The sequence below is a fragment of the Fangia hongkongensis FSC776 = DSM 21703 genome (assembly GCF_000379445.1).
Classification (GTDB): Bacteria; Pseudomonadota; Gammaproteobacteria; order Francisellales; family Francisellaceae; genus Fangia; species Fangia hongkongensis.
This window is the reverse complement of the sequence record NZ_KB902248.1, coordinates 1-50,634: the sequence shown is the minus strand read 5'-3', so window position 1 is coordinate 50,634 and position 50,634 is coordinate 1. Positions and strand designations below refer to the sequence as shown.

Genomic DNA, 50,634 nt, shown 5'->3' with positions numbered 1-50,634 from the left:
GGAATGGGAATGAATCTTAAGCATGTGATGAGGTTATTGACACCTGTTTAGACATACCTGACACAGATTAAATGAGTCACTCTGGTAGATGGGTTGGGTATTTGTGTCCTGCATGTCACTGTTTGATTTATTTTTATCCAGAAGAAGCTGGCTCAACTCAATTAGGGCATATCTTTGAGTTTTGAAATAAAGTTCAGTGAACAATAAACACACAAAAACAATGTGAAAAGCTACTTTTTCAGGGGCGACTACTTATTCTCTATTGCCTCTCCAGCATTAGCACTCTTTGGATTGAGAATAAAGAATAGAATATTGTTTTTGATAGGATACATTATTACTTTTGTGATTTCGCTACTTTATGTCTTGATTGCCTTTAATGATGCTGGGCATGTTAACCTTAACCTTGTTCAACTTGGAACTACCATTGTTTGTCTGTGGTTTCTAGCAACGGTATTAGGTCTTAAAAAAAGCGCACTAAGGAATAGAAAGTGAATAACAGCATGCGTATTACCAATATAAGGTAAATTATGTATATTGTATTTCTCATTCCGTGCTTTATATTCATACTTAATGCTTACTAAGTCCTAGTTGTTTCAAAATAGTGTTTAAACCCAAAGGTTTGTTGATAAAATATCATTGAACGCTCTATATTTAATGTGTTAATTGCAATATGATCGATTTTAGTAAAAAGAGAGGTCACAGTCGGTGTCTTAAGTTAAGAAATAGTGTTATCTTAGATTAACATAAAAAGATATTTCTCTGGTAAGTCTCTTGCTATTAGGCTCCTATTATTACATCACAGGCAATGATATTTTGGATAAGCAGCATTTTATTGAGCATTGTCATTGCTTAATCAAAACAGATCCACTGTGCAGACTTATACAAATTCGCTCAAAGCATTTTAGTCATAAAGAGTATGCTTATATTGTGCAATCTATCATGGCATTTGCGCCTTTATATCACACTCAAGTGCTTGTAAATTCAGATATGATTACAAATAGCTTATATGGCGCAGATGGCATTCACTTTAGTAGTGAGGGACTTAAAAAAGCAGATAAATGGCAGGGGAACGGTAGGTTAAAGGCGGCCTCTTGTCATGGTATCAATGAGCTTTTATTGGCTGAGAAAAAGAAAATGGATTTTGTTACTTTAAGCCCCATTTTACCGACTCCATCTCACCCTGAGGCGAAAGAGTTGGGTTGGGACAAGACAGAAAAGCTATTAGCCCAAACCTCCTTAGCAGTTTATTTATTAGGTGGAATGAAAAAAGAAGATCTTCCAAAAGCGCTAAAAATGGGGGCTAAAGGCATCTCTGGTATTTCTGGGTTTTGGAAGATGTCCTGATTGTCAGTGGAGCTTTGATGGTTATAAAGCCACATTTTCCCTTGCATTTTTTGTAAAAAAGGTTGATAACTGTAGAACATGGATGATCGAATTTATGGCAAGAAATGACAAGTAATTGCAATGAAGTAAATGAACTAGCTGACGCAGTTAGCAGGGGAAAATCAGAGAAAAACCACCTTTATAGTACGCAAGTAAAGTTAGATATCGAAACTTTAGGAGACATTCTAGGTCAGGTAATTAAAGAGCAAGAGGGTGTCAGGAGCTTTGAGCTTGTTGAGAAAATTCGCCACATTTCGATTCAATCTCGTATTCAAGGATCAAAAGAGTTTCTCGATGAGCTTTTTTTAATTATTCGCCATTTAAATGCACAAGATAGTGTATTAGTTTCAAGGGCATTTGGGCACTTTTTAAATCTGGTGAATATTGCAGAGAGTATTCATGGCATTGATATTGAAACACCGACTGAAAGTGTTTTATCAGTGATTGAAAATGCGCTCAAAGCGGGGGTGAACAAAACAAAAATACACAAAGTGATCGAAGCGCTTTCAATTGAGCTTGTGCTAACGGCTCACCCGACAGAAGTAAAGCGCAGAACACTTATTCGAAAGCACAATCAAATCACCTCTCTTATTAAAAGGCGTGGGCGCACTGATAGTGAATATGAGAAAATTAATATTGATAGAAAGCTTCATGCTGTAATCACTAATTTATGGCTGACCGATGAGATTCGTCGTAAAAGACCCACCCCGATAGAAGAAGCCAAGTGGGGCTGTGCGGTCATTGAAGAGAGTCTATGGCATAGTGTTCCTTTGTATTTTCGTCGTTTTAATCATGCGCTATCAAGTGCAGGTTTGCCGGAGCTTGGCATTGAAAAAACACCGATAAAGCTTGGCAGTTGGATGGGTGGAGATAGAGATGGGAACCCTTTTGTTACTGCAAAAACAACCGAAGAAGTGGTTATGCTTTTTCGCTGGCGAGCATTTGCACTTATATTGACAGATATCAATGATTTGATTCAAGATCTATCCATCAATGTGTGTAGCCATGAAATTAAAGAGGCAACAAATGGCGCTCATGAGCCTTATCGCGTGCTTTTAAGGGAACTTAGAGATAAACTTGAATTTACCGTTAATTGGTATAAATCACGCATTATTAAGCGCCGTTTCAGGCTCGATAGTGCCTGTGTGTTTGCAGTAGATGAAATTTTGGATCCTTTATATCTTGTATACAATAGCTTAAAGCAAAATAATGCCAGCTCCATTGCCAGTGATAGTGTTGAGGATATCATTCATAAAGTGCATACCTTTGGGATTCATCTTGTCAAACTTGATATTAGGCAAGAGTCCACTGAGCACACTAATGTCATGGCACAAATTTATACACACTTAGGCCTTGGTGATTATCATGCATTAACTGAAGATGAAAAAATAAACTGGCTGACACAAGAGCTGCAAAGTAAGCGCCCGCTTTTTGCAGATGACTGCATATTTGATGAAATGGGACAAGAGGTTGTTAATACATTTAAAACGATTGCCATGTTACCAGAGGATCAATTTGGCAGTTATGTCATTTCTATGGCGTCAGACCCTTCAGATATTCTATCAGTTGTGCTATTACAAAAAACATTAGGCATTAAAAAGCCTTTGCCTGTTGTGCCTTTATTTGAAACCTTAGATGATCTTAAAGGCAGTGCGAAAACGATGGATAGACTCTTTGCGATTGACTGGTATCGAGCGCATTGCCAAGCCAAACAAGAGGTAATGATTGGCTACTCTGATTCGGCGAAAGATGCAGGGAAGCTTGCTGCCAGTTGGCAGTTGTATCAAGCACAAAAAGAGATTACGGATATTGCCAACCGTTATGATATTAAACTTTGCTTTTTCCATGGGCGAGGTGGGTCAGTAGGGCGAGGTGGTGGACCGATTCAATCGGCGCTTTTATCTCAACCACCTAACACAGTCAATGGACGGATTAAGATTACTGAGCAAGGAGAGGTTATTCATAAAAAATTTGGCTCTATGAAAACAACACAGCAAAACTTGATGTTGTATACAAGCTCAGTGTTGCACGCAAGTTTAACGCCACCTGTTACGCCAAAAGAAAGCTGGGTGAAATTGATGGAGTCATTATCTGTTGCCTCAACAAAGGATTATCGCTCTGTGGTCAGAAATGATAAGGTGTTTTTGGAGTATTTCGCAACGGCAACGCCATCAAATGAACTTGGTAGATTATGCATTGGCTCAAGACCTGCAAAACGCAAAAAACAAGTTTCTTTAAGCGCGCTTCGTGCGATTCCATGGATTTTTGCTTGGACGCAAACACGCCTTATGTTACCAAGCTGGCTTGGGATGGAAAGTGCATTTGAAAGTGTGTTGGAAAAAGAGAAAAAAACACTGAAAGAGATGGTGGATCAGTGGCCATTTTTTGATAATTTAATTGATTTATTGAATATGACGCTACTGAAATCAGATATCAATATTTCCCATTACTATGATGAGAATTTATCAAAGTCATTGAGTGAATATGGGAATTTTTTAAGGGACAAGCTTCAATCCATGTTGGCGGTTAATGATGTATTACAGTCGTTTATTGAAAAGGGCGAGAATGATGAAAGCGCATCAGCACTTCAATATCGAAGTCCTTATGTTGACCCATTAAATCTAATTCAAGCACATGTGATGCAAAAAATGCATGCACTTAATGAGAAAGATTTAGAGTATAAAAACTATGAAGATGCGCTGATGTTAACCATTGCAGGCATTGCCGCAGGCATGAAAAATACAGGCTAAGCGCTTAGATAGTTAAGAATGCTTTTAGCCGCTGACCTGCCTTCAAAGATTGCGGTAACGACTAAATCAGCGCCGCGCCTGATATCACCGCCTGCGAATATCTTATCATCACTTGTTTGAAAGGGGTGTTTATTGGCGCCTTTAGCAATAATTCTCCCGCTTTGATCTGTTTTTACCTGATAATCATTAAGCCATGAAAGTGCATTAGGCTTAAAGCCAAAGGCAATGACAACACGCTCTGCTGGAATAATGATTTCAGAGTCTTCAATGACTTTAAGCTCCATTTTGCCGGTGTTTTCTTGCTGAACCAGTTCGGTTTTAGCAAATTTCACCCCTTCAACTTTATCTTTGCCGATAATTTCAATTGGTTGATGATGCCAGAGGAATTTTACGCCTTCTTCTTTTGCTTTGTACACTTCTCTATAGGAGCCGGGCATCGCCTTTTCATGGCGCCTATAGGCACAGTAGACACTTGATGCTTCTTGGCGTATTGCGGTACGAGAGCAGTCCATAGCTGTATCACCACCACCTAGAATAACCACTCGTTCAAAGTAGAAATTGTGATGTGCTTTTTTATCAACCAAACCCATTTGGTAGTAGTTATTGTTGGTGAGATAATCGAGTGCCTGATAGACGCCTGCAAGGTTTTCCCCGGGGATACTTGCTTTGACTTTGTTATAGGTGCCAACTGCAATAAACACAGCATCATGATTTTGGTATAAATCATCAAAGGCAATATCTCGTCCGATATCGGTATTCAGTTTGAAAATAACGCCCATACCTTCTAGAATTTTCCGGCGTTTTTCAACCACTTCTTTTTCCAGTTTAAACGAAGGAATGCCAAAGCTTAAAAGCCCACCAATTTGCGGATAGCGATCATAGACAATAGGGGTGATTCCATTTTGGATCAGAATATCTGCACATGCAAGACCAGCGGGGCCTGCACCAATAATAGCAACAGTTTTTCCTGTCGGTTTAATTGATGGTTTTTGTGGCTCCCAACCCATTTCAAAGGCGGTGTCGGTAATGTACTTTTCTATGGCGCCAATATTAACTGCGCCAAAATCATCATCCAGTGTGCAACTGCCCTCACATAAGCGATCTTGTGGGCAAACACGACCACAGATTTCAGGCAGGGAGTTGGTTTGATGAGAAAGCTCTGCTGCCTCTAAGATACGCCCTTGTTGAACGAGCTTGAGCCATTGAGGTATATAGTTTTGCACAGGGCATTGAAACTGACAGTAGGGGTTGCCACAATCAAGACAGCGACTTGCCTGCAATTTAGCCTTATTTTCAGAGTAATTGCCTTGTATTTCATTAAAGTCTTCAATTCTCTCTGGCGCCCAGCGTTCTTTTGGTGCTTCACGACGAACTTCTAAAAACTCAAAATTTTTGCGTGTCATGTCAGCTCCTTAATTGACAGTTTTTTCAGTTTGACGAACAAGAATATCACTGACTTCAATTGTATCAGCTGAAACGAGCCAAAAGTGTCGTAAATAGTCATTGAAATTATCTAAAATGCTTTTTGCTGTTTTACTTTCAGTGTGCTCAAAGTAGCTTTGCATGAGCTTATACAACATGTCTTGATAATCCTGCATCCGTTCAGATTGAATGCGATAGAGCTTGATAAACTCATTGTTATAACGATCAACAAACTGATGTTCTTGATCAAGTACAAAGGCGATACCACCTGTCATCCCAGCGCCAAAGTTAATCCCAGTTTCTCCAAGAATAACCACAATACCACCTGTCATATATTCACAGCAGTGATCTCCAGCACCTTCAGATATGGCAATAGCGCCTGAGTTTCTAACAGCAAATCGCTCACCTGCTTGCCCGTAGGCAAAAAGTCTTCCCCCTGTTGCACCATACAAACAGGTATTGCCAATAATGGGGCTCATATGCGGATCAAAAAGGGCATTTTTCGGTGGTTTGATAATAATAGTGCCGCCAGAGGCTGACTTGCCAACATAATCATTTGACTCACCTGTAAGATTCAAGGTGAGTCCTTTTACGTTAAATGCGCCAAAGCTTTGTCCTGCCGTGCCATTGAAATTAAGCGAAATAGGCTTTTTCAGTCCTTGATTACCATAGGCTTTGGCAATATAACCAGAGAGCATCGCCCCAATAGAGCGATCGGTATTTTCAATCTTATAACTTTGGGTAAATGCTTTATCATGATCAATGGCATTTTGACACTCTTTTAAGATTGTATGTGCCAATTTGGCCTGATCAAAGGGCATGTTTTTCTGTCCTTGAAAAGTATGCTTCTCGCTAGGCATTTGGGTGTGTGTTAAAATTGCGGATAAATCAAGTCCATAGCGTTGTGTTTCTTTGTCCAATGCCTGAAGTAAATCTACTCGACCAACAAGCTCTTTTAAATGGCGAACGCCAAGCAAAGCAAGATGCTCTCTGACATCCATAGCAACTAATGTGAAAAAGTTCTTAAGCTTTTCAACAGTGCCTTTAAAGTAACGCTCGCGCAGCACATCATCTTGCGTAGCAACACCTGTTGCGCAATTATTTAAATGACATATGCGAAGATATTTACAGCCAAGTGCAATCATAGGTGCTGTCCCAAATGCAAAGCTTTCAGCGCCTAAGATAGCACCTTTGATAATATCAAGCCCGGTTTTAAGACCGCCATCAACCTGTAAGGTGATTTTATTTCTAAGGTCATTTTTTAAAAGTGTCTGGTGCGTCTCTGTCAGCCCCATTTCCCAAGGCGTTCCTGCATAAATAATTGAACTTAGAGGAGAGGCGCCAGTACCACCATCGTGCCCTGAAATGGTGATCATATCAGCATAGGCTTTGACTACCCCTGCAGCAATAGTGCCCACGCCTGCCTCAGAGACCAGCTTAACGGAGATAAAGGCATCAGGGTTGATTTGCTTTAAATCAAAAATCAATTGAGCCAGATCTTCAATAGAGTAGATATCATGATGCGGTGGTGGGGAAATGAGCGTTACTCCCGGAACCGAAAAGCGAAGCTTGGCAATAAGGTTATTAACTTTCCCTCCCGGTAATTGTCCGCCTTCTCCAGGCTTTGCGCCTTGTGCAATTTTAATTTGAATTACCTCAGCATTGACAAGATATTCAGGTGTGACCCCAAATCTTCCAGAGGCAACTTGTTTGATTTTTGAACGCTTAATGGAGCCATGGCGCTCTTTTGCTTCACCGCCTTCTCCTGAGTTGGACTTTCCACCAAGGCTATTCATTGCCTCAGCCATTGCTTCATGCGCTTCAGGAGAGATTGCGCCAAGTGACATGCCTGCTGAATCAAATTGCTTGAATATTTCCTCAAGTGGCATCACTTCATTAATATCAATTGCTTGAGAGGGCTTGAATGTGAAAAAATCACGCAACATTTGTGTGCCTCTTTGATCAACCGCGTTTTTATATTCAAGATATTTCTCATAGTCACCTGTTGAAGCTGCCGCTTGCAGCTTCAGTGTCACCTCAGGATTATAGGCGTGATACTCACCATTTGCGCTAAAGCGGTATCTTCCTTTTTGTTTGAGTTCATTTTCTCGACTAAAGGCATCTTCCATCAAAGTACGTTGTTGCTGAGCAAGCTCTATAAAACTAAGTCCCGATAGGCGGCTGACTGTTCCATGAAAACATTTATCGACCACATTATTATCAAGGCCAATAATTTCAAACAACTGCGCGCCTCTATAGCTTGTCATGGTTGAAATGCCCATTTTAGACATGATTTTTTTGAGCCCTTTATTAATTCCATAGCGATAGTTGCGTCTGGCCAGTGTTTTATCTTTGGTTGTCAGTGAATTGCTATCAACAAGCGTATTTACCACTTGATAAGAAAGATAGGGTAAAATAGCGGTTGCACCATATGCTAACAGGCAAGCAAATTGGTGTGGGTCGCGTGTGGTTGCTGTTTTGATAATTAAGTTCACATCACAGCGCATTTGTAATCTATTTAAAAGATGATGTACATATCCTGTGGCTAAAAGAGCATGGATGGGGTAGTGATTTTCCTGTATGTTTTCATCATCTAAGACAATAATATGTTTTTGCCTCTCAATACTTTTTAAGACTTTTTGCCCTATATCTTCAAGCGCTTGCTCAAAGCTGGTTTCACTTGGATAGTTCAGTGAGATAATCTCAGTTGCATGCTCAAGTTGTTGCAGTAGACGATAATAGGCAGAGTTTGATAATACAGGGCTTTCAAGAACAATACGCTTGGCAAGCTCTGAGGTAGGCTTGGTGAAATTCCCAAGTCGCCCGACAAACGTTTTAAGCGACATTACAACTGTCTCTCTTAATGAGTCAATTGGCGGATTTGTGACTTGAGCAAATTGCTGCCTAAAAAACTCATAAAGTGACCGGTTCTTCTTGCCTAATATTGCAATAGGGGCATCATCACCCATTGAGCCAATTGCTTCATTTGCAGATTCAGCGAGTGCCTGAATAACGGTTTCTTTTTCTTCATAATAGAGATCAAATAGCTTTGTATAGGTGTTAAGTTTCTCAGGTGTGTAAGAGGAGAACGCTGTATAGTCTGTTTGACGATTAAGTGGCACAACGCCAGTACTAAGCCACTGTTTATAAGGGAATTGATTTTTCAGGTTTTTCTCAATATCTTCTGAGCTTAAAAAAGCACCTGATTCAGTGTCAATGGCAATCATTTGCCCTGGCCCAACACGACCTTTTTTGATCACTTCAATACTTTCATCATAGACACCAGCTTCTGAGGCAATGGTAATATCACCATGAATATTCTCATGCCATCTGGCAGGGCGAAGCCCATTTCTATCAAGAACACAAACGGCAAATCGCCCATCGGTCGTTACAATCCCAGCAGGACCATCCCATGCGCCCATATGCATGCCATAAAACTCATAAAAAGCACGTAAATCAGGGTCCATATCATCACGGTTTTGCCAAGCTGGAGGAACCATGATGCGCAAGGTATGCATAAGTGGCATGCCATTAAGATAAAGCGCCTCGGCAACATTGTCCAAACTTGCTGAGTCAGATACTTTATTGGTTGTAATTGGCAGTAATATATCTTTATAAGATTTAAGCTTATTCAGTAATCGGCTGCCATTGGCATTGACCCAATTTCTATTCCCTTTAATTGTGTTAATCTCACCATTATGTGCAAGATAGCGAAAAGGTTGAGCAAGCTGCCACTGAGGTAATGTGTTTGTTGAGAAACGTTGATGGAAAATACATAAATCTGTTTTTAGATCTTTATTATTTAAAACCGGATAAAAGTAGGGTAAGTTTTCCGGTGTGACAAGTCCCTTGTAGATGATGGTTTTTGCAGATAGGCTTGGGATATAAAAATAAGCATCATCAGAAAACATACTTTCAAGTGCGCGCCTTAACACATACAATCGCTCTTCAAAGACATTTGAGCACATATCATTATGACAGTTAATGTATATTTGCTGAATATCAGGGCAAATTTCAAGTGCTTGTTGACCAAGATAGCTTTGATCAGTTTGCACTTTATGTATTCCAGCAATTTCAAGTGAATATTTTTCAGCCAAGCGATAAATCTCATCTATTTGAGTACTTGTATGTTGGGATTCTGGATTTAAAAAGAGTAGCCCTGTTGCAAAGCGCTCATTACAGATGATATCTTGATGCTTTGCTTTATCTCGATAGAAATCATGATCAATTTTAAATAAAATTCCACATCCATCACCAGATACCCCATCAGCTGCCACTGCACCTCGGTGTTTCATCTTCCCAAGTGCAGATAAAGCAGTGGATAAGAGTTGATGTGTTTTATGTCCATATTTATTAACAATGAGTCCAAAACCACAATTATCTTTTTCAAATTCTTGCTTGTATAGCCCATATTGCTCGTTTAGTTGTGGCATTGATGACTCCATATTACTCCTTAATGCTTTTTGCTTTATCCCGCTTATTTCCCATATCTGTATGCTATGGGTAAGCAAGAGGGCAACAAAAACGCTTGTTGATATTTGGGTATGTGAAGCTCTTAAGATCCTTTAAAAGCTTACATTCCAGCTGTAAACTACTTGTATGGAAAATTTAATATAGCATTTATAATTTTTTTTTGAAATATAAAATGCAGATCGAGTGATTATCTATTGACCGGAAATATGACATTCATTAATAAGTATTGAACCAACTTGAATCCCTGAGTTTTTGCTAACATTATCTATTGAGATGCCTTGAATGTTGCCAAGCATTGTTTTGAGGTCGCTGACAACGCTAAAGTTATCAATAGGGTACTGTATTTGACCATTTTTAACATAAAACCCCATGGCGCCCTGAGAGTAATCGCCTGTTGTTAGATTTGCGCCTTGCCCCATTGTTTCATGAATAATAATACCATGATCCATTTTGGTAATCAGTTCATGCTCGCTACAAGCGTGCTTAGCATCGATTTCAACATTACTTAAGCCGCCAGCATTGCCAGTACTTTGCATACCAAGTTGTCTTGCTGAGTAACTATTAAGAATATAACGATTCACAACACCATCTGTAATAATCGGGTTTAGGCCTTTATTAACCCCTTCATCATCATAAGGTTGGCTACCCATTGCGCCTTTAATTAAAGGGTTCTCGGTGATGTTTATTCCATGAGGAAGCACACGCTGGTCAAGTACATCAGATAAAAATGTATTTTTATGATATTGCCTTGAGCCTTTAAGTGCCGTTAGTAGCTTGCTGATAAATGATTTAGCAATTTGTGGTGAAAAAATAATGGGCAAGTTTTGCGTTTTGATGCTTTGTGGGTTTCTGCGTGCCAATGTTCGATTGATTGCTTCTTCGGCAATATGCTTAGTATCAGGGAGCCCTTCAATACTACGACTGGCATAATAAGCATCGTCTCGTTGCATGCCGTGCTTGTCATCGGCGATAAACTCAGCGCTGATGCTATATCTTGTCTCTGGGTAAACATCTAAAAAGCCGTGACTGTTTGCAAATCCATGTAAGATTTCAAATCCACTAATACTAACACCATCAGAGTGAGAGATATCTTGATTGTCCAAGGCATAAGATTCACAGTTTTTTGCCAATTCCAAGGCTTTCTCAATCGTAAAATCTTCCCATGGTTGATACAGTGAGCTTAAGCTTTTTGGTGTGCAAAGCTCCTTTGCATCAATAATACCAGAGAAAGGGTCTTTTTCGGTATGCATCGCAATGGTTTTTGCACTTTGAATAATGGCTTTAATACTATTGATGCTTAAATCAGAGGTTTGTGCATAGCCTGTTTTCCCTTGATAATACACATGAACTGAAAGGTGTTGTGTGATATTAAATTCAAGCGTTTCAGGCACTAAATTTCGAACACCAATAACATGTCCTTGATCAATTGAAGCATGAATTTCAAATGCATCTACCTCTGCCGATTTGGCCAGTTCAGATGCTTTTTGTAAGATAGAAATAAGCTCATTTTGGCGCGTTAAAATAGCCATCTTGTTTTCATTATGTTGTTATTTTTGGCATAGATTATAACACTAAAGCTAGCTTGTGTATTATTTTGTCAAATGTTTAGTGTCTAAAATGTCTGATGCCAGTAAACACCATGGCAATTCCGTGCTCATTAGCAGCATCAATCACTTCCTGATCACGCATAGAACCCCCGGGTTGAATAATAGCGCTAACCCCAGATTTTGCCGCGGCATCAATACCATCTCGAAATGGGAAAAAGGCATCTGAGGCCATCGCTGATCCGGTGATATCTAATTGCGCTTCAGCTGCTTTTTCAAGTGCAATTTTAGAGCTGAAAACACGGCTCATTTGGCCGGCGCCAATACCTACCGTATAATTATCTTTGGCATAAACAATGGCATTTGACTTCACAAATTTAACCACCTTCCAAGCAAACAAGAGATCTTGCATCTGTGCGCTTGTTGGTGTTTTTTGCGTGACAACTTTAAGCACACTTTCATCTATTTGCTGTATGTCTTTATCTTGTACCAATAGACCCCCTGTAATCTTTTTCAGCTCAAGAGGACTTCTTTGTACAGCTAGATCATTGCCTTCATTATAGGTTAACACACGGACATTTACTTTTTTGCTTAAGATTGCTTTGGCTTCGGTTGACAGCTCAGGAGCAATAATCACTTCAACAAACTGATTGTGAATCACTTCAGCAGCAGTTGTTGCATCCAAAGGGTGATTAAATGCAATGATGCCACCAAATGCTGAGGTAGGGTCACACTTAAATGCATTTTTATAAGCTTCAAAAAGTGTGCTTGATGTGGCAACGCCACATGGGTTTGCATGTTTAACAATAACACACGCAGGGGTGTTGAAGGAAAGGACGCACTCAAGCGCAGCATCGGTATCGGCAATATTATTATAAGAGAGTGCTTTGCCTTGAAGCTGCGTTGCCTTGGCAACAGAGGGTCCTGTGAAATCTTTTTCGATATAAAGTGCAGCCCCTTGATGAGGATTTTCACCATAGCGCATTTGCTGTGTTTTTGTGAATTGAAAGTTAATGGTATTTGGGAAATCACTTTCTATTTCCTTGGTTTCTTTTGAGAGCTTGCCAAGGTGATTTGCAATCATCCCATCATACTCGGCAGTATGCTCAAAGGTTTCAACAGCAAGTGAAAAGCGTGTTTGATCGGACAGTGAGCCTTTTGTTTGCTCAAGTTCTTGAATGATATCTTGATAGCGATGGGGGTTACATATAACGGCAACATCTTGATGATTTTTTGCTGCTGAACGTAACATTGTAGGTCCGCCAATATCGATATTTTCAATCGTTTCACTGAAGCTGACATTGTTTTTTTCAATGGTTTTTTTAAATGGATAGAGATTAACAATAACCATGTCAATGGGCTGAATGTTATGATCTAGCATCACCTGATCATCAATACCGCGGCGAGCCAAGAGCCCCCCGTGAATTTTTGGGTGAAGGGTTTTTACTCTGCCATCCATCATCTCTGGAAATTTTGTATAGTCAGAAACTTCTGTTACTGGAATGTTGTTTTGCTCAAGTAACTTTGCCGTTCCGCCAGTTGAAAGGATCTCAATATTCAATTGATTCAGCGTCTTGGCAATATCAAGAATATTTGTTTTATCAGAGACACTTAAAAGGGCACGCTTAATGGGTTTCATGGTATTAAAGCTCCTGTGGATATTGGGCTGTATTAAAAACGGCCATAGTGTAACATGCTTTGAGTTAATCAGTGAATAGCTTTTTGTGGTTTGGAAATACAAAATGAGTGGCTTTTAGTAACTGAGAGGAAAAGCTTATTACTATAAAAAGGTGATCATCGATGATTTTACTATTAGACTGTGTAGCTGATGATAAAAACATGAGAATGGAATGATAAATGAGTGAAAAATTGTCGAGTCTTGGACTTTTGAATTTATATCAAGTGGAGATCATTGAGCGATTTTCTTGGTCAGCCTTGGCTGGAATATTGGTCGCATACTTGATGGCGTATTTTCAAGTTGATAATAAATACGCTTACCTACTTTACGCAGGAACAAGTGGTGTGACATACGCTATTATGGTTTTAGGGGGGTATTTGGCTGATAGCTTTGGTGCTAAACGCATGGTATATATAGGGCTTTTTGTAAAAGGGGTTGGCTTTTTACTTTTAGCTCTATCTCATGATCTAACTATGGCAATTGCTGCGCTGTCAATTATAGCTGTCGGCATTGGGCTTTTTAAGGCGGCGCCTTCTGCTTTATTGGCTCAGATTACACAACCTGGTCATGAGTCAAGAAACTTTACCGCACTTTATATGTCAATTAACATAGGGTCATTGATTGCTAAATTAACTTTAATGTTGGTGGCATTTTCACTGATAAGTCATGTGACACTTTTTTGGGTCAGTACAGCTTCTAGCTTTTTGGTGTTGGCGACTTTCTATCTTATGCGTCACACATTAAAAGATGTATCAACAGCTGGAGGGGCAAAGGGTTTTGACAAGTCTAAATTTATCAAAGTCCTCGTGCTTATTCCTGTGCTTTGCTTTATTGTTTTTATGATTTTATCATTTAAAAGCTTATTGACGATCATTACATTATCTATCGGTTGTCTAGCGATTATCTATCTTTGTATTTTAGCAATTAAAACACCTAGTGTTTGGGCTGTAGTGGCATTAATGTTTATTTTGGCGCCGTTTAATATTGTTTATGTGCAGCTATACACTAGTTTCTTAAGTGAGGCAAAAGCAAATGTTGGTGAAATATTAGGGCAACTTATGCTTGTGCTTAACCCGCTTACAATTATTATTGTTGGCTCGATATTTTTAGGCATTTATAAAAGATTTGCGATACATGACTTTTATAAAATGGCAATGGGTACACTGCTAATAGCCATCTCTTGCGCTATTATATCAAACTGGAATGGTGGCACGGGTCTGGTGCTTACGTATATTGTGAATGCAATTGGAGAGCTCCTTGTCAGTGCTGTAGGCTTGGGCGTTGTTGCAAGGTATATGCCAAAATCTAAAGTTGGCATTGGGACAGGGATATTCTTTTTAATGCTGGCGGTTTGGAATGTTGTAGGTGGTCATATCGCCTCGATGACAGTTGACTATAGCACACAGGTCGTTGCATCAATGATTAGTACGGTTGCAGTTGTTGTTGCGATCATTATTGTTATTGGAACTTATATTTGGAATCGCCTTGCATTTAGATAATGTTATCCACAACACTGATTGAGTTATCGGGATTGATTTTAAGATAATTTCCAGAGTGAAACCAATCACCAAGTACATAGCGAGTATAAGTGCTCTTATGGTGAACGCCTTGTTGATGTGTGTGGCCGTGGATGAGGATAGGATAGTCACTTATATACTGTGAAATGCCTTTTTCGGTAACATCAATAATTTTGTAGCGCGCATTTTTCTGTTGGCTTTGATGACGGATTTTGTTTGCCAGCTTTCGCCTCAGAGACAGTGGAAGCATAAGATAAGCTCTTTGGATCAGATTATTTCGAACAAACTTTCTAAAATATTGATAGCTCTTGTCATCTGTGCAGAGTAAATCGCCATGCATTAGAAGAAAAGACCTCTCATCCCTCACTAGTACATAAGGATCATCAATAAGTGTCACTTGGCTTAATTTAGCAAATTCTTTCCCAAGTAAAAAATCACGATTGCCATGCATTAGATAAATCAGAAGACCTTTTGTGCTTGCAGCTTTTAAGATATTGATAATATTAAGGTGGAAATCTGATAAATCATCATCGCCCACCCAATAATCAAAAAAATCTCCCAAGATATATAACTCATTGTCTTTATTAGCAATAGTGTCAATAAAGCGTGTGAATATTTGTACGATATTTTGGCGTTTTGCACTTAGGTGTAAATCTGAAATTATATAAACTGTTTTCATTAGATTTTTTGAGAACTCCCGTTGCATTAGGGTGTTACTTTAACTGAATTTAGTATAACATCACTAACTTATAAGATCAGTTAAAAATCACGCGCTTTGATGCAAAGGTATGAGTGCGGATATATTCAAGGGTTCTACATGCAACATAATCTATCACATGCAAAAGTGTTGGTTGTCGGGGATATCATGCTCGATCGTTATTATAATGGCTCAACTGAGCGTATTTCCCCCGAAGCGCCAGTGCCGGTTGTGCATGTGAAATCCATTCAAAATCGAGCAGGAGGCGCAGGAAATGTGGCGCTTAATGTTGCCTCTTTGAGTGCAAAGGCGTCTATTTGCTCGATGGTCGGTGATGATGCAGAAGCACATGATTTAGCACGCATTCTATCTGATGAGAATATAGATCAGCATTTTATCAAAACAGATAAACCAACAATTACCAAGGTGCGCGTACTGTCACAAAAGCAGCAGTTGATACGTGTTGATTTTGAAGAGAATTTTTTAAGTGAAGATAAAGCTAAGATACTCGATTTTATTGATACATCTAGCGGCTATAATACGATGGTTTTGTCAGATTATGGTAAGGGGACTTTAAGTGACCCGCAAAGTATTATTAAGCTTGCCAAAAAGAAAGACATTAAAATATTTGTTGACCCAAAAGGCAATGATTTTTCGCGCTATAAAGGTGCTAGTGTTATTACGCCAAATCGAAAAGAGTTTGAGCTTGTTGTTGGTAAGTGTCATACAGAAAAAGATATTATTGACAAGGGAGCTGAATTGGCAAAGGCACTTGAACTTGATGGAATTTTGGTAACAAGAAGCGCTGAGGGGATGAGTTTCATCCGCCATGATGGCACTTATGAGCATATTCCAACGATAGCCAAAGAAGTTTATGATGTTACCGGTGCAGGTGATACTGTTATTGCGGTGATGGCTATGGCCATTTCAGTCGGTTATGATTATTTATCTGCTATGCGTCTTGCTAATGCTGCGGCCAGTGTTGTTGTTGGTAAAGTAGGAACGGCAACAGTCAATATAAATGAGCTTCATGATGCGCTTGATGAGCAAAGTGCTTTTGCCCATGGCGTCCTCTCGCAAAAAGAGTTATTAACAGCGATGAAAGAAGTTCACCTTCAGGGTGAAAAAGTGGTTATGACAAATGGTTGCTTTGATATTTTACATGCTGGCCATGTTGAGTATTTACAAAAAGCCAGATCTCTTGGAGATCGGCTCATTGTCGCTGTCAATACAGATGAGTCTGTAACAAGGCTTAAGGGAAGTACAAGACCTGTTGTTCCACTTGAGGCAAGGATGGAAGTCTTAAGTGCGCTTCAATGTGTTGACTGGGTTGTTGCCTTTTCTGAAGATACCCCGCAAAGGCTTATTTCAGAAGTTTTGCCAGATATACTGGTGAAAGGGGCTGATTATGAAGTGAATGAAATTGCGGGGGCAAAAGAGGTGATCGAAAATGGCGGAGAAGTCAAAACAATAGATTTAAAGCCGAATTATTCAACGAGTTATATTATTAACAAAATTAAATCTGAAGCGTAATTTAAGATGTCTAAGCATATTCATATTCTTGGAATTTGTGGTACGTTTATGGGCTCTCTTGCAATCCTTGCCAGAGAAAAAGGCTTTAAAGTAACAGGTTCTGATGCGGCGATTTATCCGCCTATGAGTACTTATCTTCAGAAGCAGGGTATTAAGATATATCAGGGGTATGAGCCAGAGGTGCTAGAGCTCAAACCAGATCATATTATTATCGGCAATACCATGCGCCGTGGCATGGCGATTATTGAAAAAATACTGGATGATAATCTATCGTATAGCTCAGGACCAAAGTGGCTTTATGAGCATATTTTGAAAGATAAGTTTGTGATTGCTATTGCAGGGACACATGGTAAGACAACAACAACCTCTCTTGTATGCAAAATGCTTGATGATGCTGGATTTAACCCAAGTTTTTTGATCGGTGGAGTCATGCAGGATTTTGGCGTCTCCTCACGCTTAACTGACTCAAAGTATTTTGTGATAGAAGCTGACGAATATGATACGGCTTTTTTTGATAAGCGTTCAAAGTTCATGCATTATCATCCAGATGTATTGCTAATTAATAATCTGGAGTTTGATCACGCTGATATCTTTGAAAATATGGATGCGATTTTAAAACAGTTTCACCATTTAATCCGCACACTTCCTGCAAAAACAGCGATTATCTATCCTGAAGAAGTTGGTGCAATTAAAAGACTCTTAGAGATGGGTGTATGGTCGAAACTGTTACCAAGTGGGAAAGAAAAAGGTGTATATGTAGAGGCCAAGAAGCGCGATTATAGTGAATTTACAATAGAGAGAAAGGCAGATGCGCTTTCTATAAAATGGCCATTAATTGGCGCGCATAATGCACAAAATGCGCTTCATGCTTATATGATAGGAAAACTTCTTGAAATACCTGATGACAGTATACAACAATCCTTTTTTGAGTTTAAAGGCGTCAAGCGCCGATTGGAGTGCATTTTCCAAAATAAAACGCTTAGCATTTATGATGATTTTGCACATCATCCAACAGCAGTAAAAGAAACACTTTTGGCGGTGAGAGCCAAATCACAGCGTCAAGGACAAAGCTCTGATAGAGTGATTGCTATTTTAGAGCCACGTTCGAATACGATGAAAATGGGTGTGCACAAAAAAGAGCTTATTGATGTGCTTCAGTATGCAGATGAAGCTTGGCTTTATATGAATGAAAATGCTTTATGGAAGGTTGATGAAAGCAGTCAATCTATTGGTATATATCAACATGTTTGCGATATTATAGAGGCCTTTGAAAAGGAAATGGTAAAAGCACAATCTAACCACACACATTTTGTTATTATGAGTAATGGTGGGTTTGAAGGGCTACATCAAAAGCTCTGTGATAGAGCGAGTGAGAAAGTTTAATATTTCTTGGTAAATAGGATGCTGGCAAGAATTACAACTGCAAAAATGCCAATTCCAATACCGGTAAGATAGGCGCTTGGGTAGCCACCATATGCTGTTGTGATGTCGCTACTGATTTGTCTGACAAAAAGGATGATTAACATAAGTGGTACCACAACAGATACCAAAAGTGCAAAAAGCAGTTTCAGTGCTTTATGATTACTCGATAAAAAGACAGTTTGATTGAAGCGGAAAATATTATAAACCCAGCCGATAAGAAGCGCCTCCAAGATCATGACAAAAAGCATAAAATAGCCGTTGATGTAATGATCAACGACATCTAGTAGGTAAAGTCCATTGCCCATGGTGTAAATAATATTGAAAATTAAAAGCAGTAAGCAAATAACCAGAAGAAGTGAGGCGCGCTTTAGCTTTGCTTTGCTGTCCATAAAGGCTGCTAAAACAGATTCAATCAGGGAAATAATCGAAGTAAACGCCAAAAAGAAAACAGATAGATAGAAGATAAAGGAGAAAATGCCTTGTCCGGTTGGCAAAAGAGCCAGTGCTTGTGGAAGTACAACAAAAGCAAGCCCAATGCCACCGGAGATGACATCATGAATACTCTTGCCATCGATAAGCGCAACATGTCCAATGACTGAAAAGACAATCATCCCGCAAATAACAGAAGCAATCGTATCGCCAATAACGACAATAGTACAGGTTTTAGCAACGTTAACTTTCTTGTCTAAAAGGGCGCCATAAGCAAACATAACCCCTGTTGCCAATGAGATAGAAAAGATGACTTGGCTTGCTGCATCAAACCAAAGCTTATTGTCTAAAAGTGATGCCCAAACAGGCACAAAAAGTGCATGAAGCCCTGTTTCACTACCAGATAGAGAGAGGGAGTTAATAAGAAGAATGATAAGTAAAATAAAGGGTAATGGGGTGATCCATTTGGCAACAAAAGCAAGTCCACTTGTGCCTTTGTATATGCAAATATAGGTTAATAGTAAGATGATAATTACGCCAGCAATAATGGGGAGTCGTGGTGTTGAGAAGCTGCCAATATCGGTGGTGATGGCAAGAAACTGATTGAAAAAGTAGCTTTCAGATCCACCTTGCCAAGGCAGCGAAAACGCATTTGTGGCGTAGTTTACTGTCCATGCTGCGATAACGATATAGTAGGTTAAAATAGAAAAAGCAACCATCACGGATAACCAGCCGATAACTTTAAAGTAGCCGCGTTTACCGACGCTTGCCATGGCCTCTGGTGCGCCTTTTTTTGTGTGTTTTCCAAGGCCGACTTCAACAATAAGAAGCGGTAATCCAATACATAAAAGACAGATGATGTAAGCAATAAAAAAGGCAGCTCCACCATGTTCATAAGCAAGATAAGGAAAACGCCACAGATTGCCAAGACCTGCTGCTGACCCAATTGCCGCTAAAATAAAAATCCATGCAGAACCAAAGTTGCTACGCTTTTCTGACATATTCTACCCCTTTCCTCGTTGATACAAAGTAACGCCCGTAAGCGTTTATCATATGAAATCAGTATAGCAGGCGCTTGAATAAAATTGTAAATGGCGTATACATAAAGCTATAAAATTGTTTGAATTTTCCTTTTATAATAAGGCATGTAGATATTTACATTAGAAATATAAAGTTGTTTTGCAATTGAAGTAGAAAGCCTGTTGAGGCGTATTGCTTTAGTCCTTTTTCCTTAAGACAGAGAGAAATGCCTCCTGAGGAACTTCGACGTTACCTACTTGCTTCATACGTTTTTTCCCTGCTTTTTGTTTCTCTAGAAGTTTTCTTTTTCGCGACACATCCCCACCATAACATTTGGCAAGAACATTTTTACGCATGGCTTTAACCGTGCTTCTTGCGACAATAGTTCCCCCAATGGCTGCTTGGATGGCAACTTCAAACATTTGCCTTGGGATGAGCTCTTTTAGGCGCTCTACAAGCTCGCGCCCCTTATAGGTGGCTTGCTCTTTATGAACAATGCTAGCAAGCGCATCAACTTTTTCACCATTAATTAGAATATCAAGAAGTACCATTTGGGCTGCTTCATAGCGTTGAAGCTCATAGTCCAGTGATGCATAGCCACGACTGACTGATTTAAGGCGATCAAAGAAATCTGAGACAACTTCGATCATCGGGATATCATAAACAATAGAAACTTGTCTTCCCATATAATTCATATCAACCTGAACCCCGCGCTTTTCAACACAAAGTGTGATGATTGCGCCAACATATTCCTGAGGGACAAGAATGTTAGCACGGACAATGGGTTCATGAACCTCTAAAATAGTACTCTGCTCAGGCAGTTTGGAGGGGTTGTCGACATCCATTTCTTCGCCACTTTTCAAGGTGACCTTATAGATAACCGTCGGTGCAGAGGTAATTAAATCAAGGTTGTACTCACGCTCTAGACGCTCTTGGATAATCTCCATATGAAGCATGCCCAAAAAGCCACAGCGAAATCCAAAGCCTAAAGCCTGTGATACTTCAGGTTCAAAAAATAGTGATGCATCGTTTAGGCTTAGTTTCTCAAGTGCCTCACGGAATGATTCATAATCATCAGCGCTAATAGGGAACATGCCAGCATAAACTTGAGGTTGTACCTTTTTAAAGCCTGCTATTGCTGTGGTTGTTGGGTTTTTAGCCAGTGTGATTGTGTCGCCAACTGGCGCGCCATGGATGTCTTTAATGCCAGCAACAATAAAGCCAACTTCACCTGCTTTGAGGGTTGTTAGTTTTTTCATTTTAGGGGTGAATACGCCTAGCTGATCAATTTGATGGGTTTGACCAGAGGAGAATATTTTAATTTTATCACCCACATTCACCTCCCCATTTCGAATACGAACGAGCGAGACAACACCTAGATAAGGGTCAAACCATGAGTCAATAATAAGCGCTTGTAATGGCGCTTCAATATCACCAATGGGTGCCGGGACTTTGCTGATAATGGTCTCTAAAACATCAACAACACCAATGCCTGTTTTTGCACTACAAGTAGTTGCATCGGTTGCCTCAATGCCTATGATATCTTCAATTTCTTCAGAGACGCGCTCAGGTTCAGCAGAAGGCAAATCAATTTTATTTAAAATAGGAATGACTTCTAGATTCTGCTCAATAGCTGTGTAGCAGTTAGCAACGGTTTGTGCTTCTACACCTTGAGCAGCATCAACGACCAAAAGTGCGCCTTCACAGGCTGCAAGTGAGCGAGAAACTTCATAAGAAAAATCAACATGCCCTGGCGTGTCAATAAAATTCAACTGGTAGGTTTTTCCATCTTTAGCGGTGTAATTCAGCGTTACACTTTGTGCTTTAATGGTGATGCCTCGTTCTCTTTCAATATCCATGGAGTCTAAAACCTGCTCTTTCATTTCACGGTCAGAGAGGCCTTGGCATACTTGAATAAAACGATCAGATAGTGTTGATTTACCATGATCGATATGAGCAATGATTGAAAAATTACGAATGTGCTGCATATGCAATTAATACTATATTTTAAAGGATATTATTATAGTGTGCATTATGCCTAAGTTTTTGAGTAAAGTGAACAGAATAAAATCTCAATGCTGGGATAGGAAAAATATTGACATGTTGAACAAATAACGGCAAAATGTGCTGCGTTTTAGAAAATTGTTAATAATTTTAACTATAAATATTTATAATTGATAACGGAGAATAACATTGGCTAATAGTAGACAAGCTAAAAAGCGTGTAAAACAAGCAGAAAAAAGACGTCAACATAACGTTGCGCGTCGCTCAATGATGAGAACGTTTTTGAAAAAAACGGTCAAAGCAATTGAAGAGAAAGACGTTGTTGTAGCGAAAGAATCTTTTCAAAAGCTTCAGCCTGTTTTAGATCGTTATGCGACAAAAGGTTTGATTCATAAAAACAAGGCAGCGCGTCATAAAAGTCGCTTGAGTGCACAAATCAAAGCGTTAGAAACGGCTGCTAGTGCATAAGCATTGTTAAGCAATTAACTGGAAACCTCTGCTCAGGCAGGGGTTTTTTTTTGTTTGCAATCTGATGTTAGTCATAATGCCTGATATAAGGTTTTATGGAAGTTTGTATTGTTCATTGTGTTCTGAGTGCGTTAAAATGAGCGAAAGATTTTTTGAGACTCTAAGGAATTGGCAGTGTATACATTAGGAAAGTTGGCTAGCCTTTTAGGTGGCGTTGCCCATGGTGACCAAGAACTAAAGGTTAAAAAGCTTGCGACATTATCTCGTGCTTCAAGCGGTGATTTGAGCTTTTTATCAAACCCAAAATATCTATCAGAATTAAAAACAACCAAGGCCACAGCTGTGCTATTAAGCAAAGAGGCGCTAGAGTATTGTCCAGTTGATGCTATTGTGCTTGATAATCCGTATCTAGCATTTGCAAAAGTGGCAGAGTTATTTGATACTTCACCTAAACCCTCCAAAACGATTCATCCTTCTGCTGTTGTTGATTCAACTGCGTTTATAGGTGAGGGGGTTTCTGTCGGTCCAAATGCAATGATTGGCAAAGATGTAAAGCTTATGAATAATGTTGTGATCGGCGCCAATAGTGTTGTTGAAGCCCATTCAGTCATAGGCGAGAATAGCGAAATTAAATCAAATGTCAGTGTTTATCATAATGTTAAAGTCGGTAAAAACTGCATTATACATGCTAACACAGTGATTGGCTCTGATGGTTTTGGCAATGCAAAAGATGAGCATGGTAAATGGATTAAAATTCCACAATTAGGTGGTGTTGTGATCGGGGATAACGTTGAGATTGGTGCAAGTACCACGATTGATCGCGGTGCGATTGATGATACAGTAATTGCCGATGGGGTGAGGATTGATAATCAAATTCAAATTGCACATAATGTTACTATCGGGGAGAATACTGCAATTGCTGGTTCAACAGGGATTGCGGGCTCAGTTGATATTGGTAAAAACTGCCTTATTGGTGGGCAGGTCGGGATTAGCGGACATTTATCTATTTGTGATAATGTGGCGCTTGGTGCCTCCTCTAATGTCAGTAAAAGCATTGAGGTGCCAGGGTTCTATACAGCTGGATTTAATGCACGGCCTCATATGGAATGGAAGCGTGTGCATGCAAGGTTGTTCCGCTTGGATAAGCTTGAAAAGCGAGTCAAGCATTTAGAGCAAGATATGAAAGAGAGAGTTAATGAAGATTAAGGCGAGAAAATGCAATTAAATATTCAGCAAATTAAGGAAATTTTACCGCATCGTTACCCATTTTTATTGGTGGATAAAGTTCTTGAGGTTGACTGTGATGAAGGCAGAATTACTGCGCAGAAAAATGTGACAGCCAATGAGGAATTTTTTAATGGTCACTTTCCTAAACAGCCAATTATGCCAGGTGTGCTTATTGTTGAGGCAATGGCGCAGGCGACGGGCATTTTGGGTGTTAAAATGATGCACTCGGTGAATGAGCAGCTGGATGAGAAGAAGCTGTTTGTTTTGGCGGGAATTGATAAAGTGCGGATTAAAAAGCCAGTTGTTCCTGGTGATATTTTGATTTTTGAAGCAAAGATGAATAAAATTAAACGTGGAATGTGTAAAAGTAGCGTTGAGACTTTTGTAGATGGTGAAGTGGTTGCCTCTGCTGAATTTCTTGCAGCTTATAGGGAAATGTAAACGTGATCGACTCAAGAGCTGTCATACATGAATCTGCGCAAATAGCTGACAATGTTACTATTGGCCCTTTTGCTATTATTGGCGAAAACGCTCAAATTGGTGAAGGATGTAATATTTCAGGACATGCAGTAATTGGTAAAAATGCGATTTTAGGTAAAAATAATCGTATTTTTCAGTTTGCTTCTGTAGGAGAGGAGCCTATTGATCGCACTTTTCATAATGAATTTTCCCAGTTGATTTTAGGTGATAATAATATCATACGTGAATGTGCAACCATTCATGGCGGAACTGCGAAAGAAGATGGCATTACGAGAGTAGGCAGCAATAATTTGATTATGAACTATGTTCATATTGGGCATGATTGTCATATTGGGAATAATGTGACTTTGGTCAATAGTGCTGGGCTTGCAGGTCATGTGCATGTTGATGATTATGCAACAATTGGTGTCAGTTGTGGTGTTCATCAGTTTTGTCGAGTCGGGGCGTATGCATTTATTTCACACATGGCGCTCATTACCCAAGATGTCCCGCCTTATTTAATGGTCGCATCCTCACCAACAACTTCACCATGTGGGATTAACGTCGAAGGTTTAAAGCGATCAGGTTTTTCAACAGAGACAATCCGTGGGCTTCGAGATGCCTATAAGGTGATTTATCGCCAAGGTCTTCGTTTGGTTGAAGCTATTGAAAAATTAAAGACCATGCAGAAGCAAACTCCAGAGGTTGATTTATTCATCGAGCTTTTGGAATCATCAAAAAGAGGAATTCTTCGCTAGTGCGCATTGCAATTGTTGCAGGGGAGCTATCGGGTGATCAATTAGGTGAGGGTGTGGTGCGCCTGTTAAAAGCACGTTATCCGCATGCAATTATTGAAGGTATTGCAGGACCAAAAATGATTGCCGCTGGATGTAAAAGCCTGTATCCCATTGAAACACTCTCAGTCATGGGGATTATTGAAGTTCTAAAGCACTTGCCAGCCATTTTAAAAGTGCGAAATGGCCTTCTTAGGCATTTTAGAGAGAATCCTCCTGATGTTTATATTGGTATTGATGCGCCGGATTTCAATTTACCAATTGAGAAGAAATTAAAAAAGCAGGGTGTGAAAACTGCGCATTATGTTAGCCCATCTGTATGGGCATGGCGTGAAGGGCGAATGAAAAAGATAAAAAAGGCAACGGATGTGGTGTTTGCTATTTTGCCTTTTGAAGAGGCTTTCTATCAAAAACACAACCATAAAGCCGTGTTTGTAGGTCATCCGCTTGCGAATAAAATTCAGATGAAAACCTCAAGCTCTGATGCGCGAAATAAGTTGGGATTAACGCTATCAAAAAAGACTTTAATCGCAGTATTGCCCGGTAGTAGAAAGCAAGAAGTTGAGCGAATTTTGCCAGTGTTTATAGAGGCGCTTTTATTGCTGAAAGATAAAGGGTATCAATTTGAGTTGGTGATACCGGTTGCTAAGCCATCATTAAAGCCGCTGATATCAAAGGCGCTTTTGGATGTGAAATTAAGCGTCCATCTGGTCGAACAAAATGCACATTTAGCGCTGCAAGCTTCTGATATAGCGCTAGTTGCTTCTGGGACTGCAACGCTAGAGGCGATGCTTTATAAAAAACCAACGGTGGTTGGTTATGAGGTTTCAAAATTAACAGCATATGTTGCTAAAAGGCTCCTTAAAACAAAGTATGCCTCTTTGCCCAATATTTTGGCGCAAGAAGCACTTATTCCTGAGCTGATTCAAGATAACTTTACCAAGGAGAATATTGCAAAGGCAATGATGCAATACCTAGGCAATGAGGCAGCATTTGATGAAGTTGTAGAGCGTTTTAATCAGTTTCATACTGAGCTAAGTCAAGACAGTGATCAAAAAGTTGTTGATGAGATTGGAAAATTAATTGCTCATCGAGTGAGATTTTTGTAGTAAAGTCTCTTTTTAAATATTTCAGCATTGATTAGAATAGGACATTAATTTAGATAAATGAGTTTATCCCTTATGAATAAAGTGCAACTGATACTTCTTTTGAGTATCGTTATTGTGATTTTGCTTCTTGTTGATGCGTTTCGGCGTAGCAAGCGTAAAAAATATAAAAAACATATGGCTGAGCTGGAGAAAACACAAAAGGCGGATAAAGCGAACAAAAAAGGGCAAGCCTATCAAGCAATTCAGACACAAGATAAAGTGCTTGATGTTGAGGTGAATAAAATTGAGCTTGGTGAAGATATCAAGGTAGATCCAACTTCCTCGCAGAGTGTTGCAAGTTTCGAAGAGCAAAAAAGCTACCCGGCTTTAGATGAAGGTTATGCGGTAATCTATTTAAGTGCACCAAGAGGCTATGTCTTTAATGGGCAAGATATTTTAGAGTTATTCTCTCAAGAGGGGCTTCATTTTAATGCGGCTGAAAATAGCTTTCAGTTTATAACAGAAGATGGCGATGTGTTATATAGCATTGTCGCTGATGAAAAAGAGCCGCTATTTAGTGGGGATACATTCTCTCAGTCAGAATACACGTTATTGGTATGCATTCTAAATGCAAAAAAACTCGCGAAGTTTTATGATGCGGCAATTTGTTTTGAGCATTTTTTTACGAGTGTTAGTGGGCTAAATACACGCTTAGGTGCTACGATGTTAAATGAGCACAAAAGACGTTTTACAAGCTCTGATGATGCCACCTATCGCAGCAAGATGAATAGCTTGAAGCCTGAAGTTGTAACGGATTAAGAGTTTTAGGAATATGCTAAAGAATAAAAAAGTTATTATCCTTTTGATGGATTCTTTTGGTATTGGTGAGTCAAAAGATGCGGTGCGTTTTGGTGATGAAGGTGGTGATACACTTGGACATATTGTCGATTACCGAGCGCCTTGTAACCCTTTAAGATTGCCAAATTTGGCAAAGCGTGGTTTAGAAGAGGCGGCTCAAATGAGTCGGGCTCGCCCTTTATCTGTTTCGCTTAGTGAGGAAGAAAATACTCAGGTGCAAAATAGTAAATTTGGCTATTGTATTGAGCAAAGTCTTGGCAAAGATACGCCAAGTGGGCATTGGGAAATTGCGGGCGTGCCAGTTCTTTTTGATTGGCATTATTTTGAAAGAAAAGAAACAGGCTCTGTATTTCCACAAGCTTTTTTGGATGAGTGGGTTAAGAGAACAAATCTAACAGAAGGGTTTTTAGATGCCGGTCATGGTTCTGGTACTGAAGTATTAAAATCTTTAGGTGTGGAGCACTGCATTACTAAAAAGCCCATTATTTATACCTCAGCGGATAGCGTGTTTCAGATTGCTGCGCATGAGGAGTATTTTGGTTTGGAGCGCTTGTATGAGTTATGTGAAGTGGCGCGCAAGCTTTTTGATGAGATGGGACTGGTTGTTGGGCGTGTTATTGCAAGACCTTTTGTCGGTGAATCAGCTGTTGATTATCAAAGAACAGGAAATCGTAAGGATTATTCAATACTGCCGCCAGAGAAGACATTGTTAGATGTGTTAAAATCAGCGGGTGCTGAGGTGGTTTCTGTTGGTAAGATTGCGGATATTTATGCCCATCAAGGGATTACAAAAAAGCTGAAAGCTACCGGTATTGATGCGCTTTTTGATGCTACTGTCCAGGCATACAAAGAAGCAAATAATAATACGCTGATATTTACTAATTTTGTCGATTTTGATTCAAGTTTTGGTCATAGAAGAGATGTTAAAGGCTATGCAAATGCGCTTGAGCTCTTTGATGCAAGATTGCCAGAGTTGGATGCGCTTTTAGATGATGATACGATTGTCATTGTTGCTGCAGATCATGGTTGTGACCCCACCGCAGAGGGAAGCGATCATACAAGAGAGCATATTCCATTTCTACTTTGGGGGAATCGAGTGAAAACAGAGAACATCGGAGCACGTCAAAGTTTTGCTGATATCGGCCAGAGTATTGCTGATTATATGGGTGTTACAGCATTGGCATATGGTGATTCTGTGTTTAAAAAGGAATCGCTAGCGTGTCATACTTGAAACAAGAAATTATCTCTTTAATTGACTTAACCTCTTTAAATAATGATGATACTCGTACTGAAATTGATGTATTGATAAGTAAATCACTCAATGCACTTGGCGCGGTTGCGGCAATTTGTATTTACCCTGAGTTTGTCAGCTATGCAAAAGCAAAGATAAAAAATAAAGGTGATAATATTAGGCTTGCGACAGTTGTTAACTTCCCTGATGCAAAAAAAGATTTAGCGCATTGTATTGATCTGACAGAAAAAGCCCTATCTGAGGGCGCTGATGAGATTGATGTTGTGATTCCCTATTGCGATTATCTGAAAACAGGATCCTCGGAGCATGCTTGTGTGCTTGTTAGGGAACTAAAAGCACTTTGTGTGAATAAAACGTTAAAAGTCATTATTGAGTCAGGTGAGTTAAAAGACGCTTCTCTTATTGAAAAGGCAAGTTTTGACGCGCTTGAAAACGGCGCAGATTTTATTAAAACTTCAACAGGAAAAACACCAGTTGGAGCAACTTTAAAAGCAGCTGAAGTCATGTTAAATACAATTAAGACCTTCTCTCAAAATAATCCGCAAAGCGTAGTGGGCTTTAAGGCTTCAGGAGGTATTCGAACCTATAATGATGCCTGTCAATACTTGGACTTGGCAGAGAAGATTTGTGGCAGGGAGTTTATTTCCCCCTCAACCTTTCGCTTTGGTGTGAGTGGGTTATTGGATAATTTATTGGTTGATAAAATATCAACGCTTTCTGGATATTAACTGGATGAGTAAGTTTATTGTTATTGAAGGCTTGGAAGGTGCAGGAAAAAGTACCGCTGTTTCAGTCGTTAAAGCATTTTTAGAGCAAAGAGGTATTAATGCCTGTTATACGCGTGAACCTGGTGGAACTTTTTTGGCTGAGAAAATAAGAGAGCTTCTTATTACCCCTTATCAAGAGGAGGCGCTTTGTTCTGAAGCAGAGCTTCTTCTAATGTATGCCTCTAGGATGCAGCATGTTGAGAGATTGATTAAACCTGCGCTAAGGAGTAATAAATGGATTGTTTGTGATCGCTTTAATTGGTCATCTTTGGCCTATCAAGGTGGCGGAAGAGAAATAGGCTACCAGAAGGTAAGCGCCTTAAATGATTTATTGCTATCTGATATTAAACCGGATTTAACCATTTATTTAGATATTGATCCTCAAAAAGGACTGTTACGTGCTAAGAGGCGAAGCGCGCTTGATCGAATTGAGCAAGAGAAATTAAGCTTTTTTGAGCGTGCGCGCGCTATTTTCATAGCGCTTGTAAGGGAAAATCCACAGCAAGCTGTATTGATCGATGCAGGTCAGCCTTTAGAAAAGGTATCTTTAGAGATTGAAGCCCAGCTAAATAAACTGCTTTAAAAGGTATTTAAAGGATTTGATGATTCATTGAACAATGAATAAACGCTATTTAGCTTCGGAAAATATGACGCTCTGCATCAAAGCAGAGCTGAAAATATAAGATAGGTGTGTTGTTTATATGAACAGGTATTCAGTTTGCTATAGAGCAGTATTTAGCAGTTAGAGGTGCTAACGCCAACTTTTGTAAATGCTTGTGCAACATCAGCTGTTGAATAGTTAAGATCTTTAGCGGCATAGATTACACCACAAGCTGCTTGCGAAAACTTTACTGAAGGTGTCCAATATTTCACATTCGCTAATACCATTATATGAAAAGCCTCTTTCACGCCTTCGGCGTACTGATTCGATAAGCCCTGAGTTTGATTGTTAGAAGCCCATGTGCTTGCTAATAAATAAAATGCTTTATTAAATACACCGCTGCCTGTATGAACAATATATGATTGGTCTCCACGTGATTTTATAAGCATTTTTCGATAACTAATTTCACATGCGAGTGCGCCGTCAAGCGAAGGATCATAGCAATCTGCTGAAATACCATCTTGCGAGGGGTTGTTCATATAGCGTAGGGCTCCATCACCTTTCATGATGGTTTCACCGATACCCCAGCCAATTTGCCCTTCTGGGTCTTCTGGATAAAACTTTGCATAATTGCTTTCATCTTGACTAAGCAAATAGGCTCTAACGGCCTGTCCTGCCATATCTGAAAAAGCTTCATTTAAAGAACCTGACTGGTTGGTATAAACAAGGCCTGAATGTTGTTCAGTAAATCCATGACTCACTTCATGACCGGCTACGTCTAAAGACACAAGTGGGTAGAGGCTATTGCCATCACCAAAGGTCATATTCCCATTATACCAAAAAGCGTTGTCATAATTACTGCCATAATGTACACGCATAACTAATTGCATTGCTTCATTGTTTGCAGTTAGTGCATCAATGCCATACCATTCCTTATACATATCGATAATTATATCGCCAAAATAGTGTGCATCATTGATTGCAGAATAGGCGCCATTAATTTCATCTTGTCCGGTGTTCATGCCGCAAGTATAACTATAAGGAGTGGTCGTGTCGTCCTGCGTTTGCTGTAAATCGACGGTTCGGACGCGTATGTTTTCCATTGTGCAGGTTGTGCCTTGTTGTGTGACATCTAAAGAAGGCATCCCTTGCTGACCATACCAATATTCATGTACTTTTTCATTGCCTCCTGGTCCTGTATCTTCAAAATTTTGAATATTGTCCCAGCTTGTTATAATTTCTCCAGTCTTTGCATCAACATAATAACGCATAGCCTGTGGTTGATTGTTTGCCTTTTGTGCTAGGAATTGCACTTGGTAAATTAGTTTTGGCTGTTTATTATCCATAATAATTTGCAACTTGGCACTGGGCGCATTACCATTTAAGTAATTAACCTGATAACCCTTAGCATTCTGATTGTAAACGGTTAAAGAATGAGAGATTGCGTATTGTGCTGAAATGCTTGGGCTAGTGTCAAGGCTAATATTTTTGATTACTTCACCGTTAGCTTTATCCTCATTAGTGGTTAATAAAAGGCTCTTTTGGCCTCTTTTAGCAATCGTAATTTGGGCGCCTATCACTTTGATTCCTTTGTAATACTGCTGATAGCGCTCATAGTTAATGCCTGCTAAATTGGATTGAGATATTTGATTTAAAGTATTTGTTTGTGGTGTTGTCATCAACATGGTATTTGCACCATTTTCCTGATTCATTTGTAGATGAAAACCTTGCAAATCGTCGATAGGTGCATTAGTTAAATTAACCTTTTCCGTAGCATAGGCTCCAGCAGTTAATAGGCTAAAACTAAAACTTAATATAATACTCTTTTTCAACTTCATTTTTTTCCTTTCCTATTGGTTGTGATCTGGTCATGCAATAACCTATAAATCTGTTTTACCAAGATTACGTAGGGTATCTGACTGCATGATAGATTTGTCATACTGTCTATTAAATACGTGGCCTTAGCCGTCCTTCTTGGTAGGCAAGTTATGACTCACTATATTCCTTCGATTTTGAGTTAGGCCTTAGGGTAGTGTCTTTGAGTGCAAAATGTACTCTAGCAACTAACCTTATGACGCTTGATAAGTTTAAGCTAGGGCTACCAAAAACTACTTGAGCTTGTATTTTGTTCCCTTTGCTTCTCGGCGAATGAAAATTGTGCCGAGGCTTTTTGGTTTAACGCAAGTGAGGCTGCAATGGTTGATAGTATTACTTTTTTCATGGGGGGTACTTCTCCTTTCCTTTTCCTTTCTCTATGTTGTGTCTGTGTTACATCACAGGATGTGCTGTAACCTTTCACAACATTCCTTCACTAGCTGTCATTCGTGACTGCTAGGATTAATTGTTATAGCATGTAATAAATGAAATTAAAAGTGAAATTACGCATTGATTTGACATTTTATAATTATATTTACGTGTGTATTTTATATTTTCTATTTTAACTTTGAAGCATATGACCAAAAAAACCTCAACAATGCAGTTTTTTTTGGTAAACTAGCACACCTGAAATCTAGATAAATAGTATGGCAAGTGCATTATGTGTGGTGTGGTTGGAATTATTGGGAAATCACAAGTAAATCAAAAGCTTTTTGATGCGTTAACAATGCTTCAGCATCGAGGTCAGGATGCGGCAGGGATATTAACTTGTGACGGTTATCATATGTCTTTAAGGAAGGCAAAAGGATTGGTGGTGGATGCCATCCGAGCAAGGCATATGGAGCGACTTAAAGGGAATCTCGGTATTGCGCATGTTCGCTACCCAACGGCAGGCTCTAATAGTGAGTTTGAGGCGCAGCCATTTTATGTCAATTCGCCCTATGGTATTGCCTTAGCGCATAATGGAAATTTAATTAACACGGCAGAAATTCGTAAAGATTTATTGGAAAAAGATTACAGGCATGTTAATACAAGCTCGGACTCAGAGCTGTTATTAAATGTATTGGCATCTGAGTTAACAAAGGCGAGGGTCTCATTAAAAGACTTTTCCATTGATATTTTCTTTGATGCAATGAAAAAGGTTTATAACCGCTGTGTTGGTGGCTATGCCGTAGTCGGCGTGATTGCTGGGGCTGGACTTTTTGCTTTTCGTGACCCAAACGGTATTAGACCTTTAGTGCTTGGGAAAAAAACCTCTCCCGATGGCGGTGTTGAATATATAGTGGCCTCAGAAACAGTTGCGCTTGATTGTGATGGTTATGAGTTTGTGGATGATATTCAAGCTGGAGAGGCTATTTTTGTTGATTTAGAGGGCAAGCTGACAAGGAAGGTATGCTCAGATAAAGCAAGCTTATCGCCGTGTATTTTTGAATATGTCTATTTAGCGCGACCTGATTCAGTGATTGATGGTATTTCTGTTTATGGCGCTCGTCTTGAAATGGGGCGAAGGCTTGCCAAAAGTATTCTTCAAACAATGCCAAATCATGATATTGATGTTGTTATTCCAGTTCCTGACTCAGGTCGCCATGCTGCGCTGCCAATTTCTCGTGTGCTCGATGTGCCCTATCGTGAGGGCTTGGTGAAAAACCGTTATGTTGGCAGAACCTTTATTATGCCAGATCAGGAGAAAAGGCAAAAATCCATTCGTAAGAAGCTAAATACAATTGCAGATGAGTTTGATGGGAAACATGTTCTTCTGGTTGATGACTCAATTGTTCGTGGTAATACTTCAAAGCTTATTGTTGAGATGGCAAGGGAGGCTGGCGCTAAGAAAGTATCGATTGCATCAACTGCGCCGGTAATTCGCTATCCGAATGTGTATGGTATTGACATGCCGACACATAGTGAACTTGTGGGTTATGGAAAGGATATAAAAGCTATTGCCGATTTTATTGGTGTTGATCACTTGTTTTATCAGACAAATGAAGACCTTGTGAAATCGGTTCAATGCCTAAATCCAAAAATTAGTCACTTTGACACTTCTGTTTTTGATGGAAACTATATAACAGGTGGTGTTGATCAGCGCTATTTGGATGGGCTTAGTCTTGCTAGGGAGTCTAAAGAGACTAAGAGCAAAGGAGTGGGTGGCTCTATTGATATGCAAAATCAGGAATAGCAGAAAAAATGCAGTATCATGATTATGCAACCATTGAGAGTTTTTTGCCTTGCAGTACACCAAAGGCGTGGGTAGATAAGGCGTTACAGAATCAAGAGATTTTATTAATTGACCATGCGCATTGTGAGAAAAAAGCGGCCTCTGCGGCAATTAGCTTTATGTATCGAAAGTCAACTGAATACCCAGATCTTCTATTAAGAATGTCAAAGATTGCCAGAGAGGAGCTCGTGCACTTTGAGCAGGTGCTTGCGATTTTAAAAAAACGTAATATTCGCTATCGGCTTTTATCTGAATCTCGTTATGCCAGAACACTCAGAACGCTTATGAGAACTTCAGAAGAAGGCAGACTCGTTGATACGCTTATTATCGGCGCCTTTATTGAAGCAAGATCATGCGAAAGGTTTTCAGTAATTGCGCCGCATTTGGATGAAGAGCTACAGAAATTTTATCAGGGGCTTCTTGCTTCAGAGAGGCGGCATTTCAGCATTTATTTACAATTTGCTACAGAGTATAGTAGTGAGCCTATTATGCCTCACATTGAACGATTTAGAGTATTGGAGCAAGAGTTAATCGAATCTGAAGACAATGAGTTTCGTTTTCATAGTGGCGTTTAATCTTTTTAGCAGAAACAAATGCTTAATTCGAAGAGTCTTTATTTGCTGATACGTAAACCTTTATCACTTTCTTGATAAGCCTTTTCAGTGAAATCACCCATCCAATGTTTAATTGTATTGAATGTATCAATAAACTGTGGTTTTGCTTGTGGGCTTTGTAAGTTATCAGCTTCTTTTTGAACTAGCTCTGAGAAACGTTTAATAGAGGCAAGTCTTGTATTATCAGAGGCAATGATATTCGCATATAGTTCAGGGTCTTGATTAAAAAGTCGGCCAATGATGTTGAGCTCCATTTTGTATACAGGGGAAGCCATGGAAAGTAAGGCCTCAATATCTGCATTTTCTTGTTTTAGATAACCACCAATACAAAAGGTAATAAAATGCTCAATCCCTTGGATAAAGGTCATCGCGTCATCATGTGATTTTGCTGTCATTTCTTTAAGTGTAAATTGAAGGGAGGAGAGGCTTTTTAAAAACCAGTTATAAGCTTCGGGCTCTCGACCATTACAATAAATGATCACTTGGTCCTTTGGGTTTTGAATTGTAGGGCCAAAAATGGGGTGTAATCCAAGGGTTGGACCCTTGTGAAACTCAAGCATCCAGTTAAGTGGATCGGTTTTAATGCTGGTAATGTCGGCTAGAATGGTTCTCTTATCAATATATTGACAGCAGCGAGAAATCGTCTCTTTTGTGACAGAAATCGGGACGCTGATAATGATAAGGTCTTGATCTTTAAGCTTATTCTGCGCTTCACTATCCCAGTCATTCTCACCAAATAGGGTAATGTTATATTCCAGCGTTGAAAGAAACTGCTTTAGCATTTTTCCCATTGCGCCATAACCGCCGATAATACATATGTTTTTGTTGCGAGGGTTAGTATGCTGTGTGTGTTGCATGATCGATTATACCTTAAGCCAAAATGTAACAGGGCCATCATTTGTAAGCGTTACTTGCATGTTTGCTCCAAAGTGACCATGGCGTGTGTGTGGAAATTTCTGTAAAGCCAGCGCACAAAACTTTGAGAACTTCTCTTTTGCAATATCAGGAGAACATACATTAGAAAAGCTTGGGCGTAGCCCTTTGGATGTGTTTGCAGCTAAGGTGAATTGAGGAACTAATAATAACCCGCCATTTATATTATTTAGCGAAAGATTCATTTTGCCCTCTTGGTCTTCGAAAATTCGGTAGTTTAGGAGCTTATGCAGCATTTTTTCAAAATGTGTCTCTATATCAGTATTTTCCATGCAGATAAGTGCTACAATCCCTTGCGAGATTTCAGCAATGGTTTCCTTATCTACTAAGATGTGTGCTTTTGTCGTGCGTTGAATCAATGCGATCATTAACTATTGGCTTCAGTTGTGATTAATTAATAGCAGAGCCAGCATAAGTAAATTTATTGATAGATGCAATAAAATGTAGCTGGTCAATATCGACTTTAAAGTTTGAGTTTCAGCTATAAAGTGACTTTTTTGTGATTTGATTGGCTTTTTTAAACAAAACCCTTGCAATTGAAAAAAGAAGTGATAGGATATGTCCTTGTTGATGCGGGGTGGAGCAGCCTGGTAGCTCGTCGGGCTCATAACCCGAAGGTCGTTGGTTCGAATCCAGCCCCCGCTACCAAAAATTTTATTAAGTAAAGACGGGCCCTTTAGGGCCTTTTTTGTTTGTTGATAAAAAGGACCTTCAGAGTCCTTTTTTTGTATCTCAAGGAGAAATGTCTACATGTTAATTGAGGAACTAAAAGCATTGATTGAGCCAGAAGTCGAAGCGCTTGGCTTTATTCTTTGGGGTATTGAAGTAGATGGCTCCAGTACGCATGCAGGCAGTATGACGCTTCGAATTTTTATTGACTATGAAGAAGGGATTTCAGTTGACGATTGTCAAGAAGTGAGTCATGCCGTTAGTGCTATTTTGGATGTTGAGGATCCGATAAGTGGCGCATATACGTTAGAGGTTTCCTCTCCTGGCGTTAATAGGCGTGTATTTAGTGCTATTCAGGCAAAAAGTCTTGTTGGGTTTATTGTAAAGGTAGAGCTGACACATCTGCTTGATCAGTTAAACCGTAAAAAGTTCAAAGGAACGATTAAAGGTGTAGAGGGCGATTTTGTTACGCTTAGTACAGATGAGGGTGAAGTGAAGTTTGACTTTAGTAGCGTTGATAAAATGCGTGTTGTGCCAAACTTTTAGAGTGTTAAAAGGATAGTGAAATGAGCAAAGAATTATTACTTGTTATTGAAACAGTTGCAAATGAAAAAGAAGTCTCAAGAGACATGCTTTTTGAGGCAATGGAAGAGGCTTTGGCAGTTGCTACGGCAAAACGTTTTTCTGAAGATGCAAATATTAAAGTAACCATTGATAGAAAAACAGGCGAATATGATACTTTTCGTTTATGGAGCATTGTTCCAGAAGATCATGAAATAGAAAACTACGCTGCTGAACTTTATGTCGATGTCGCAAAAGAAAAAGGCCATGATGTCGAAATTGGTGATGTGCTGGAAGAAGAGCTTGAGTCCATTGAGTTTGGACGCATTGCTGCGATGACTGCAAAGCAAGTAATTATGCAAAAAGTTCGCGATGAGGAACGAAGACTCATGGTTTCTCGCTTTAAGGATAAAATCGGTAAGATTGTCTATGGTGAGGTAAAGCGTGCAACGCGTGATTTTCTTGTATTAGATTTAGGTGAAGATGCTGAGGGGGTGTTATATCGCTCAGAGCTTTTACCAAAAGAAAACTACCGCTTAAATGACAAGCTTCGCGCCTGTGTGCTTAAAATTGATGAGGAGACAAAGGGCTATCAGATTATTTTAAGTCGTTCGAACAAAAAGATGCTTGAAGCACTTTTGGCGCTTGAGGTACCTGAGGTTTCTGAAGAGCTTATGGATATTGTGAGTATTGCGCGTGACCCTGGCTCTAGAGCAAAGGTTGCAGTGAAGTCAAATGACAAGCGTATTGACCCAGTTGGCGCTTGTGTTGGTATGAGAGGTTCGCGTATTCAAGCAATTACTAATGAGCTACAGGGTGAGCGTGTGGATATTGTTCTGTGGGATGATAACCCAGCTCAGTGCGTGATTAACTCTGTGGCGCCAGCTGAAGTGATCTCGATTGTACAAGATGAAGACAATCAAACAATGGAAGTGGCGGTTAAAGAAGAACAGCTTTCTCAAGCCATTGGTAAAAATGGTCAGAATGTTCGTTTGGCATCAGCACTAACGGGCTGGCATATTAATATCATGGCTGAGTCAGCAGCAGCTGAAAAACAGCAAGAAGAAGCAAATAAAACAATGAATATATTTGTGGATGCGCTTGATATTGATGAAGATGTCGCTGAAGTGTTGGTTGAAGAAGGCTTTAGTACTCTAGAAGAAGTGGCGTATGTTGATCCGCAAGAGATGAGTGAGATTGAAGGCTTTGACGAAGAAATTGCTGAAGAGTTGCAAGAGCGTGCAAAAACAGCGCTACTCTCTCAAGCTTTGGCCGCTGAAAAGCCAGCTGACGATCTTCTTAATATGGAAGGTATGACAGAAAAATGGGCAAATATACTTGCAGAAAATAAAATCATTACGATGGAAGATTTAGCTGAGCTTGCAACGGATGATTTAATAGATATTATCCCAATGAGTGAAAAAGAGGCCGCCGATTTAATTATGACGGCTCGCGCCCCGTGGTTTAATGAAGATAATAAATAATTGAGGGAATGTCATGGCAGAGATTACAGTAAGTCAATTGGCAAAACTCATCAAAATTGATGAACAAGTTTTATTGCAAAAGTTAGAGCAATCAGGGGTGCATAAAAGTGCGGTAACTGATGTAGTAAGTGATAGTGAAAAAAGCACACTGTTGGCGTTTATTCAAAGTAGCGCATCGACAGCGAAAAAAAAGCCAGTTACGTTGCAGCGTAAGACAACCAAACAATTAAAAGTCTCTGGCAATCGAAAGATTAATATAGAGGTTAGAAAAAAAAGAACCATTGTTGCACCGCCTGTTGTGGATATGGAAGAAGTTGTAGATAAAGAAGCTGAATTAGTGGAAACGCAAGATCATTCAGCTGTTGAGGCTGAAGGTTCAGTGTCAGAGAGTGTTGCTGTGGAAAAACCAGTGGAAGTAGGGTTGTCAGAGGAAAATAAGACAGATGCTACTAAAGCTAGTGACTCGCCTCTAGAGCAAAATGAAGTTGAGCTTGTGGATAATGAGACTGTAGAAGAAAATGTTGTAAGTGAACCTTCTAAGGATGAAGCTAAAACAGAGCAAACTGAAGTCCCTGAAAAAGCAAAACTGCAAAAGCCGAAGATGCCTAAAAAAGAATCAGATCAGATTGAGGCTACTCAGGAGATTAAAAAAACTGTAGAGCCAAAAGCTAAGCCAGAGCCAAAAGCTAAAGCAGAGCAAAAGGAAAATGGCTTTCGCATTACTTCAAAACCTACTGTGGCAGTTGAAAATGATGCCTCTGGAAGACAAAAAGAAAAAGAGTCTGTTAATGCTGACTCCACACCTAAGAAACCGGCAAGGTTGAAGCAAAAGGCTACACAATCTACTGAGGAAGTAGAAACTCGTAAAAATATTAAAAAACCAAAAGGCCAGAAAAAACAATCCTCAAAGTCGCTGTATCAATTTGACGATGATGGTTATGGCAATTCAATGAAAAAATCACGACTTTCAGGTAAAAAGATTGCAGTAAATAAAGTCAAGACTCAGCAATTTAATAAACCTGTTGAAAAAGAGGTGAAGCAAGTTGTTCTTTTTGAAGGTATTACCGTTAATGAGCTTGCGCAAAAAATGGCGGTTAAGGCTGCTGACTTAATTAAAATACTTATGAAGATGGGTGTGATGGCAACGATTAACCAGCCGATTGATATGGATACGGCAATTTTGATTGTTGAGGAGCTTGGGCATGAATATACAATGCATAAAGAAGATGTGTTGGAAGATACAGTTCTGATTGACTCATCTAAGCAAGATAGCGCGCCAAGAGCACCTGTTGTAACGATTATGGGGCATGTTGACCATGGTAAAACCTCGCTATTGGATTATATCAGAAAAGCGCGTGTAGCCGTGGGCGAAGCCGGTGGAATTACGCAGCATATTGGTGCTTATTCAGTGGAAACTGAGCGTGGACAAATTACCTTTTTAGATACCCCGGGGCATGAAGCGTTTACAGCAATGCGTGCGCGTGGTGCAAGTAGTACCGATATTGTTATTTTGGTTGTTGCTGCGGATGATGGTGTCATGCCGCAAACAATTGAAGCAATTCAGCATGCAAAAGCAGCTGGTGTGCCAATTGTTGTGGCTGTTAACAAAATAGATAAGCCAGAGGCAGATCCAGATCGTGTGAAAACAGAACTCTCTCAGCATGATGTTATTCCTGAAGACTGGGGTGGGGATATTATGTTCGCACCTGTTTCTGCTAAGTCAGGCGAGGGTATTGATGCATTATTGGAAGGCATTCTTTTGCAGGCGGAAGTATTAGAATTAACTGCGCCACAAACAGGGTTTGCCAAAGGTATTGTTGTTGAGTCTAAGCTTGAAAAAGGCCGTGGTGCAGTGGCAACGGTTCTTGTACAAAGTGGTGAGCTTAAGCAGGGCGATACTGTCCTTTGTGGTACCGAGTATGGCCGCATCCGTGCGATGAGTAATGATGTAGGGCAAAAAATCACAACTGCAGGCCCATCTACGCCTGTTGAGATATTAGGCCTCTCAGGTGTTCCAAATGCCGGTGATGAAATGATTGCTGTGAAAGATGATAAGACTGCAAGAGAAGTTGCTGAGCTTCGCTCTCAAAAACAAAAAGAAGAGCGTTTGAAACAGCAGCAAGCAAGCAAACTCTCAGCACTTTTTGATAGAATGGGTGAGGAAAATGATGAACAGCAAACGTTGAACATCATATTAAAAGCGGATGTGCAAGGTTCGGTCGAGGCTATTCGTGAATCACTTGTTAAACTGTCAAATGATGATATTAAAGTGAATATTATTGCAAGTGGAATTGGCGGGATTACTTCTTCTGATGTCTCTTTAGCAGTTGCTTCACAGGCTGTTTTATTTGGGTTTAATGTTCGTGCTGATGGCGCTGCGAAAAAGCAAGCTGAAGCAGATGAAATTGAACTTCGTTACTATAGCATTATTTATGATCTGATTGATGATGTGAAAAAAGCGATGTCAGGGATGCTTTCTCCTGAGTTAAGAGAAGAGATTATTGGTATTGCTGAGGTGCGTGATGTCTTTAGATCTTCTAAGTTTGGATCGATTGCAGGTTGTATGGTGATTGATGGTGTTGTCAAACGTAATAACCCAATCCGTGTCCTTCGTGATCAAGTGGTGATTTATGAGGGCGCGCTTGAATCATTAAAACGTTTCAAAGAAGATGCAAATGAGGTCAAAAAAGGCATGGAATGTGGTATTGGTGTGAAGAACTACAATGATGTCAAAGTTGGCGATCAAATCGAAGTGTTTGAGACAATAGAAGTGAAAAGAGAAATATAATTATGGCGAATAACGCGCGTGTACAGAGAGTCTCTGATGAGATTCAAAAAGTAATACAGTCACTTCTGAACACGAAAATAAGAGACCCAAGGTTAAAATGGGTCTCTGTTACTAGTGTGGAAGTATCACGAGATCTTTCTGCTGCAAAGGTGTATTTCTCATCAATGAATCAAACCAATACGATTCAGGAAATCATCAAGGCTTTTGATGCATCAAAAGGCTTTTTTAGAACAGCGCTTGCCAAATCACTTTCTTTAAGGATCACGCCTGTACTTCGGTTTATTCATGATGACTCGCTGAACTATGGGCATAAAATGGATGAGCTGATTACAAAGGCGCGTAGCAAAGATCAAGAAATTGTTGCAGATGATGAACATGAAAAGAGTGAGCATGTGAAAAAAGATGATGGCGATGATGAAAAGCGCGAGCGCTTGCGTTAGTTAAAGCATTATCTTTTAGCATGAGCACTAGCGTTTTGATATTGCTCAGGCTATCATATGATTATTCTTTTACTTGCTTATGATATAAGTTATGACAAGAGTGATTTTACCATTTTTCACATCTATTATTTTGCTGGCTATTCTTGGCGGGTGCTCAACCGTTGAAAATAACCATGAACAACCAGCTGTGGCAAGCAAGCTAAATTCTTCTGACTCTCAAACTATTCAACATTCACAAACTTCTTCTGTAACACATACAGAAAGTGCATCTCAAGAAAAGCAAAAAAAGGTGAGTGTTGAGAGTGAAAAGGCATTGATAGAGCAATCAAAAACTTCAAAAGGCACTCAAAAAGTAAGCTCAAATCTCTACACTGTTCAGCCTATGGATACATTGTGGGCAATCGCACGGACAAACAAAATAACAGTAAACTGTTTAATGAAAGCAAATCAGATGGATGCCAAAGATAAATTAATGGCAGGTCAAGAGTTGATTATTCCAAGTAAGAGCAGTTGCTAGTATTGCAGCGTAAAATTTTATTCCAAAGATTCTATCAGAAAATAACCCATTTTATTTGTCAATTCAGACAAAATTCTCTAACATGCTACTGTTTGAGTTTAAGTCGAGGTTTTTTTGTGAATCATAATATTGTGATCTTGGGTAGTCAGTGGGGCGATGAAGGTAAAGGGAAAATTGTCGATTTTCTGACAGATAAGGCAAATGCTGTAGTGCGTTTTCAGGGTGGACATAATGCAGGGCACACGCTTGTCATTAATGGTGAGGTAACAAAACTTAGATTGATTCCATCTGGTATCTTGCACGATGGTGTAATGAGCTTTATTGGAAATGGTGTGGTGGTTTCTCTAGAGGCTCTGAGCTCTGAAATGAATGAGCTTTTAGCAAGAGGGGTGCCTGTTTTTGATCGTTTACGCATCAGTGAAGCCTGTCCAATTGTTTTACCTGTGCATGTGGCGCTTGATAATGCAAGAGAGGCGGCATTGGGTGATCAAAAAATCGGGACGACAAAAAGAGGTATTGGTCCTGCGTATGAAGACAAGGTCGCAAGGCGTGCAATCCGCATTGGAGATTTAAGAGCACCTCAGAACTTGAAACAAAAGCTTAAAACTTTGCTTAATTTGCATAATTTTACGCTGAAAGAGTACTATAAAGTAGAAGATCAGTTCGATGTTGAAGAGACTTATCAGCAACTACTTGAGTATGCAAAAACCATCTTGCCTATGATCAATGATGTCTCTGCCGAGCTAAATGCAATACGAAAAAAAGGTGGTAAGATTATTTTTGAAGGGGCGCAAGGGACGCTTTTAGATATTGATCATGGGACATATCCATATGTTACCTCCTCTAATACAATATCGGGGACGGTTGCATCGGGCGCGGGCTTTGGGCCTTGTTATCTTGATGCAGTGATTGGTATTACCAAAGCCTATACAACAAGAGTTGGCAGTGGCGCCTATCCAACTGAGCTGGATGATGAAGTGGGCGAACATCTGGGTGTGAAAGGTTGTGAGTTTGGTACGGTTACAGGGAGAAAGCGAAGAACAGGGTGGCTTGATTTAGTGGCATTGAGGCGCGCAATTGAAATTAATAGTATTACTTCAATTTGTCTGACAAAGCTTGATGTTTTGGATGGTTTGAAGGAGCTTAAAGTTTGTGTTGCTTATGAGCTAGATGGAGAGCAAGTGGAATATCCGCCATATGATAATGCTGATTATGTGAGATGTACGCCTGTTTATGAGGTGCTTTCTGGTTGGGAAGGCGAGAGCGTTTTTGATAAAAGAAAGTGGAATGATTTACCTGCTGCTGCGCGTTCGTATGTAGGCTTTGTTGAGAAGAAGCTTGGCATTTCTGTTGATATTGTTTCCACAGGTCCAGAAAGAAGCCAAAATGTGATTGTGAAGGATGTTTTTTAGAAGTAACGGATAAACCCAATATCAAATAAACTCATGGTTCCGGTTGTTTTTGCCGGAATAATCATTCGATAGTTTGCAGTCAATGCAAAGCCTTTTGATAGCGTATAAGCAACTCCTGTGCCAATATTGGGTGCAAACTCAGTGCTGGACATTGATAGTGCGCCTACCCCAGTCAGGAAATACGGGGTGAAATTTGTGTTTGTTGGTAGTGACAAGACGGCATCAAGTCGTGAGTAAGTGCTGAACTTGTTGCTTTGATTGCCTTTGTCTCTGGCTACAAAGAAAATACCACCTGCTTTAACAGAGAAATAAGGGTTAAAGCTATAACCAATGCTCAAAGTGGCTTCCGGTGAATCGCGATAACCTGTGCCGCTGTTAACTAACATCCCAAATGCGGGCGCTGCAAAAAAACCTGTTTTGGGTATTGAATTATTCTCTGATGAGCTGCTTGCGGCATAAGTGCTTCCAATTAAAACAAGTGAGCTGCCAATAAGTGTAATAACCTTTTTCATAAGACTCCTTTTCCATTATTCCAGTTTGATTTCAATCAATTATTTACATGACGGTTTATCAAATTTATCGATAGGTGCTCTTTATATAAAGAGAATAAAGCGCACTGAAATTGCCTGTAATGTGTATTGATGTGCCTGATATGATATCGTGATTTTTGCTGGAAAAAAAGCATTTTAAACTAATTGATTTAATCGATTATTTTTAATTGACTTTTTATTGCATGTTCTCATGACAGCATATAAAAAAATTGCTATGATCTGGGCATTTAATATTTCTGTTTAAAACACAAAAGATGAAGCTGAAGATGAAAGATAAAGTAGAAGATAAGTTAATTCAGGCGGCATTGGTCACTTTCTCAGAATATGGATATGCTGCAACGACAACTAGGATGATAGCAAGTGAGGCGGGTGTGAATATCGCTGCGATTAGTTATTATTTTCGCGGTAAAGAAGGACTTTATCTGCATTTGGTGAAAGTGATGGTTGGGAAATATAGAGATATTCTGCTGCCACTTAGAGAGAAGGTTTTGGCTGAGCTGAAACAAGCGGATAAAAAGCAAATCAAAGCTATCTTGTTGAATTTTTTGACCAATATGACAAAAAACTCTCTGGATAGTGAGTTTAATCAGTTTGCACGCATCACATTGAGGGAGCAAAACAACCCAAGTGACGCTTTTCCGTATATTTATGAGAATATGACGCATGTTGTTTTTTCAACAATTGGCGCGTGCCTTAAGGCTTTGGTTCCTAACGAAACAGAATTATATTATGCCTTAACAACCCAATCATTGATTGCAGAGGCTATGTTATTTTTGGCATTTAAGGGGAATTTGCGCCATGAGCTTTCAGTGCAGAGCTTTAATGAGGTGCACTTAGAAAAACATGCACGTATTTTAAGTGGTTTTATTGATAGCATTGCAGGGTGAGTTGGTACTTTGAGAGATTAAATGGTACCATATTGGTAGCATTTTATATGAATAAAAAGAATTTGGTGAGTTATGATTGAAAAGTTTGACCCCTCTTTAGAGCGAATTGTGCATCTGTCTGAGGCAGCACTTAAACATTTTGAGAAATATATAAAAGAAAAAAATGCCTTGGGAATTGCAATTGGTGTTACAACTACTGGTTGCTCTGGGCTTGCCTATGATATCAAGGCTGTTGATCAGGTGCCGGATAATCATAGTGTATTTGTGGAAGATAAAGTGAATTTATATGTGGATAATAGTGCTGTAAAATACCTGCAAGGGCTTAAGATTGATTATGTAAAACAGCCTTTGGGTATCTCACAGTTGGTGTATCAAAATCCAAATGAGTCTGCTCGTTGTGGTTGCGGTGAAAGCTTCACAATCGATGAGGATGCAAAATAAGCATGAATATGTCAGATGTAACAATTTTACGCCGTGAAGTTGAAGTGATTACCGTGCCTTATGGTGAAAAAATGGCACTTTTACCCGGACAAGAGGTATTGGTCACACAGGCTATGGGTGGCAGTTTTACGTTGAATGTAATGGGAAATTTGGTCTATTTAGATGGTAAGGATGCTGATGCTATTGGCAAAGAAGCAATCAGTTTACCCAGTGATGCTGCAGATATAAAACCGGGCGATGATATAGATGAATCACTATTGTGGAATCAGCTTCGTTCAGTTTATGATCCGGAAATCCCTGTCAATATTGTTGATTTGGGATTAATTTATGATATTTCGCACACACGTTTGGATTCAGGCAATTACCATGTTGGCGTTCAGATGACGTTAACTGCGCCTGGTTGTGGAATGGGCCCTGTGTTGGTTCAGGATGTTGAGGATAAGCTAAAACTGATTGCGAATGTTGAAAAAGCGGATGTGGTTTTGGTGTTTGATCCGCCTTGGAATTCAGAGATGATGACTGAAGAGGCAAAACTTGAGCTTGGGCTTTTTTAATCACTAGGGTGAAAGATGATAAAAGTAGTATATTCAGGAACGTTTGATCCGGTTACCTATGGGCATATTGATCTTGTAAAGCGGGCGCTTCGTTTGTTTGACCATGTAGTTGTTGCAATCTCCACAGGAAGTAATAAAAAAACACTATTTAGTGAAGATGAGCGTTTGGTTTTGGCAAAACAAGTATTTGATATGTATGACACTGTCTCGGTCGTTAAATTTGAGGGTCTTTTGGCAGATTTTATTGAGTCATGCGGAGCAAAAGCAGTTATTCGGGGCTTAAGAGCCGTTTCTGATTTTGAATATGAGTTTCAGATGGCAAGTATTAATCATCGTTTAAATGGCGAGTTCGAAACGCTATTTTTAACTCCGGATGAGAAGTACACTTGCCTTTCATCAACAATGATTCGAGAGGTGGCAAGGATTGACCCTCTTCGTGTGAGTGAGTTTGTTCCTCAAGTTGTGCTTGATTCACTAAAGAGCAAGTATTCAAATTAGGCTTGAAGTGATGCTGTGCTCATTTGACTAAAGCGGTGTTGGCGTTATTTTTGAGCATCTTAGTTGTAATAAAATACAAAGCAAGAATCTCTGTAAAATGGTTTGTCAGCGGTATATACTATAGCTAAGCTTTTGGAGTTTAGTTTTGAAATATAATGTCAAAGAAAAAAGTAACCTTATCCAATCGAAAAAGATTGAGTGAGCTTCAACAAGAAAACAGTGTTAAAACAGTTGCAGAGGTCCGCCGTGAACAAGTGGAGTCCATGCGTCATATGCATGTAATGCCAGAGGGAAAGCTGGAACTTGCCGTTGAGCAAATGATTTCAGATGTTGTCTTAGAGCTTTCGCACAGCTATGAACAGTGGAGTCAGCCGTTAGATCAGCATCGCTACCGTTTTAGTCCAAACGAGCGTAATCGAAAATTATTATCTTCTCTCAAAAGCTTTTTAAATGAAATTGCTGATTGGTTGATGTCTAAAGGAATTCGAGGTGTTGAGTGTGTTGAAATGTGCCAGCAGATTGTTGATAAAATTGCCCTTAATTTGCGTAAAAAAGGGATTCCAATAGGCGCATTGCAGCTACATCAAAATAATAAGTAGGAAAATTAGATGTCATTTGAATTAGTTTATGGCGTGCATGCAGTAAAATCCAAGTTGAAGGTTCATCCAGATAGCATTGAAGTATTATATTGCCTAAAGTCAAAAGAGCGAATAGCTAAAATGCAAGAGTTGATTAAATTGGCAGAGCAGAAAAAAGTTGCCTGTGAATTTGTCAGTAAAACGAAGTTTGCATCGCTAATGCAGGAATATGAAATATCTGAGCAAGTGGTGCATCAGGATGTTTTTGCCAAGTGTGTTTCTAATATTCGCATACATGATGAGGCGGATTTGTCTTCTCTGTTGCAAAGAGGGCAAAAAACGCCTTTGATTTTGGTATTGGATGGTCTTCAGGATCCTCATAATTTGGGTGCATGTATTCGTACCGCAGATGCTGTGGGAGTGGACTTTGTTGTTTTCCCTAAAGATAGAAGTGCAAATGTAAATGCGACTGTGCAGAAAGTAGCTTCAGGTGCCATTGAGTCAGTGACTTTGGTGGCGGTTACAAATATTTCACGAGCACTCAAGCTTCTTCAATCTGAAGGTGTGTGGATTGTTGGAATGGCTGGGGAGGCCAAAGAGTATTTATATGATTTAGATCTAAATATCTCTACTGCTATTGTGATGGGCGCTGAAGGCACAGGGCTTCGTCACGGGACAAAAAAGGTATGTGATTATTTGGCAAAGTTGCCAATGAATGGTCGGGTATCAAGTTTGAATGTTTCTGTAGCAACTGGTGCTGCGCTATATGAAGCTGTCAGGCAGAGAGATTTCGTCTGATTAAGTGGAAATCTATTGGGCTTTGAGTTATTTCCCGCGAGCCAGTGATGAATGGTGCATCAGCCAGTAAATAAGTAGTCCCCATATGCCGCTCACAAGTGTGACGATAATCCATGCGAAACTTGGCATAAGTTGTGGGGTGATGTTGCGTTTTACAAAGTGACTCAAGTCTTTGGAGACGGCCATTGCGCAAAGTAGGTGGACAATCACAACAAGCACCGACATTAAAATGCTGATATTAGTATAAAGTCCACTGAGGCTATTATTGATATATTCCATAATTAAAATACAAACTCGCTTTTTTTGCCTTTGTCTTGATCTAGATTTTCTTGATGACGTTTTTTAATAATCCTAACCACCTCATCCACAGAGTCCGTAACAATAAGAAGCTCAGGGTCATTTGGGCTAATAACCCCTTCATCAACAAGTCTTGTTTTGATCCATTCAACAAGTCCTTGCCAGAAGCTGCTATCAAATAGAATAATGGGCATGTGAGGTTTCTTTTTGGTCTGGACAAGTGTCGCAATATCAAAAAGCTCATCAAGTGTGCCAAAACCGCCAGGCATCACAACATAGGCTAAAGAGTGTTTAACAAAAGTTGCTTTTCGAGTAAAAAAGTAACGATAATTGAGTGAGATGTCCTGATGTTGATTGGGTGTTTGTTCAAATGGTAGGTTGATGTTTAAGCCGACACTCAAGCCCTTTCCTTTCGATGCGCCTATATTCCCTGCTGCCATGATGCCGTGGCCGCCGCCTGTGATGATGCTAAAGCCTTCTTCGGATAGTTTTTCGGCTATTTTTTCTGCGTTTTTAAAATGTTTTGAATTAGAAGATAATCTTGCTGAGCCAAATAGGCTGATAGCAGGCTGGATTGGGTCGAGCCTTTCATAACTCTCCACAAGCTCAGACATGATTTTCATGATGTTCCAAGTTGCTCTAGATTGGTCAAAATGGACATTGCCATAGGTGGTTGCGTCACTGTGAGCGCGAGGATGGACTGACTTTCTTGTCTTATTCATAAAAACCTATTTTGTATATACCAAGATCTAGCATATTACCATAATATCTACCCACTGCTATGTTGATTGCTGCGTCTTGAAGGAAAATGTTGCATAATAGGCGCGTTTAAATTACCGGTGTAAATGGAATAAAGGAGTTTTATTATGGGTTTTCTTAAAGGTAAGAAAATTTTAATTGTCGGGCTTTTAAGTAACAAATCAATTGCCTACGGCATTGCTGAGGCAATGCATAGAGAAGGTGCTGAGCTTGCTTTTACTTATCAAAATGAAAGATTTAAAGAACGGATTATTAAGCTAACTGATAAGTATAATCCAAGTGCTATTGTTGAGTGTGATGTCAGTAAAGATGAAGATATTAAAAATGTCTTTAGTGAGCTCGCGAAAACTTGGGATGGGTTGGATGGTATTGTTCATTCAGTTGCTTATGCGCCAGCGGATCAGTTGGAAGGCGATTTTATTTCGGCTGTGAATAGAGAAGGCTTTAAGGTTGCGCATGATATTAGTGCTTATAGTTTTGCAGCATTAGCTAAAGAGGCGCGCCCAATGATGCAAGGTAGAAATGGCTCATTAATTACCTTAACGTATTTAGGCGCAGAAAAAGCGATGCCAAGTTATAATACAATGGGCGTAGCTAAAGCATCTCTAGAGGCAACTGTGCGCTATAGTGCTTTGTCATTGGGGCAAGAGGGAATCCGCGTCAATGCCGTCTCAGCAGGGCCAATTCGTACTTTGGCGGCATCTGGGATTAAGAGCTTTAGGAAGATGCTAGATTATAATGCTGAGGTTTCACCGCTTAAAAAGAATGTCGATATTTTAGAGGTTGGGAATACTGTAGCATTTTTGGCATCAGATCTATCAAGTGGTATTACCGGTGAAGTTATTCATGTTGATGCGGGATATCATTGTGTTAGCATGGGAGGTGTGCTTTAGGCGATCCCTTCTCGTATGAGATCATGCATATGGATAATGCCTTGGATGTTGCTGTTTTTATCTGTTACCACAAGGGATGTGATTTTATATTGATTCATTAACTCGAGCGCATCAATAGCCATTGCGTTATAAAGAATGGTCTTAGGGTTTTTGCTCATAAGTGCGCTAATGAGTTCTCCTTTTTTATAACGATCTTCATAGAACATTCTACGGAGATCCCCATCTGTGAAGATACCTAGAAGTTCTTTTTTGTCTGCTGATATGATACACATTCCAAGTGACTTGGAGCTAACTTCAACAATTGCTTGTTCTATCGGTGTATCAGGGTGCACTATTGGTAAAGCATCTTCCTTGATCATTAAATTTTCAACTTTAAGAAGTAAGCGTTTACCAAGTGCGCCACTTGGGTGAGAGAATGCGAAATCCTCTTTAGTGAAGTTTTTTGCTTTTAATAGGCTTATGGCGATAGCGTCGCCTAGCACAAGTGTCGCTGTTGTGCTGCTGGTTGGTGCAAGATTATGAGGGCATGCTTCTTTTTGCACATCTAAGTTGAGTGTCACAGTTGCTGCTTTTGATAAGGGAGAGAATGCTTTGCTGGTAATTGCTATTAAAGGTGTACCTAATTGGTTAAGCATAGGTAATAAAGAGGTAAGCTCAGGTGTGGAGCCTGAGTTTGAGATGGCAATAACCGTATCCTCTTTGGTAATCATCCCAAAATCACCATGACCTGCCTCAGCGGGGTGAACAAAAAAAGAGGGAGTTCCTGTGCTTGCTAAGGTTGCTGCAATTTTAGAGGCAATATGTCCAGATTTTCCCATTCCAATGACAACCACTCGACCTTTGCATTGCATTAATAATTCGCAGGCGAAGTTAAAATTTTGATTTATCTGATCTTTAAGATGTCTAAGGGTATCAATCTCAATATCAATTGTATCTAGCGCGCTTGGTATATAGCTATAATTTTCTACTTGAGTCATAGTTTAAAATGCACTATTAATAGTGTGTTTTATTGTAGGGGAAATGGCTGTAAATAAAAAAGTAAAATTTTACTAAAAAGCGTTTGACAGCTAAATGAAAATCCCTATAATGGCTAATTACCCGCTGAGAGTGGTCAGCGTGAATCTAAGATGTTTAAAGAGATAGAAATTGTAGATACTTGAATACTTTGAGGATTAAGTAATTGCGAGGTTATGTTAGTTTATGCTGATATAATCTTAAGGATATAAACTGAAGAGTTTGATCCTGGCTCAGATTGAACGCTGGTGGTATGCTTAACACATGCAAGTCGAACGGACTTGTTAACCTGCTTGCAGGTTAACGGTTAGTGGCGGACGGGTGAGTAATGCATAGGAATCTGGCTTATGGTGGGGGACAACAGTTGGAAACGGCTGCTAATACCGCATATTATCTAATGATGAAAGGTGCCTTAGGGTGTCGCCATGAGATGAGCCTATGTTAGATTAGCTAGTTGGTGAGGTAAAGGC

At 39.6% G+C, this 50,634-nt stretch carries 44 protein-coding genes, 1 tRNA gene, 1 rRNA gene and 2 pseudogenes; 32 read left to right on the top strand and 16 right to left on the bottom strand.

Translation table 11 applies throughout. The annotated features are described in order from the left end of the window. Positions 1-577 precede the first annotated feature (577 nt). On the bottom strand, positions 578-700 hold the full coding sequence (locus tag A37Q_RS16590) for a VOC family protein (RefSeq protein ID WP_154648633.1): 123 nt from the start codon (positions 698-700) through the stop codon (positions 578-580). Positions 701-771: 71 nt separating this feature from the next. Here A37Q_RS16590 and A37Q_RS14705 point away from each other — a divergent pair, with 71 nt between their 5' ends. Next, positions 772-1,344 carry a thiamine phosphate synthase gene (locus A37Q_RS14705; protein WP_018299315.1) on the top strand — a complete coding sequence of 191 codons (573 nt, stop codon included), beginning with the start codon at positions 772-774 and terminating at the stop codon, positions 1,342-1,344. Between the two features lie 104 nt (positions 1,345-1,448). Next, entirely contained in the window at positions 1,449-4,133 is a 2,685-nt protein-coding gene (ppc, locus tag A37Q_RS0105670) for a phosphoenolpyruvate carboxylase (RefSeq protein WP_018299314.1), read from the top strand. On the opposite strand, the gene A37Q_RS0105665 is transcribed toward ppc, so the two are convergent. The 4 genes from A37Q_RS0105665 to purH form a co-directional block, all read right to left on the bottom strand. Then, the gene (locus A37Q_RS0105665) at positions 4,130-5,536 is read right to left on the bottom strand and encodes a glutamate synthase subunit beta (protein ID WP_018299313.1); all 1,407 of its coding nucleotides are present in this window, start codon (positions 5,534-5,536) and stop codon (positions 4,130-4,132) included. The genes ppc and A37Q_RS0105665 overlap by 4 nt on opposite strands. A gap of 9 nt (positions 5,537-5,545) precedes the next feature. Beyond that, entirely contained in the window at positions 5,546-9,988 is a 4,443-nt protein-coding gene (gltB, locus tag A37Q_RS14700) for a glutamate synthase large subunit (protein ID WP_035404814.1), read from the bottom strand. Positions 9,989-10,219: 231 nt separating this feature from the next. Next, the gene (locus tag A37Q_RS14695) at positions 10,220-11,557 is read right to left on the bottom strand and encodes a TldD/PmbA family protein (RefSeq protein WP_018299311.1); all 1,338 of its coding nucleotides are present in this window, start codon (positions 11,555-11,557) and stop codon (positions 10,220-10,222) included. Between the two features lie 76 nt (positions 11,558-11,633). Further along, complete coding sequence (gene purH, locus A37Q_RS0105650; protein WP_018299310.1) at positions 11,634-13,211, bottom strand: bifunctional phosphoribosylaminoimidazolecarboxamide formyltransferase/IMP cyclohydrolase; 1,578 nt, start codon at positions 13,209-13,211, stop codon at positions 11,634-11,636. A 218-nt stretch (positions 13,212-13,429) separates the two neighbouring features. Between purH and A37Q_RS0105645 the strand changes: the two genes are divergently transcribed. Beyond that, on the top strand, positions 13,430-14,749 hold the full coding sequence (locus A37Q_RS0105645) for a POT-type proton-dependent oligopeptide transporter (protein ID WP_018299309.1): 1,320 nt from the start codon (positions 13,430-13,432) through the stop codon (positions 14,747-14,749). Here the strand turns inward: A37Q_RS0105645 and A37Q_RS0105640 are convergent. Beyond that, complete coding sequence (locus tag A37Q_RS0105640; protein WP_018299308.1) at positions 14,742-15,446, bottom strand: UDP-2,3-diacylglucosamine diphosphatase; 705 nt, start codon at positions 15,444-15,446, stop codon at positions 14,742-14,744. The genes A37Q_RS0105645 and A37Q_RS0105640 overlap by 8 nt on opposite strands. A 138-nt stretch (positions 15,447-15,584) precedes the next feature. On the opposite strand from A37Q_RS0105640, the gene hldE reads away from it, so the two are divergent. After that, positions 15,585-16,997 (top strand): bifunctional D-glycero-beta-D-manno-heptose-7-phosphate kinase/D-glycero-beta-D-manno-heptose 1-phosphate adenylyltransferase HldE, encoded by a 1,413-nt coding sequence (hldE, locus tag A37Q_RS0105635; RefSeq protein ID WP_018299307.1) that lies wholly within the window; start codon positions 15,585-15,587, stop codon positions 16,995-16,997. Positions 16,998-17,003: 6 nt separating this feature from the next. After that, a complete protein-coding gene (gene mpl, locus A37Q_RS0105630; protein WP_018299306.1) occupies positions 17,004-18,380 on the top strand; it encodes a UDP-N-acetylmuramate:L-alanyl-gamma-D-glutamyl-meso-diaminopimelate ligase in 1,377 nt (458 codons plus the stop codon). On the opposite strand, the gene A37Q_RS0105625 is transcribed toward mpl, so the two are convergent. After that, the gene (locus A37Q_RS0105625; RefSeq protein ID WP_018299305.1) at positions 18,377-19,849 is read right to left on the bottom strand and encodes a sodium-dependent transporter; all 1,473 of its coding nucleotides are present in this window, start codon (positions 19,847-19,849) and stop codon (positions 18,377-18,379) included. The genes mpl and A37Q_RS0105625 overlap by 4 nt on opposite strands. Positions 19,850-20,065: 216 nt before the next feature. Continuing rightward, positions 20,066-21,856: a translation elongation factor 4 gene (gene lepA, locus A37Q_RS0105620; RefSeq protein WP_018299304.1), complete on the bottom strand. Its 1,791-nt coding sequence runs from the start codon at positions 21,854-21,856 to the stop codon at positions 20,066-20,068. A 205-nt stretch (positions 21,857-22,061) separates the two neighbouring features. On the opposite strand from lepA, the gene rpsT reads away from it, so the two are divergent. The 9 genes from rpsT (at position 22,062) to tmk (ending at position 29,368) form a co-directional block, all read left to right on the top strand. Continuing rightward, positions 22,062-22,340 carry a 30S ribosomal protein S20 gene (rpsT, locus tag A37Q_RS0105615; RefSeq protein ID WP_018299303.1) on the top strand — a complete coding sequence of 93 codons (279 nt, stop codon included), beginning with the start codon at positions 22,062-22,064 and terminating at the stop codon, positions 22,338-22,340. Between the two features lie 174 nt (positions 22,341-22,514). Further along, entirely contained in the window at positions 22,515-23,546 is a 1,032-nt protein-coding gene (gene lpxD / locus A37Q_RS0105610; RefSeq protein WP_018299302.1) for a UDP-3-O-(3-hydroxymyristoyl)glucosamine N-acyltransferase, read from the top strand. A gap of 9 nt (positions 23,547-23,555) precedes the next feature. After that, complete coding sequence (fabZ, locus tag A37Q_RS0105605; RefSeq protein WP_018299301.1) at positions 23,556-24,008, top strand: 3-hydroxyacyl-ACP dehydratase FabZ; 453 nt, start codon at positions 23,556-23,558, stop codon at positions 24,006-24,008. Between the two features lie 2 nt (positions 24,009-24,010). Then, positions 24,011-24,784 (top strand): acyl-ACP--UDP-N-acetylglucosamine O-acyltransferase, encoded by a 774-nt coding sequence (lpxA, locus tag A37Q_RS0105600; RefSeq protein WP_018299300.1) that lies wholly within the window; start codon positions 24,011-24,013, stop codon positions 24,782-24,784. Next, positions 24,784-25,929: a lipid-A-disaccharide synthase gene (gene lpxB / locus A37Q_RS0105595; protein ID WP_018299299.1), complete on the top strand. Its 1,146-nt coding sequence runs from the start codon at positions 24,784-24,786 to the stop codon at positions 25,927-25,929. Before lpxA ends, lpxB begins: the two co-directional genes overlap by 1 nt. Positions 25,930-26,001: 72 nt before the next feature. Next, entirely contained in the window at positions 26,002-26,727 is a 726-nt protein-coding gene (locus A37Q_RS0105590; RefSeq protein ID WP_018299298.1) for a cell division protein ZipA C-terminal FtsZ-binding domain-containing protein, read from the top strand. 13 nt (positions 26,728-26,740) lie between these two features. Then, positions 26,741-27,997 (top strand): phosphopentomutase, encoded by a 1,257-nt coding sequence (locus A37Q_RS0105585; RefSeq protein ID WP_018299297.1) that lies wholly within the window; start codon positions 26,741-26,743, stop codon positions 27,995-27,997. Next, positions 27,985-28,746, top strand: coding sequence for a deoxyribose-phosphate aldolase (gene deoC / locus A37Q_RS0105580; RefSeq protein ID WP_018299296.1), 762 nt, complete (start codon positions 27,985-27,987; stop codon positions 28,744-28,746). The genes A37Q_RS0105585 and deoC overlap by 13 nt, the downstream gene beginning before the upstream one ends. Before the next feature lie 4 nt (positions 28,747-28,750). Beyond that, positions 28,751-29,368, top strand: coding sequence for a dTMP kinase (gene tmk / locus A37Q_RS0105575; protein WP_018299295.1), 618 nt, complete (start codon positions 28,751-28,753; stop codon positions 29,366-29,368). A gap of 152 nt (positions 29,369-29,520) precedes the next feature. On the opposite strand, the gene A37Q_RS0105570 is transcribed toward tmk, so the two are convergent. Both A37Q_RS0105570 and A37Q_RS16525 read right to left on the bottom strand, forming a co-directional pair. Next, complete coding sequence (locus tag A37Q_RS0105570; protein ID WP_018299294.1) at positions 29,521-31,224, bottom strand: M4 family metallopeptidase; 1,704 nt, start codon at positions 31,222-31,224, stop codon at positions 29,521-29,523. 260 nt (positions 31,225-31,484) lie between these two features. Next, positions 31,485-31,607 (bottom strand): hypothetical protein, encoded by a 123-nt coding sequence (locus A37Q_RS16525; protein WP_018299293.1) that lies wholly within the window; start codon positions 31,605-31,607, stop codon positions 31,485-31,487. 315 nt (positions 31,608-31,922) lie between these two features. Between A37Q_RS16525 and purF the strand changes: the two genes are divergently transcribed. After that, entirely contained in the window at positions 31,923-33,437 is a 1,515-nt protein-coding gene (gene purF, locus A37Q_RS0105560) for an amidophosphoribosyltransferase (protein ID WP_018299292.1), read from the top strand. Between the two features lie 8 nt (positions 33,438-33,445). Then, positions 33,446-34,051: a MiaE family protein gene (locus A37Q_RS0105555; protein ID WP_018299291.1), complete on the top strand. Its 606-nt coding sequence runs from the start codon at positions 33,446-33,448 to the stop codon at positions 34,049-34,051. 38 nt (positions 34,052-34,089) lie between these two features. On the opposite strand, the gene tyrA is transcribed toward A37Q_RS0105555, so the two are convergent. Together tyrA and dtd are read right to left on the bottom strand one after the other, a co-directional pair. Then, a complete protein-coding gene (gene tyrA, locus A37Q_RS0105550; RefSeq protein WP_018299290.1) occupies positions 34,090-34,947 on the bottom strand; it encodes a bifunctional chorismate mutase/prephenate dehydrogenase in 858 nt (285 codons plus the stop codon). Between the two features lie 6 nt (positions 34,948-34,953). After that, complete coding sequence (gene dtd / locus A37Q_RS0105545) at positions 34,954-35,391, bottom strand: D-aminoacyl-tRNA deacylase (RefSeq protein WP_018299289.1); 438 nt, start codon at positions 35,389-35,391, stop codon at positions 34,954-34,956. A 203-nt stretch (positions 35,392-35,594) separates the two neighbouring features. Here dtd and A37Q_RS0105540 point away from each other — a divergent pair. The 8 genes and pseudogenes from A37Q_RS0105540 (at position 35,595) to A37Q_RS0105510 (ending at position 42,894) form a co-directional block, all read left to right on the top strand. Next, positions 35,595-35,671: transfer RNA gene (locus A37Q_RS0105540), tRNA-Met, on the top strand. A 102-nt stretch (positions 35,672-35,773) separates the two neighbouring features. Next, entirely contained in the window at positions 35,774-36,238 is a 465-nt protein-coding gene (gene rimP / locus A37Q_RS0105535) for a ribosome maturation factor RimP (protein WP_018299288.1), read from the top strand. A 20-nt stretch (positions 36,239-36,258) separates the two neighbouring features. Further along, on the top strand, positions 36,259-37,737 hold the full coding sequence (nusA, locus tag A37Q_RS0105530; protein WP_018299287.1) for a transcription termination factor NusA: 1,479 nt from the start codon (positions 36,259-36,261) through the stop codon (positions 37,735-37,737). Between the two features lie 13 nt (positions 37,738-37,750). Next, positions 37,751-38,014, top strand: a pseudogene (locus A37Q_RS16585) (translation initiation factor IF-2 N-terminal domain-containing protein); the annotation flags it as partial. Positions 38,015-38,722: 708 nt separating this feature from the next. Then, positions 38,723-40,525: pseudogene (gene infB, locus A37Q_RS16580) on the top strand (translation initiation factor IF-2); the annotation flags it as partial. A 2-nt stretch (positions 40,526-40,527) separates the two neighbouring features. Next, on the top strand, positions 40,528-40,965 hold the full coding sequence (gene rbfA, locus A37Q_RS0105520) for a 30S ribosome-binding factor RbfA (protein WP_018299285.1): 438 nt from the start codon (positions 40,528-40,530) through the stop codon (positions 40,963-40,965). A gap of 91 nt (positions 40,966-41,056) precedes the next feature. Continuing rightward, entirely contained in the window at positions 41,057-41,482 is a 426-nt protein-coding gene (locus A37Q_RS0105515; RefSeq protein ID WP_018299284.1) for a LysM peptidoglycan-binding domain-containing protein, read from the top strand. Positions 41,483-41,598: 116 nt separating this feature from the next. After that, positions 41,599-42,894 carry an adenylosuccinate synthase gene (locus A37Q_RS0105510; RefSeq protein ID WP_018299283.1) on the top strand — a complete coding sequence of 432 codons (1,296 nt, stop codon included), beginning with the start codon at positions 41,599-41,601 and terminating at the stop codon, positions 42,892-42,894. Here the strand turns inward: A37Q_RS0105510 and A37Q_RS0105505 are convergent. Then, complete coding sequence (locus A37Q_RS0105505; protein ID WP_018299282.1) at positions 42,891-43,406, bottom strand: outer membrane beta-barrel protein; 516 nt, start codon at positions 43,404-43,406, stop codon at positions 42,891-42,893. The two genes, A37Q_RS0105510 and A37Q_RS0105505, sit on opposite strands and share 4 nt — an antisense overlap. A gap of 305 nt (positions 43,407-43,711) precedes the next feature. Here A37Q_RS0105505 and A37Q_RS0105500 point away from each other — a divergent pair, with 305 nt between their 5' ends. From A37Q_RS0105500 to rlmB, 6 genes are all read left to right on the top strand, one after another. Next, positions 43,712-44,332 (top strand): CerR family C-terminal domain-containing protein, encoded by a 621-nt coding sequence (locus A37Q_RS0105500; protein ID WP_018299281.1) that lies wholly within the window; start codon positions 43,712-43,714, stop codon positions 44,330-44,332. 72 nt (positions 44,333-44,404) lie between these two features. Continuing rightward, positions 44,405-44,773 (top strand): HesB/IscA family protein, encoded by a 369-nt coding sequence (locus A37Q_RS0105495; protein ID WP_018299280.1) that lies wholly within the window; start codon positions 44,405-44,407, stop codon positions 44,771-44,773. Between the two features lie 2 nt (positions 44,774-44,775). Beyond that, positions 44,776-45,327: a putative Fe-S cluster assembly protein SufT gene (gene sufT / locus A37Q_RS0105490; protein WP_018299279.1), complete on the top strand. Its 552-nt coding sequence runs from the start codon at positions 44,776-44,778 to the stop codon at positions 45,325-45,327. A 15-nt stretch (positions 45,328-45,342) separates the two neighbouring features. Beyond that, the gene (coaD, locus tag A37Q_RS0105485; RefSeq protein ID WP_018299278.1) at positions 45,343-45,825 is read left to right on the top strand and encodes a pantetheine-phosphate adenylyltransferase; all 483 of its coding nucleotides are present in this window, start codon (positions 45,343-45,345) and stop codon (positions 45,823-45,825) included. A 155-nt stretch (positions 45,826-45,980) separates the two neighbouring features. Next, positions 45,981-46,424 (top strand): hypothetical protein, encoded by a 444-nt coding sequence (locus A37Q_RS0105480; RefSeq protein WP_018299277.1) that lies wholly within the window; start codon positions 45,981-45,983, stop codon positions 46,422-46,424. A gap of 9 nt (positions 46,425-46,433) precedes the next feature. Then, on the top strand, positions 46,434-47,201 hold the full coding sequence (gene rlmB, locus A37Q_RS0105475) for a 23S rRNA (guanosine(2251)-2'-O)-methyltransferase RlmB (protein ID WP_018299276.1): 768 nt from the start codon (positions 46,434-46,436) through the stop codon (positions 47,199-47,201). 27 nt (positions 47,202-47,228) lie between these two features. On the opposite strand, the gene A37Q_RS0105470 is transcribed toward rlmB, so the two are convergent. Both A37Q_RS0105470 and A37Q_RS0105465 read right to left on the bottom strand, forming a co-directional pair. After that, a complete protein-coding gene (locus tag A37Q_RS0105470; protein WP_018299275.1) occupies positions 47,229-47,480 on the bottom strand; it encodes a hypothetical protein in 252 nt (83 codons plus the stop codon). A 2-nt stretch (positions 47,481-47,482) separates the two neighbouring features. After that, positions 47,483-48,220, bottom strand: coding sequence for an LOG family protein (locus A37Q_RS0105465; protein ID WP_026196543.1), 738 nt, complete (start codon positions 48,218-48,220; stop codon positions 47,483-47,485). 144 nt (positions 48,221-48,364) lie between these two features. On the opposite strand from A37Q_RS0105465, the gene A37Q_RS0105460 reads away from it, so the two are divergent. Next, on the top strand, positions 48,365-49,150 hold the full coding sequence (locus tag A37Q_RS0105460; protein WP_018299273.1) for an enoyl-ACP reductase FabI: 786 nt from the start codon (positions 48,365-48,367) through the stop codon (positions 49,148-49,150). Here the strand turns inward: A37Q_RS0105460 and A37Q_RS0105455 are convergent. Continuing rightward, the gene (locus A37Q_RS0105455) at positions 49,147-50,127 is read right to left on the bottom strand and encodes a KpsF/GutQ family sugar-phosphate isomerase (RefSeq protein WP_018299272.1); all 981 of its coding nucleotides are present in this window, start codon (positions 50,125-50,127) and stop codon (positions 49,147-49,149) included. The genes A37Q_RS0105460 and A37Q_RS0105455 overlap by 4 nt on opposite strands. 247 nt (positions 50,128-50,374) lie before the next feature. Between A37Q_RS0105455 and A37Q_RS0105450 the strand changes: the two genes are divergently transcribed. Beyond that, positions 50,375-50,634 (top strand): 16S ribosomal RNA (locus tag A37Q_RS0105450); the annotation flags it as partial.

Coding starts and splice junctions, on each gene's coding strand:
- A37Q_RS0105465 (WP_026196543.1), bottom strand. CDS start 48,220: ATGAATAAGACAAGAAAGTCAGTCCATCCTCGCGCTCACAGTGACGCA.
- gltB (WP_035404814.1), bottom strand. CDS start 9,988: ATGCCACAACTAAACGAGCAATATGGGCTATACAAGCAAGAATTTGAA.
- lepA (WP_018299304.1), bottom strand. CDS start 21,856: ATGCAGCACATTCGTAATTTTTCAATCATTGCTCATATCGATCATGGT.
- purH (WP_018299310.1), bottom strand. CDS start 13,211: ATGAAACCCATTAAGCGTGCCCTTTTAAGTGTCTCTGATAAAACAAAT.
- A37Q_RS0105515 (WP_018299284.1), top strand. CDS start 41,057: ATGACAAGAGTGATTTTACCATTTTTCACATCTATTATTTTGCTGGCT.
- mpl (WP_018299306.1), top strand. CDS start 17,004: ATGTCTAAGCATATTCATATTCTTGGAATTTGTGGTACGTTTATGGGC.
- A37Q_RS16525 (WP_018299293.1), bottom strand. CDS start 31,607: ATGAAAAAAGTAATACTATCAACCATTGCAGCCTCACTTGCGTTAAAC.
- tyrA (WP_018299290.1), bottom strand. CDS start 34,947: ATGCAACACACACAGCATACTAACCCTCGCAACAAAAACATATGTATT.
- A37Q_RS0105500 (WP_018299281.1), top strand. CDS start 43,712: ATGAAAGATAAAGTAGAAGATAAGTTAATTCAGGCGGCATTGGTCACT.
- A37Q_RS0105495 (WP_018299280.1), top strand. CDS start 44,405: ATGATTGAAAAGTTTGACCCCTCTTTAGAGCGAATTGTGCATCTGTCT.
- A37Q_RS0105645 (WP_018299309.1), top strand. CDS start 13,430: ATGAGTGAAAAATTGTCGAGTCTTGGACTTTTGAATTTATATCAAGTG.
- A37Q_RS0105460 (WP_018299273.1), top strand. CDS start 48,365: ATGGGTTTTCTTAAAGGTAAGAAAATTTTAATTGTCGGGCTTTTAAGT.
- fabZ (WP_018299301.1), top strand. CDS start 23,556: ATGCAATTAAATATTCAGCAAATTAAGGAAATTTTACCGCATCGTTAC.
- tmk (WP_018299295.1), top strand. CDS start 28,751: ATGAGTAAGTTTATTGTTATTGAAGGCTTGGAAGGTGCAGGAAAAAGT.
- A37Q_RS0105470 (WP_018299275.1), bottom strand. CDS start 47,480: ATGGAATATATCAATAATAGCCTCAGTGGACTTTATACTAATATCAGC.
- sufT (WP_018299279.1), top strand. CDS start 44,776: ATGAATATGTCAGATGTAACAATTTTACGCCGTGAAGTTGAAGTGATT.
- nusA (WP_018299287.1), top strand. CDS start 36,259: ATGAGCAAAGAATTATTACTTGTTATTGAAACAGTTGCAAATGAAAAA.
- A37Q_RS0105480 (WP_018299277.1), top strand. CDS start 45,981: ATGTCAAAGAAAAAAGTAACCTTATCCAATCGAAAAAGATTGAGTGAG.
- rlmB (WP_018299276.1), top strand. CDS start 46,434: ATGTCATTTGAATTAGTTTATGGCGTGCATGCAGTAAAATCCAAGTTG.
- A37Q_RS0105455 (WP_018299272.1), bottom strand. CDS start 50,127: ATGACTCAAGTAGAAAATTATAGCTATATACCAAGCGCGCTAGATACA.
- hldE (WP_018299307.1), top strand. CDS start 15,585: ATGCAACATAATCTATCACATGCAAAAGTGTTGGTTGTCGGGGATATC.
- A37Q_RS0105505 (WP_018299282.1), bottom strand. CDS start 43,406: ATGAAAAAGGTTATTACACTTATTGGCAGCTCACTTGTTTTAATTGGA.
- dtd (WP_018299289.1), bottom strand. CDS start 35,391: ATGATCGCATTGATTCAACGCACGACAAAAGCACACATCTTAGTAGAT.
- rimP (WP_018299288.1), top strand. CDS start 35,774: ATGTTAATTGAGGAACTAAAAGCATTGATTGAGCCAGAAGTCGAAGCG.
- A37Q_RS0105555 (WP_018299291.1), top strand. CDS start 33,446: ATGCAGTATCATGATTATGCAACCATTGAGAGTTTTTTGCCTTGCAGT.
- A37Q_RS0105585 (WP_018299297.1), top strand. CDS start 26,741: ATGCTAAAGAATAAAAAAGTTATTATCCTTTTGATGGATTCTTTTGGT.
- ppc (WP_018299314.1), top strand. CDS start 1,449: ATGACAAGTAATTGCAATGAAGTAAATGAACTAGCTGACGCAGTTAGC.
- purF (WP_018299292.1), top strand. CDS start 31,923: ATGTGTGGTGTGGTTGGAATTATTGGGAAATCACAAGTAAATCAAAAG.
- A37Q_RS0105590 (WP_018299298.1), top strand. CDS start 26,002: ATGAATAAAGTGCAACTGATACTTCTTTTGAGTATCGTTATTGTGATT.
- A37Q_RS0105640 (WP_018299308.1), bottom strand. CDS start 15,446: ATGAAAACAGTTTATATAATTTCAGATTTACACCTAAGTGCAAAACGC.
- A37Q_RS14695 (WP_018299311.1), bottom strand. CDS start 11,557: ATGGCTATTTTAACGCGCCAAAATGAGCTTATTTCTATCTTACAAAAA.
- coaD (WP_018299278.1), top strand. CDS start 45,343: ATGATAAAAGTAGTATATTCAGGAACGTTTGATCCGGTTACCTATGGG.
- rbfA (WP_018299285.1), top strand. CDS start 40,528: ATGGCGAATAACGCGCGTGTACAGAGAGTCTCTGATGAGATTCAAAAA.
- A37Q_RS0105665 (WP_018299313.1), bottom strand. CDS start 5,536: ATGACACGCAAAAATTTTGAGTTTTTAGAAGTTCGTCGTGAAGCACCA.
- A37Q_RS0105570 (WP_018299294.1), bottom strand. CDS start 31,224: ATGAAGTTGAAAAAGAGTATTATATTAAGTTTTAGTTTTAGCCTATTA.
- A37Q_RS0105625 (WP_018299305.1), bottom strand. CDS start 19,849: ATGTCAGAAAAGCGTAGCAACTTTGGTTCTGCATGGATTTTTATTTTA.